The 44294-nt window shown below is 47.7% G+C and carries 41 protein-coding genes; 33 read left to right on the top strand and 8 right to left on the bottom strand.

The window, feature by feature from the left end; all coding sequences use genetic code 11:
- Positions 1 to 305: 305 nt before the first annotated feature.
- Positions 306 to 1652, bottom strand: coding sequence for a UDP-glucose/GDP-mannose dehydrogenase family protein (locus D0S45_18985; GenBank protein ID TIH12188.1), 1347 nt, complete (start codon positions 1650 to 1652; stop codon positions 306 to 308).
- Positions 1653 to 1926: 274 nt separating this feature from the next.
- Between D0S45_18985 and D0S45_18980 the strand changes: the two genes are divergently transcribed.
- From D0S45_18980 to D0S45_18945, 8 genes are all read left to right on the top strand, one after another.
- Positions 1927 to 2652, top strand: a complete 726-nt coding sequence (locus tag D0S45_18980; GenBank protein TIH12187.1) for a pyridoxine 5'-phosphate synthase — start codon at positions 1927 to 1929, stop codon at positions 2650 to 2652.
- Between the two features lie 3 nt (positions 2653 to 2655).
- A complete protein-coding gene (locus D0S45_18975; protein ID TIH12186.1) occupies positions 2656 to 3030 on the top strand; it encodes a holo-[acyl-carrier-protein] synthase in 375 nt (124 codons plus the stop codon).
- A gap of 153 nt (positions 3031 to 3183) precedes the next feature.
- Positions 3184 to 4719, top strand: coding sequence for an NAD(P)H-hydrate dehydratase (locus D0S45_18970; protein TIH12185.1), 1536 nt, complete (start codon positions 3184 to 3186; stop codon positions 4717 to 4719).
- Positions 4713 to 5162 (top strand): CBS domain-containing protein, encoded by a 450-nt coding sequence (locus D0S45_18965; GenBank protein TIH12184.1) that lies wholly within the window; start codon positions 4713 to 4715, stop codon positions 5160 to 5162. The genes D0S45_18970 and D0S45_18965 overlap by 7 nt, the downstream gene beginning before the upstream one ends.
- 2 nt (positions 5163 to 5164) lie before the next feature.
- Positions 5165 to 5659: a tRNA (adenosine(37)-N6)-threonylcarbamoyltransferase complex ATPase subunit type 1 TsaE gene (tsaE, locus tag D0S45_18960; protein ID TIH12183.1), complete on the top strand. Its 495-nt coding sequence runs from the start codon at positions 5165 to 5167 to the stop codon at positions 5657 to 5659.
- Positions 5660 to 5697: 38 nt separating this feature from the next.
- Positions 5698 to 6936, top strand: coding sequence for an aspartate kinase (locus tag D0S45_18955; GenBank protein TIH12182.1), 1239 nt, complete (start codon positions 5698 to 5700; stop codon positions 6934 to 6936).
- 3 nt (positions 6937 to 6939) lie between these two features.
- Complete coding sequence (locus D0S45_18950; protein ID TIH12181.1) at positions 6940 to 8541, top strand: citramalate synthase; 1602 nt, start codon at positions 6940 to 6942, stop codon at positions 8539 to 8541.
- Positions 8526 to 9365, top strand: a complete 840-nt coding sequence (locus D0S45_18945; protein TIH12180.1) for an MBL fold metallo-hydrolase — start codon at positions 8526 to 8528, stop codon at positions 9363 to 9365. Before D0S45_18950 ends, D0S45_18945 begins: the two co-directional genes overlap by 16 nt.
- An 81-nt stretch (positions 9366 to 9446) precedes the next feature.
- Here the strand turns inward: D0S45_18945 and D0S45_18940 are convergent, their stop codons facing one another.
- Together D0S45_18940 and D0S45_18935 are read right to left on the bottom strand one after the other, a co-directional pair.
- Positions 9447 to 11678, bottom strand: coding sequence for a DUF3536 domain-containing protein (locus D0S45_18940; GenBank protein TIH12179.1), 2232 nt, complete (start codon positions 11676 to 11678; stop codon positions 9447 to 9449).
- 187 nt (positions 11679 to 11865) lie between these two features.
- Positions 11866 to 12285 (bottom strand): hypothetical protein, encoded by a 420-nt coding sequence (locus D0S45_18935; protein TIH12178.1) that lies wholly within the window; start codon positions 12283 to 12285, stop codon positions 11866 to 11868.
- A 222-nt stretch (positions 12286 to 12507) separates the two neighbouring features.
- Here D0S45_18935 and D0S45_18930 point away from each other — a divergent pair, with 222 nt between their 5' ends.
- The 9 genes from D0S45_18930 (at position 12508) to D0S45_18890 (ending at position 20306) form a co-directional block, all read left to right on the top strand.
- A complete protein-coding gene (locus D0S45_18930) occupies positions 12508 to 12768 on the top strand; it encodes a DUF493 domain-containing protein (GenBank protein TIH12177.1) in 261 nt (86 codons plus the stop codon).
- A gap of 265 nt (positions 12769 to 13033) precedes the next feature.
- A complete protein-coding gene (locus D0S45_18925) occupies positions 13034 to 15847 on the top strand; it encodes an isoleucine--tRNA ligase (protein ID TIH12176.1) in 2814 nt (937 codons plus the stop codon).
- A 304-nt stretch (positions 15848 to 16151) separates the two neighbouring features.
- The gene (gene lspA, locus D0S45_18920; GenBank protein TIH12175.1) at positions 16152 to 16622 is read left to right on the top strand and encodes a signal peptidase II; all 471 of its coding nucleotides are present in this window, start codon (positions 16152 to 16154) and stop codon (positions 16620 to 16622) included.
- Position 16623: 1 nt separating this feature from the next.
- The gene (gene lgt / locus D0S45_18915) at positions 16624 to 17379 is read left to right on the top strand and encodes a prolipoprotein diacylglyceryl transferase (protein TIH12174.1); all 756 of its coding nucleotides are present in this window, start codon (positions 16624 to 16626) and stop codon (positions 17377 to 17379) included.
- Positions 17379 to 17615: a PLDc_N domain-containing protein gene (locus D0S45_18910; protein ID TIH12173.1), complete on the top strand. Its 237-nt coding sequence runs from the start codon at positions 17379 to 17381 to the stop codon at positions 17613 to 17615. The genes lgt and D0S45_18910 overlap by 1 nt, the downstream gene beginning before the upstream one ends.
- Entirely contained in the window at positions 17605 to 18528 is a 924-nt protein-coding gene (gene ybgF / locus D0S45_18905; protein ID TIH12172.1) for a tol-pal system protein YbgF, read from the top strand. Before D0S45_18910 ends, ybgF begins: the two co-directional genes overlap by 11 nt.
- A 19-nt stretch (positions 18529 to 18547) precedes the next feature.
- Entirely contained in the window at positions 18548 to 18976 is a 429-nt protein-coding gene (locus tag D0S45_18900; GenBank protein TIH12171.1) for a 4Fe-4S dicluster domain-containing protein, read from the top strand.
- Between the two features lie 34 nt (positions 18977 to 19010).
- Complete coding sequence (locus D0S45_18895; protein ID TIH12170.1) at positions 19011 to 19523, top strand: hypothetical protein; 513 nt, start codon at positions 19011 to 19013, stop codon at positions 19521 to 19523.
- A gap of 42 nt (positions 19524 to 19565) precedes the next feature.
- On the top strand, positions 19566 to 20306 hold the full coding sequence (locus tag D0S45_18890) for a hypothetical protein (GenBank protein TIH12169.1): 741 nt from the start codon (positions 19566 to 19568) through the stop codon (positions 20304 to 20306).
- Positions 20307 to 20324: 18 nt separating this feature from the next.
- On the opposite strand, the gene D0S45_18885 is transcribed toward D0S45_18890, so the two are convergent.
- The 4 genes from D0S45_18885 to D0S45_18870 form a co-directional block, all read right to left on the bottom strand.
- Complete coding sequence (locus D0S45_18885) at positions 20325 to 20513, bottom strand: hypothetical protein (GenBank protein ID TIH12168.1); 189 nt, start codon at positions 20511 to 20513, stop codon at positions 20325 to 20327.
- A gap of 1 nt (position 20514) precedes the next feature.
- Positions 20515 to 21969, bottom strand: coding sequence for a hypothetical protein (locus tag D0S45_18880; protein TIH12189.1), 1455 nt, complete (start codon positions 21967 to 21969; stop codon positions 20515 to 20517).
- 212 nt (positions 21970 to 22181) lie between these two features.
- Positions 22182 to 23486, bottom strand: a complete 1305-nt coding sequence (locus tag D0S45_18875) for a Na+/H+ antiporter NhaC family protein (protein ID TIH12167.1) — start codon at positions 23484 to 23486, stop codon at positions 22182 to 22184.
- A 303-nt stretch (positions 23487 to 23789) separates the two neighbouring features.
- A complete protein-coding gene (locus D0S45_18870) occupies positions 23790 to 24971 on the bottom strand; it encodes a formate-dependent phosphoribosylglycinamide formyltransferase (GenBank protein TIH12166.1) in 1182 nt (393 codons plus the stop codon).
- A 183-nt stretch (positions 24972 to 25154) separates the two neighbouring features.
- Here D0S45_18870 and D0S45_18865 point away from each other — a divergent pair, with 183 nt between their 5' ends.
- Positions 25155 to 25733: a UbiX family flavin prenyltransferase gene (locus D0S45_18865; GenBank protein ID TIH12165.1), complete on the top strand. Its 579-nt coding sequence runs from the start codon at positions 25155 to 25157 to the stop codon at positions 25731 to 25733.
- Positions 25734 to 25736: 3 nt separating this feature from the next.
- Positions 25737 to 26420, top strand: coding sequence for a metal-dependent hydrolase (locus D0S45_18860; protein ID TIH12164.1), 684 nt, complete (start codon positions 25737 to 25739; stop codon positions 26418 to 26420).
- A gap of 220 nt (positions 26421 to 26640) precedes the next feature.
- On the opposite strand, the gene uvrC is transcribed toward D0S45_18860, so the two are convergent.
- Entirely contained in the window at positions 26641 to 28443 is a 1803-nt protein-coding gene (gene uvrC, locus D0S45_18855; GenBank protein ID TIH12163.1) for an excinuclease ABC subunit UvrC, read from the bottom strand.
- 285 nt (positions 28444 to 28728) lie between these two features.
- On the opposite strand from uvrC, the gene D0S45_18850 reads away from it, so the two are divergent.
- From D0S45_18850 to D0S45_18785, 14 genes are all read left to right on the top strand, one after another.
- Positions 28729 to 30114 carry a hypothetical protein gene (locus D0S45_18850; GenBank protein TIH12162.1) on the top strand — a complete coding sequence of 462 codons (1386 nt, stop codon included), beginning with the start codon at positions 28729 to 28731 and terminating at the stop codon, positions 30112 to 30114.
- Positions 30115 to 30523: 409 nt separating this feature from the next.
- The gene (locus D0S45_18845; GenBank protein ID TIH12161.1) at positions 30524 to 31942 is read left to right on the top strand and encodes a hypothetical protein; all 1419 of its coding nucleotides are present in this window, start codon (positions 30524 to 30526) and stop codon (positions 31940 to 31942) included.
- 192 nt (positions 31943 to 32134) lie between these two features.
- Positions 32135 to 33442, top strand: coding sequence for a histidinol dehydrogenase (gene hisD, locus D0S45_18840; protein ID TIH12160.1), 1308 nt, complete (start codon positions 32135 to 32137; stop codon positions 33440 to 33442).
- Between the two features lie 151 nt (positions 33443 to 33593).
- On the top strand, positions 33594 to 34493 hold the full coding sequence (locus D0S45_18835; GenBank protein TIH12159.1) for a phosphoribosylaminoimidazolesuccinocarboxamide synthase: 900 nt from the start codon (positions 33594 to 33596) through the stop codon (positions 34491 to 34493).
- 39 nt (positions 34494 to 34532) lie between these two features.
- Positions 34533 to 35297, top strand: a complete 765-nt coding sequence (locus D0S45_18830) for an enoyl-ACP reductase (protein TIH12158.1) — start codon at positions 34533 to 34535, stop codon at positions 35295 to 35297.
- 172 nt (positions 35298 to 35469) lie between these two features.
- Positions 35470 to 35781, top strand: coding sequence for a 30S ribosomal protein S6 (locus D0S45_18825; protein ID TIH12157.1), 312 nt, complete (start codon positions 35470 to 35472; stop codon positions 35779 to 35781).
- A gap of 2 nt (positions 35782 to 35783) precedes the next feature.
- A complete protein-coding gene (rpsR, locus tag D0S45_18820) occupies positions 35784 to 36044 on the top strand; it encodes a 30S ribosomal protein S18 (GenBank protein TIH12156.1) in 261 nt (86 codons plus the stop codon).
- A gap of 9 nt (positions 36045 to 36053) precedes the next feature.
- A complete protein-coding gene (locus D0S45_18815; protein TIH12155.1) occupies positions 36054 to 36596 on the top strand; it encodes a 50S ribosomal protein L9 in 543 nt (180 codons plus the stop codon).
- Complete coding sequence (gene dnaB / locus D0S45_18810; protein ID TIH12154.1) at positions 36571 to 37998, top strand: replicative DNA helicase; 1428 nt, start codon at positions 36571 to 36573, stop codon at positions 37996 to 37998. Before D0S45_18815 ends, dnaB begins: the two co-directional genes overlap by 26 nt.
- 53 nt (positions 37999 to 38051) lie before the next feature.
- The gene (locus D0S45_18805) at positions 38052 to 39347 is read left to right on the top strand and encodes a phenylacetate--CoA ligase (GenBank protein ID TIH12153.1); all 1296 of its coding nucleotides are present in this window, start codon (positions 38052 to 38054) and stop codon (positions 39345 to 39347) included.
- Between the two features lie 3 nt (positions 39348 to 39350).
- A complete protein-coding gene (locus D0S45_18800) occupies positions 39351 to 39854 on the top strand; it encodes a DUF456 domain-containing protein (protein ID TIH12152.1) in 504 nt (167 codons plus the stop codon).
- Positions 39855 to 40149: 295 nt separating this feature from the next.
- The gene (gene thrC / locus D0S45_18795) at positions 40150 to 41601 is read left to right on the top strand and encodes a threonine synthase (GenBank protein ID TIH12151.1); all 1452 of its coding nucleotides are present in this window, start codon (positions 40150 to 40152) and stop codon (positions 41599 to 41601) included.
- Complete coding sequence (locus D0S45_18790; GenBank protein ID TIH12150.1) at positions 41602 to 42345, top strand: TlyA family RNA methyltransferase; 744 nt, start codon at positions 41602 to 41604, stop codon at positions 42343 to 42345.
- A gap of 461 nt (positions 42346 to 42806) precedes the next feature.
- On the top strand, positions 42807 to 44099 hold the full coding sequence (locus D0S45_18785; protein TIH12149.1) for a transporter: 1293 nt from the start codon (positions 42807 to 42809) through the stop codon (positions 44097 to 44099).
- Positions 44100 to 44294 lie beyond the last annotated feature (195 nt).

Genomic DNA, 44294 nt, shown 5'->3' with positions numbered 1-44294 from the left:
TTCGTTATATGAATAGCCTAGATCGGTGACGAGCTTGACGGCAGACTTCCTAAATTCTTCTGAATACTCTCGGTTACTCATGACTGTCTCTCCATGAGCTGACCTTAACCTCTCGAAGACTGTCCGTCATCTATAGGGCACTTCACCTGATTGAAAATCAGCAGACCACACCAATTCTCCCCTGCTCACCTTCTACTCACCTTTCCACCAAAAAAAAGTCCCTCTCGCAAAAGCGAGAGGGACTTTTCCCATATCCACAAACCCGTTCCATCTAGAACGGACAATTCTTATCTTATTCGTAAAGGCTAACCTTCAGCACCTACCGGACGGCGACCGACGCTGAAGTAAGCGAAGCCGCAGCTTCCCAGATATGCAGGATCATAAAGGTTTCTGCCGTCAAAAACCAACGGAGCCTGAAGGGAATCTTTAACCTTGTCGAAATCCGGGTTCCTGAACTGGTTCCAGTCAGTTACAACCGCAAGGGCATCCGCGCCTTCGAGCACTTCATACTGGTTGTGGACAATCTCCACCAGATCATTATCACGCAGAATTTCTTCCGCTTTTTTGTATGCAACAGGATCAAAAGCTTTGATTTTCATACCAGCGGCAGTAAGCTCTGAAATGATGGAAAGAGCGGAAGATTCACGCATATCATCGGTGTTAGCTTTGAATGCAAGCCCCCACAATGCAAGGGTTTTACCTTTTACTCCACCTTGAGCTTCAAAGTAATCCAGAATTTTTGAGGAAAGCATTTTTTTCTGACGATTGTTGACGGCATCAACAGCCTCAATAAGCTCAGGCTGTGCGCCTACTTCCTTGGCTGTGTTGATCAGGGCTTTCACATCTTTAGGAAAGCATGATCCGCCGTATCCTACACCGGGATAAATGAAGTAGTAGCCAATGCGATGGTCAGAGCCGATACCGAGACGTACTTCACGTACGTTTGCGCCGACCCTTTCGCAGATTCCGGCCATTTCGTTAATAAAAGAAATTTTAGTGGCCAGCATGCAGTTAGCCGCATATTTGGTCATCTCAGCACTTCTGGTGCCCATGAAAATAAGTTTTTCACGGCTGCGGGCGTAAGGTGCGTACAGAGTTTCAAACTCTTTGCGGGTTTCTTCATTTTCAGTACCCACAACAACCCGGTCAGGCTTCATGAAATCGCTTACAGCATCCCCTTCCTTAAGAAATTCAGGATTGGAAGCAACATCAAAATCAATATCCAGACCGCGTTTATCAAGTTCTTCTTTAATGGTAGCACGGACTTTGTCAGCGGTTCCCACCGGAACTGTAGATTTGTCGACCACGATCTTAGGCTCGGTCATATTCTGACCAATCTGGCTGGCAACAGTTTCCACGTAGCTCAAGTCACAACTGCCATCGGAACCGCAGGGAGTCCCTACGCAGATGAAAACGAACTTGGCTTTTTCAAGTCCCTCTTTAAGATCGGTGGTAAAGAAAAGTCTTTTATCTTCATAGTTACGCTTAACAAGGACATCAAGACCGGGCTCGAAAATATGAACCTGGCCCTGCTTGAGGGTTTCAACAACATCAGGATTAACATCCACGCACCAGACGTGGTTACCCATTTCAGCAAAACATGCTGCGCTGACCAGACCCACATATCCGGTCCCTACAATACAAATGTTCATTAGCTGTTCTCTCGTTTATTTATAGCGTTTTATTTTTTATAATTAGCTGGCATAATATTCATTGCCGGACTGACGTTTGATTGATCCTAGTGCGGATAACGCCTTTATGTTTTTAATGTCAACTCTTCGCGGTTACAAAGATATGACGGTTGCCATCAAAGTCCATTAACTATATTGTGCTGTTAGCAAGCCGAAAACCGCTTTCAGCTTCATTTAAATATAATAAAAAAACGACTTCTTAAATTAAGAAATAATTTTACCGGAGGATATAATCATGCCCTTCTTATGCGTCAATGTTGACCATGTTGCCACTATCAGGCAGGCCCGCCATGGAATCGAACCTGACCCCGTCACCGCTGCCGCTATGTGCGAACTGGCCGGTGCAGTCGGTATCATCATGCACCTGCGTGAAGACCGCCGTCACGTTCAGGACCGCGATATCGATATGATTAGCAGGACCATTCAGACTGACTTTCATTTTGAAATGGCCGCCACTGCGGAAATGCAGCAAATTGCCCTGCGCATCGATCCTGCTACCGTCTGCCTTGTACCTGAAAAACGCGAAGAGCTGACCACTGAAGGCGGTCTCAACTGCATCGGTCAGGAAAAACGTCTCACAGAATATCTTGCCCCACTACATGAAAAAGGAATCGGCTCCAGCTTGTTCATCGATGCCGACCCCGACCAAATCAAAGCAGCCAAGGCCATCGGTGCAGAGTATGTTGAAATCCACACCGGACATTTTGCAGATGCCCCTACACGCGCCGAACAGAAAGCCGAACTTGCTCGTATCATTGACGGCATCAAGATGTCTCAGGATCTCGGACTCAAAGTTAATCTCGGCCACGGACTGAACTATGTGAATATCCTCGATTTCGCAGACGTTCCCGGCATCATCGAGTATTCCATCGGCCATTCCATCATGTCCCGCGCCATTTACGTGGGCATTGATCGCGCAGTCCGCGATATGGTTGAAATAATTAGAACCTTTGCTGATTAATCCATGATCATCGGACTTGGAATTGATATAACTGAACTTGACCGCATAAAGCGTTCGCTGGATAAATACGGCCAACGCTTTACGGAAAAGATCCTTACCCCAAAAGAGCTGGAACTGCTTCCGGCAAAGAATCCAGTGCCCTACGTTGCCGCTCGATTCGCAGCAAAGGAAGCAGCAGTCAAAGCCCTTGGGACCGGATTCGCCGAGGGCATAACTTTCCATACAATTGAGATAACCCGTATGGAGTCCGGTGCACCGCAGCTTAATTTTCTAGGAAAAGCCCTTGAACGTAGCCAAGCCATGGGTGTTCAAGGAATTCATATTTCCATTACTCATGGCAGAGACACCGCAGCCGCCGTGGTAGTTTTAGAAAAATAAGAATCCCAAAACCTTTCATTAAGGCTTCGCCGTTTGTATATTTGAAAGTTGTCATAGCGAGCTATATGCGAAGCTTATTAACAGTTTTTGAAGAGTCCAGAGAAACTTTTTTTAAAAAGTTTCTCTGGCCCTCGGAGAGCCCCCGGAGGGATCATGCTTTCACCGCTTCCTACCCCGTCTGAAATTTCTAATTGGGACAAAATCACCATCAATGAAATCGGCATCAAGGGCGAGATCTTGATGGAAAACGCCGGACGCGAGGCTGTTTTCGCCCTGCTTAAAGGCTATGGCGATGTTTACGGCAAAAAGATCCTGATCATCGCCGGATCAGGCAATAATGGCGGCGACGGCTTTGTCATGGGCCGCATGCTGGCAGATATGGGTGCGGAAGTTCTGATCCTGCATACAGCTCCCAAGAGCAAGTATAAAGGTGATGCGGCTTACATGCTGAAGATTGCCGCACGGTTGGGCGTGAACATGAAATTTTTCCGGGCCACGGAAAAAGTAATCCTGCCGGAAGCTGATATCATTATTGATGGGCTGCTCGGTACCGGATTTTCCGGGGAACTGCGGCCTTTTGCCCATGCAATCGTGGACGCAATCAATGCGGCGCAAAACAGCTTTATTTTTGCGGTGGATATTCCTTCCGGCCTGAACGGACTGACCGGCATTCCTCAACCTGTTGCTGTCCGGGCGCATATGACCGTAACTTTTGAGGAAGCCAAAATCGGCCTTGCCTTACCGCAGGCGGATGAATACACTGGCATATTAGTGGTCACTCACATCGGCATTCCAGAAGAGGTTAAATACAAGCATCCAGCCACGCACCAGCTGATCAGCGATAACGTGCTTAATTTTCTTCCCTCACCCTCACCGGACATGCATAAGGGAAGTTCCGGCCATGTATTGTTGGTGGGAGCCTCCAAAGGACTGACCGGAGCGTTGCATCTAGCGGGTATCTCCGCTCTACGTGCCGGTGCCGGATTGGTAACCATGGCCTGCCCGGACGGACTTGCTTCCGAGGTGAAGGCCGGCAAGCCTGAATTGATGACTAAAGGGCTTGGTTCCGGCGATCAGTGGAATGATCAGATGATCGCGGAACTGCTCCCGGAACTTGATAAATATGACGCATTGGTCATTGGTCCGGGTCTTGGACGCGATAAAGGCGCGCTCGATCTGGTGGAAGCGGTGATCAAAAACGGGCATCCTCCGGCTGTATATGATGCTGACGCTCTTTACGCTTTGGCTGAACGCCCTGAGTTGCTGGAATCAATCGCTGAAAATTCCATTCTAACTCCGCATCCCGGAGAAATGGCCCGGCTGATTAACAGCACCATTCCCGAAGTGGAAGCGGACCGCATCAACACAGCCCGCGACTTCGCAACGGCATGCAAAACCCTGCTGGTTCTCAAAGGAGCAGGTACCGTAATCGGCTGCCCGGATGGACAAGTTATGATCTCTCCCCTTTCCGCACCGAACCTTGCAGCAGCAGGGTCCGGGGACATTCTCGCCGGTATGGGAGGTGCTTTGCTGGCAAAAGGAATTCCTGCTATGCAAAGCGCGTGTATCGGGGTATACTGGCATGGACTGGCAGGACAGTATCTGACTGAAAAATTTCCGTATCGAGGCAACATCGCAACTGAAATAGCTGACGTGCTCCCCCAAGTGCTCAAGGAGGAATTATGCTGAAAGCCAAAGACATTATGACATCCGGTGCCCTGACCCTCGAACCGGAAAACGACGTGGCAACCGCTGCCAAGCTTATGCTTGAAAAACACCTGAACGGACTCCCGGTTGTTGACCGGGACGGAAAGCTGGTTGGGGTTATCTGCCAGAGCGATCTTGTGGCGCAGCAGAAATCCATTTCCATGCCTTCCCTGTTCACCATTCTGGACGGATTCATTTCCTTCTCCTCCAATGAGGAACTTGAGCGTGAAGTGAACAAAATCGCGGCCACCAAGGTGGAACATGCCATGACACCTAATCCCATAACTATCGATCCTGACACAGGTATCGAAAAAATTGCCGATCTCATGGTCGAGAAAAAATTCTACACCCTGCCTGTGGTGGAAGAAGGCAAGCTCGTCGGAGTAGTTGGCAAAGAAGACGTTTTAAAGGTTTTAGCTAAATAAAAATGAGTAATGATAAACTGATCATCAATCTGCCGGATGTGGAGGCGACCTTGAAGCTCGGCTCCACTCTGGCTTCTTTTTTTCTAGAAACGAAGAAACTGGTTCCTATTTTTCTTAATGGCGACCTTGGAGCAGGAAAAACAACTTTTGTTCGAGCACTGGTAGAATCTTTTCCAGATGCGCAAAACGCAGAAGTAAGCAGCCCTAGCTTCAATATTCTTAATATTTATCCCACAAAACCGCAGGTTAATCATTTTGATCTCTATAGATTGGAAGGTCAGACTCCTGATGATGACTTCTTTGATCTGCTAAGTGATAAAAAAACTTTGACAGTTGTAGAGTGGATTCAGTATCTGAATATGGAATTCTGGCCTGAAAACGCATTGCTCTTCACTTGGACCCCTGCCGCATCCGGCAGAATAATAGAATTGACCCTACATGGTTCAGCGACCTCCCTCTATGAAGAGCTGGCCTCACTTCTCAAGTCATTCCAATAACATCCGTTGAACTAATGTGGTAAGGAGATAATGTTCAAATGAACATCGTAGTACAGAAATTCGGTGGAACCTCGGTCAGGAACCTCGAATGCATGAAGCAAGTACTGGAAAAAGTCATGGTGCCTTACGAAAAAGGCAACAAAGTTATCGTAGTCCTATCCGCAATGGCCGGTGAAACAAACCGGTTAATTGATCTGGCCTATGAATGGTCCGAAAATCCTGATCTCGCGGAAATGGACTCTTTGGTCTCTACCGGGGAACAGGTTTCCGTGGCCCTGTTTTCCATGCTTCTGAATGATCGTGGAATCAAAGCCCGCTCACTGCTCGGCTTTCAGATTCCCATTAAAACAGACACAAATTATTCGCGTGCCCGTATCCTTGATATTGATCGCGATAAAATTGAAGAAATGCTGCAAGAGCATGATATTCTAGTCATGGCCGGTTTTCAGGGCTGCGACCTGAATAAGCGAATTACCACCCTTGGCCGCGGCGGTTCCGACACTTCCGCAGTTGCCATGGCCGCGGCTATCGAAGCTGATGTCTGTGAAATTTTTACTGATGTTCCGGGCGTATTCACTACTGACCCCAACATCTGCTCCCAAGCCCGTAAACTGGACCACGTCTCCTATGACGAGATGCTCGAAATGGCCAGCATGGGTGCGAAAGTACTACAGATTCGTTCGGTTGAATTTGCTAAAAAATATAATGTTAAAGTTCATGTCCGCTCTACTTTCAGCGATGAGATCGGTACATACGTCACTCAGGAGGATAAAAATATGGAATCAGTACTTGTTTCCGGAATTGCATATGATAAAGATCAGGCCCGTGTAACCCTATCCAAAGTTGAGGATAAACCGGGCGTTTCTGCAACTCTTTTCACCCCTCTTGCTGAAGAAGGCGTTCTGGTAGATATGATCGTCCAGAACCCCAGCCGTGACGGCCGTACCGACATGACTTTTACCATCCCCAGAGGGGACCTGAATAAGACCCTTGAGATCATTGATACCATCAAAGAATCCATGGGAGCGCAGGACGTGCTTTACGATCAGCATGTTTGCAAAGTTTCCGTTATCGGCGTCGGAATGCGCAACCACTCCGGTGTTGCATCCAAGGCATTTCAGGCACTGCGTGACGAAAACATCAACATCCTGATGATCAGCACATCCGAAATTAAAATTACCTGTCTAATTGAAGAAAAATATACTGAACTGGCCATAAGAACGCTCCACAACACGTTCGGTCTCGATAAGCAAGGGTCCGATGAAAACTCACTTTAGCCAATGAAACAAATAAAAATATACGACACCACCCTGCGTGACGGCACACAATCCGAAGAAATAAACTTAAGCGTACAAGATAAGGTGCGCATTACCCGCAAGCTGGACGACCTCGGCGTACATTACGTCGAGGGCGGCTGGCCCGGGTCCAATGCCACAGACAAGGAATTCTTTCAGGAAATCCAAAACTACGCCCTTAAAAACTGCAAAGTTTCCGCATTCGGTTCAACCCACATGAACCGCCTTACCCCTGAAAATGACCCCAACCTTGCAGCCCTGATTGAATCCGGGGCCAAGGCCATGTCCATTTTCGGGAAAACATGGGACTTTCATGCCACCAGCGCGCTTGGTGTCAAGCTTGAAAGAAATATCGAGTTGATCAGCAACAGCATCGGCTACCTGCGCCCGCATGTGGAAGAACTGTTCTTTGATGCCGAACACTTCTTTGACGGCTTTAAAGCCAACCCGGAATTCACTATAAACTGCCTCAAGGCAGCCCATGAAGCCGGGGCCGATGTTCTCGTCCTCTGTGATACCAACGGCGGCTCCATGCCTGAAGAAGTTGCTGAAGCATGCAAGGTAGTGCAGGAAAAAATCCCCGGTTGCAGTATCGGCATCCATGCCCATAACGACTGCGAACTGGCCGTGGCCAACTCCCTTACAGCAGTAAACAACGGTGCAATCCAGATTCAAGGGACCATGAACGGATATGGCGAGAGATGCGGTAATGCCAACCTCTGCTCTATCATCCCCAACCTTGAACTCAAGCTGGATTACGAAACCATCGGTAAGGACAAACTGGCCAAGCTCAAGGAAGCCTCCACTTACATCACGGAAATCGCCAACCTGCGTCCGTTCCTGCGCCAGCCCTTTGTAGGACAGGCCGCATTTGCGCATAAAGGCGGAATACACGTCAGTGCAGTGCTCAAGGACTCCACCAGCTACGAACACATTGATCCTCTGCTGGTCGGTAATGACCGCCGAGTTCTGCTCTCTGATCTTTCAGGTAAGAGCAATGTTCTCTACAAAGCTAAGCAGTACGGCTACGAGCTTGATAAAGATGATCCTGCGGTACAGACCATTTTGGCTGACATTAAAGAACGTGAATCCATTGGATTTGAATATTCTGCGGCTGAAGCTTCTTTTGAATTGCTTTTCTTCAAGGCTATGGGATGGTCCAAACGTTACTTTGAATTTATCAACTTCTTTGTTGTAGATGCAAAACGCAAAAACGATCAGGAACCATTCTCCGAAGCAACTGTCATCGTTAAGGTCCATGGACAGGAAAACCACACCGCCGCATCCGGCGATGGTCCGGTCAACGCCCTTGATAAAGCACTGCGTAAGGCCCTAGAGCCTTTTTATCCGTCTTTGAAAGATGTTCGTTTACAGGACTTTAAGGTAAGAGTATTGTCCGGAGCAGTACGTCAAGCAGCGGGAACAAGTTCAAACGTCCGCCTGCTTATTGAATCCACTGACGGCAAAAGCCAGTGGACCACCATGGGTGTCAGCCACAACATCATTGAAGCGAGTTGGCAGGCCCTTGTGGACTCCATCAACTACAAGCTCTTCAAGGATGATCCTCAAAAATGGCCATCACTATAACAGGACAATACACCGAACCGTGCAAGATCTCCGTTCTTTGTGACAATGAATCTCTGAGTGACGATCTCGGTAAGGAATGGGGGCTTTCCATGGCCCTTGAGCTACCAGGGGATGACCTCTGGCTTTGGGATTGCAGCGCAAGCGAGCTTTTCCTGAAAAATGCTACCACAATGAATATTGAGGTCAGCAAAGCCAAGGGTCTAGCTCTCAGCCATGGTCACTGGGATCATACAGGAGGCATGGACGCACTCATGGAAGCAGATTTCATGGGCCCTGTTTATGCTCACCCGGATTTTGCCGCTAAACGGTATTCCAAAAATGATGACGGCACAGCCAAAGACGCCTCGTTTCCCTGCGAATATCCGGGAACAATCATTGTTCGCGATGAGGTGGAACTGGCTGACGGACTGTTCATGATCACAGAAATTCCCCGTCGTAATGGTTTGTTCGAAGCAACCAACGGGCTGTTTCTGGATCAGGAAATGACTGAGGTCGATCATATCCCTGATGACGCTTTCATGCTGCTCATGAGTAATTCAGGCCCGATAGTGGTACTTGGCTGCTGCCATAGCGGTTTGGCTAATTCGCTCTACCATATGCGCGACCTGACCGGAATTGATTCTGTTCATGCTATTCTCGGCGGCCTGCACCTGTATAGTGCCGACAAGGCTGAATATGAAAATACCGCCAAGGTAATTGAAGAATTCAACCCCAAGATGGTCTCCCCCGGACATTGTACCGGAAAAGACGGCTACGAATTCCTGAAGCAAAGGCTTTCCTGCGAAGTGGTACCCATGGGTTCCGGTTCGTATTATGAATTCTGATCAGCATCTTTCATGAAATATATCCAATAAAAAAGGTCCGTTGACGTAATCAACGGACCTTTTTTTACTTACATATGGTATTTACAAATCAAAACCGATCATTTTTGCAAGTCCCGGATCATTCTCACCCGTCAGTACTTTATCCCAATAGCAATTCTGGAGTTTCCACAGATCCACTGGCAGCTCAACTTTGCGCGCCCTTTCAACGACGCCACGGATACTATCCCAAAAAGTAAGGTCATTATGCAACATTATGCAGAGCTGCTTAGCCAGCTGCTCAATAAAATAATCAAGGTCAGGATGGTCGCGCCCGACTTCTTTCATAAAATTAAGGGAGTCTTCACCGACATTGTCACCGGAAAAGATATAACTCCATGTCAAACCGGCCCACAATTTACGCCAATGCGGTGCCCAAGTCTGAGAAGTCTGGTAATCTTCAAAATCATTAAAGAGAATAGGTCCACAACCGGTATTTAATATTTGGGACTCCCATGATTTATGGGCAAACCTGTTTACCCAAGTCAAAGACAGGGACTGTTTCTTTTTCCACGAAATTTCGGTCAGCGGATAATGCTCTATCTGACCACCGGGAAGGGAAACTTCAACTGATCCGGTAAGAACCCGCTCTCCCTTTTCCCACTTCCAAGTATATTCCTTCACTTCCGACTCGAACTGCCAGCGAATTTCAGCTTCTCCGCGCGACATAACCAGAGAACTGTCATTAACCCTAATAAAGACCGATACACCGGGCCAATCAATACGCCCTTCTTCTCCGGGTAAGGGAAAAACACCTTCCACATACAGACGGGCCAAAGCCTGCCCGATAAGACTGCCCGGAGTTTCACTTTGGGGTTTAATTTTGCTGCTCCACAGGTCAATGGTCGATCCGTAACGATCTTCGTTAGACCTTGCCTCCCCGGCTATGGAAAGAAATTTTTCCTCCATGCCTATCAATCCGGTCTCCTGTGCAATTTCAATTGCCCTTAAGGCAAACCCCATATTGTTTACCGGCTCGAGACGGGCCAGATCATCAAAAAACCAACCGCAACTGGCAAAAGCTGAAAGCGCCCATTTCTGCATGGAAAGCAACTTCCAACCCATGTCAGCTTCAGCACTCTTTTTAGCAACCTTAAAGTTCTTCTTGAAGAAATCATCTTCAGAAACCAATCCACTCAAGACTGTTCCGTAATCAATCAAAGCAACACGGGAATCCTTAAAAATTTTATCACCGTAATTGAAATAATGAGCATTCATCAAGGTTTTGATGGCATCAAACCCTTCACGCAAAGGTCTACGCCATTGCTGATTCCAGTCCGGATGCCCTCCGGTACAACAACCGCAATCAGCGCGCCAACGCTCAACTCCATGATAGCAACTCCATGAGGAGTCTTCACGAATTTTAACCTTGCGGGTAGGAGGATTTTGCTCAAGGTAGGCCCCGTAATTAAGCAATGAAACTCCATCCCGCTTTTCAATTGCCTGAGAGAGTACGTAGGCAAGAGCCATCTCGCCAAATTCAACATGGTGCCCGTAGGTCTCACCATCTGTACCTATAGAGAGAAGCCCCTCTGCGGAAGCTCCGGAAAGTTTGTTCCAGAAATCATCACCATTTTTGAGCAAACCTTCAAATGCAATAGCCTGCGAAAGGCCACCATCATAAAAGAAAACTGAAATAGTCCTACCCGAGGGAAGTTCAACCAGATATGGCTCTTTAATATTGATGGAATATTCATCCACCTCCTGCCAATGATCTGTCCCAAGTTCAGCAATTGCTTCAGCCTGTCGCGGAGCTAGTAAGGTAAATGCAATGTCATGATCAGCCAGAATTTCAAGCGTTTCGATATTGCACGCAGTTTCGGAAAGCCACATCCCTTCCGGTTCCCGCTTAAAACGGGACTCGAAGTCAGCGATAGCCCACGAAACTTCAGCATCTCGGTCAAGATCTGAAGCAAGAGGCATGATCACATGATGGTAAATCTGGGCAATAGCATTACCATGCCCCCAACGCTTAAGGCTCAGGGCGTCCCCTTCAAGTATCTTGGCATAAAGCTCCGGTTCGGACCGTTCAATCCAACGGAACAGGGTCGGCCCCACATTGAAGCTCATCCATTCATAGCAGTTGATTATATCAAAAATGCCCTCGCTGCCCATACGTCTGGCCCATGCCAGTGGAGCATAGCTTTCACGGCAAATCCGCTCATTCCAATGCCGGAACGGTGCTGCGCTTCCTTCAGGAAAAATCATATCCAACCAAGGATCTTCACGAGGGGGCTGATAAAAATGACCGTGTATACATAAAAATTTGCCTGACATATGGATTCCTCACTGCTTGAGTCTAATTTTGAGCATACTAACTCAATAGATTTATTAAATCCAACACAAACAGCCATTATAACAACAAACGAACTGACTCTGCCCAAAAAATAGAAACGGAACTGCCCGCGCATGCAAGCAGTTCCGTTTCAAGGTGTATATTAAGGACTGAAAAATGAATAGGTATCTAACTGAAAAGCCTTATTAAAGGCTTTGATTCCTTCTTAGGTCTACTTTTATGAATTACATTACCGGTGGGCATTTTTACGAACATATTCTGGCAGGAGTAACACTCCCAATGCTTTGATCTTTCCTGAAGCCTGATCAGGACTCCATCACGATCATAGCAAACCTGACAATAAGGACCGGTTTTCTCGCTTTCCTCATCTATCCAGTACTTCTGTCCGTCAAACTCCATGCATTCGGCAAGGTCCAGAATTTCGGCAACCTCTTTAATCTGAGACCTCAATTCCTTATTTTCCTCATACATATTAAGATAATCTTCCTGAATGATTCGCAGTAGACTTTCCGCATCGCGGTCACGCCCATCATTAAACAATTCAAGAACTTTCCTGAAATTTGTTGCGTGTAGATTTTTTTTACTCATTTTTACGCCCTATCCTTCTGTACTATTTTAAGAACACCTGCATACTATATCGACATCGTATAGATTTCCTTTAGGGATGAGGTAAAAACTTTTTTCACACCATTGACAGCACCATATACGATCCATATATCAACAATGCCCGACAAGCGGTGCAGAATTCATCCCGCTGTCAATTTAAAAGTATTAAAACATGATATTTCAGATAAATATAAGGAGATAACCATGGAAAAATCCATAGAACAGTTTAAAGCAACCCTTGACGAACATCACACCTGGCCCTGCGATTACACTTTTAAATTCATCGTCCCCAGCAAGTCTCTGGATGAACTTAAATCCATGATTGACGGCTTCCCCTACACTGAAAGAGATTCCAAGACAGGCAAATACACCAGCGTAACCGTGTGCATCCATGCCAACAGTTCCGATGTAATCTTGAATATCTACGAGAAAGCAGCCACTATTGAAGGACTCATTTCTCTCTAAATAATGAAGCAACTCCGGGTTGACTTCCATCAAGCCTTGTTTAAAGATGACGCCGCTCATTTTTGAGCTTTTTTTATTTTTCGAGTTTACGCCAGAATGGCTGTTTAATTATCCACAGCACATCGAAATTTGTTCATATTGTTGATAACAAGCAGAAATAACAGCTTTTTAATTTGAACATTAATCTTTCGTCAGCGTGAATGATTTAAACGGCTTTTAATTAAATATTATATCACTAAGAGAGTTCCGGAGGACTTTTCCAGTCATGAGCGATTATAAAAAGACTCTGTGTCTGCCCAAGACAAAATTTCCCATGAAGGCCAACCTCAAACAGCGCGAGCCTGAAATGCTCAAACGTTGGGAGGAAATATCCGTATACGACAAGATGGTTGAAGCTAACGCTGATGCCGAACAGTACGTGCTGCACGACGGCCCCCCGTATGCTAACGGCCACATTCACATGGGCACAGCCATGAACAAGGTCCTCAAGGACATTATCGTTAAATCCCGCAACTTGCAGGGCATGAAAGCCGAATACGTTCCCGGCTGGGACTGCCACGGTCTGCCCATTGAGCACAAGGTTGAGCAGGAACTCAAGAAAAAGAAAAAAGAACTGCCCACCACCGTTATCCGCAGACTCTGTCGCGAATACGCTGAAAAGTTTGTCGGCATCCAGCGCAAAGAATTCAAGCGTCTGGGCGTGCTCGGTAACTGGGAAGATCCTTACCTGACCATGAAGCCGGAATACGAGGCAGCAACTGCCCGTGAACTGGGTCGTTTCATGGAAAAAGGCTCTGTTGTACGCGGCAAGAAACCCATCCACTGGTGCTGCGATTGCCGCACAGCCCTTGCTGAAGCAGAAGTTGAATACGAAGATCACACCTCCCCTTCTATTTATGTACGCTTCCCGCTGAATGACGAGAAAGTACTCAAAGCACTGCCTGAAGATGTTGCTTCCAAGGTGGATCTGTCCCGCACCTACGTATGCATCTGGACCACCACCCCTTGGACCATCCCTGACAACATGGCGGTGGCTGTTCATCCTGAATTTGAATACGCTGTTACCGAAGTAAACGGCGACATCTATATCCTTGCTGAAAGACTACTCCCCGTTTGCGCGGAATCCTTCGGCTGGGAAAGCTGGAATGTGCTGGCAACCGTTGAAGGTGCCAAACTTGAAGGCGCAGTTGCCAAGCATCCCATCTATGATCGCGAATCTCCCGTCGTGCTTGCAGATTACGTAACTCTCGATTCCGGTACCGGTTGTGTTCACACCGCTCCCGGCCATGGTCGTGAGGACTTTGAAACCGGCCTGAAGAACGGACTTGAAATATACTCCCCCATGAACAACAGCGGTGTGTTCCTCAAGGAAGTAGAATTTTTCGGTGGAATGAATGTTTGGGAAGCCAATCCTAAGGTCATCGAAAAACTTCAGGAACTGGGCAACCTGTTAGCACAGGAAAAAATCTCCCACTCCTACCCCCATTGCTGGCGTTGTAAAGAGCCGGTTATCTTCCGCGCAACCACCCAGTGGTTCATCGGCATGGAAGAAAACGACCTGCGCGCCAAAGCCCTCAAGGCCATCAAAGATGATGTTGAGTGGATTCCTGCATGGGGTGAAAAACGCATCTACAGCATGGTAGAAAACCGCCCCGACTGGTGTATCTCCCGTCAGCGTAACTGGGGTGTGCCCATCATCGCCCTGATCTGCGAAGATTGCGACGAAGTATACAACGACTCTGAATGGGTTTTCTCCGTAGTAGACGAATTTGAAAAACACGAACGCGGTTGTGACTACTGGTTCGAAAAATCAGTTGAAGAAATCGCTCCTGACGGTCTCAAATGCCCCAAATGCGGCGGCAACCACTGGGCCAAAGAAGACGACATCCTCGACGTATGGTTCGATTCCGGTACCAGCTACGCAGCTGTTGTGGAAAAGCGCAAGGAACACCGCTTCCCCGCTGATCTGTACCTCGAAGGTTCCGACCAGCATCGCGGCTGGTTCCACAGCTCCCTGCTCGCTTCCGTAGGTACCCGCGACGTGCCTCCCTACAAAACCGTACTGACTCACGGTTACGTTGTGGACAAAAATGGGCGCAAGATGTCCAAGTCCATCGGTAACGTCATGGCACCACAGGAAATCATCGACCAGCATGGTGCAGAAATCCTGCGTATGTGGGTTTCCGCCGTGAACTATCAGGAAGACGTGCGTATCTCCGACGAAATCCTGAGCCGCATGGTTGATACTTACCGCCGCGTGCGTAACACCTGCCGCTACATCCTCGGTAACCTTGACGGTTTCAACCCCGAGACTGACGCAGTTGCCCCCGCGGAAATGCTGCCCGTCGACCATTTCGCTCTTGATCTGGTGGGCCGCCAGCACGAAGTAATCCAGCAGGCTTACACCAACTTTGAATTCCACAAAGTTTACCACACCCTGCACAACCTCTGCACCACCGAGCTTTCCGCGTTCTACCTTGATATCATCAAGGATAGACTCTACGTGTCCGGCGAAAAGAGCTTAGAGCGTCGTTCCGCACAGACCGTACTCTGGCAGACCATGCTCATGCTGCTCAAAGACATGGCCCCCGTTCTTTCCTTCACCGCAGAGGAAGCATATTCCCACCTGCCTGAAGAAATGAAAGGTGACGCCGAAACTGTCTTTGCTATCCGTCCCGAGCTGCTCAAGGCAGAAATCGACGATGCCGAGCGCAAGAGATGGGAACTGCTCATGGAAGTTCGCACCGAAGTTACCAAGGCAATTGAACCGCTGCGCCGCGAGAAGGTCATCGGTCATTCCCTTGATACCAAGATCACCCTCTTCGCCAACGAAGACATTGCCAAGGCTCTCGAAAACATCGAGCATCGTGAATTCTTCATCGTATCCGGTTTTGAAATCGCGCCTCTGGCCGATGCATCCGACGATGCAGTCAAGCCTGAAGAGCTCGAAGGACTGGCAATCAAAGTCGAAAAAGCGCAAGGTGAAAAATGCAGCCGCTGCTGGAGATACGACACCCTCGGCTCCAATGCAGATCATCCGGAACTCTGCCCGCGCTGCACAGCAGTTCTGGTCGGTTAGTTCCAAAAAGCTCTTTGTAAATTAAATAAGTAAATGCCCCCGCCCTTCTCGAAGGACGGGGGCATTTTTTAAAGAAGTGTCTCCGACGGCCCTCCGGGGGCCAAAGAAACTTTTTGAAAAAAGTTTCTCTGGACTCTTCAAAAACTTTTAATAGGGCTTCGCCGCTTGTATATTCGAAAGTAGCTATACCGCGCTACTTGCGAAGCATACTAAAAGGTTTTGAAAGGATGGGGTCTGGGGAAGGAAAACTTTTGCAAAAGTTTTCCTTCCCCAGCCGCCGGAGGCATCCCAAAAAGGGTTCCATATGAATAGATATGCTTTGGCTGGGACAATTGCGACAGTGACGCTGATCTTGGACCAGATAACCAAGATAGCAGTACGCGACAAAATGGCTATGTGGACATCAGAGGTCATTATTCCTGGATTCTTTAATCTGGTCCATGTGGTCAATAAAGGTGCGGCATTCGGATTCCTGAACCGTGCGGATATTACCTGGCAGCGTAACTTTTTTGTTGTGGTTACGATCATTGCACTTGGCGCGATTGGAATGCTGCTTAAATCTGTTGAGGAACGGGATAAATTCCAGATTGTGGGACTTGGCTGCGTGCTGGGCGGTGCCATTGGTAATTTGATTGATCGGCTGCTTTATCATGAAGTGACCGACTTTCTGGATGTCTACTATGGATCGCACCACTGGCCTGCTTTCAACATAGCGGATATCGCCATCTGCGTGGGTGCTTTTGCCCTGATCATATCCTTTTATAAGAATAAGTAAGATGAATCCGATCCTGTTCAGCATAGGTTCTATCAATATTTACGCTTACAGCGTGTATCTGACTGCCGGGTGCTTGCTGGGCATAGGCTGGGCCATGCGCGCAGCAAGGCTTTGGGAACTGGATTACAAACTGGCTCCGGTAACCGGGCTAATCACCGTTATCAGCGGCGTTATCGGCGCGCGGGCAGTTTATGTTGCCCTGTATCCGCAAGAATTCATCGGGAACCTGTTTAAAATATTTTACATATGGCAGGGCGGACTTGTTTTCTCCGGTGCGATTATCTTCGGTTCACTGGCAGGATTGCTTTACCTGCGTTCCAAACAACAGCCGATTATGGATTGGCTGGATTGTTTTGCACCGGGTCTCGCGCTGGGCCAAGCTGTGGGACGGCTGGGATGTTTCTTTGCCGGATGTTGTTACGGCAAACCGACAGACCTGCCGTGGGCAGTTACTTTTAAAAATACAGCATCGCTGGCCCCGCTCTTTCAGCCCCTGCACCCGACGCAACTTTACCACTCACTGGCCGGACTGATTACATTTCTGATTCTGCTTGTTGCCGGTAACTATATCCATACCGAAGGCCGCATTACCGGACTATTCCTTGTATTATTTTCTATGTTCAGATTTATTATTGAATTTTTCAGGGCGGATTACCGGGGCGAACTCGGTCCCCTGTCCATGACTCAGTTCATAACACTTGTCTTTTTCGCAATTGGTATATACCTGTTATCAATATACAAAAAAAGGAGTTCCTAATGTTCTTCGGATCAATTCCCAATCTTCCCATGGAAACCTGGATCATCATCCTCGGCAGTGTCGGTCTTTTTGCAGCCTTGACACTTTTCGCTATATGGGATGCATTCAACAGGGAATTTCCGTCAAACATGGAAAAAGTCGGCTGGATACAGCTTGCGATTTTTATTCCTTTTTTCGGCTGTCTGGCTTACTTTCTCCTCGGTAGAAAAAGGGGGATAAAAAATAATGAAGAATAATATGAAAAAATCTCTTATTGCTGCCCTGATCGCCTTTCCTCTGGCTACAGGCCTGAACGGCTGCGTAACCACATCCGATATGGATAAAATGCGTCTGGAGCTCAGGCAGACCAGAACCCAGCTCAATAAAAAGATAGATAACGTTGACCAGCAGGTAGCAGCTGACAACGTAGCTCTGCGTGAAGAAATAAAAAATTCCAGCTCCCCGGTGCAGACCCAGCAGGCAAACATGTATGCTGAAGTTAATGCCCTGAAAATGCAGGTCGCCAAACTTCAGGGAACAGTCAACACTATGTCCCAGTCTGTTAGCAGACTTGATGCCGGAGACAGCAATAGTACCGTATCGCTTGAAGACCTTTCCCAAAAAGTTGAAAACATGCGTCTGGCCCTTGAAAGCCAGCTCGCCATCGACCTCGGTTTGATCAAGGCGCAAGCTCCCAAAGATAAAGCAACACAGGAAGCTGTGGATAAAACGGCTGTTGCCATTGGCGGAATCGCCGCAGTGGTTGCCCCTGAACCTAAAAAAGTGGAATCTGCCGACCCGGCGCAGGCCTTGTACGATAAGGGACTTGCGTTGTTCAAAGAGCGTAAATACAAAGACGCTATCAGGGATATGGCCGAATTCACCAAGACTTTCCCTAAGCATAAGCTTGTTCCCAACGCGATTTTCTGGGAAGGTGAATGTTACTACCAGCTCAAGGATTACGCCAATGCCGCCCTCAAATATCAGGTCGTCATTGCCAAGCATTCCAAAAGCAACAAGTACAGACCCGCACTGCTCAAGCAGGGACTCTGCCTGATCAAACTGGGCAAAACAAAGTCCGGCCGTTATATCCTTGAGGACCTGATCAAAAAGGCCCCGGATTCCGCAGAAGCAAAACGTGCGAAAAGCATTATCAAAAACTTAAAATAATCTAACCGGATACAACATCATGAGCGAGAGCAAGAACTTTAACAAGATTATCCACCTTTCTTTCCCACCGAACACATCCGGCCGCCCGGTAGTGTGCAATCTGGGAAAACTCTACAACCTCAGCTTTAACATCCTTAAAGCTGACATCAACCCCAGACTCGAAGGCAGCATGACCCTCGAGATTACCGGGTTTGAAGAAGATTATCACAAAGGTATCAACTACCTTAAAGAAAACGGGGTAAGACTAATCCCCGTTGCCCAGAAAATTGCTAGGGATGAAGAATCCTGTATGCACTGCGGCATGTGTCTCGCCATGTGCCCCACCGGTGCCCTTTCCCTTGAAAAGGACACCCGTCTGGTTCTTTTTGATTTGGAAAAATGTACTGCCTGTGGACTCTGTACTAAGGTCTGTCCCGTACGGGCTATGGAAGTTGATCCGCAGGATTAGTTACAACAGCTAAAGGCAAATTAAGGAAATCCACATGGACCGGAACACGCAACACTACGCCAGTGTGAAGACCCGCATCAAGGGACATGGCCGCATCTCTTCATCTCTGGAGAGCCAGCCTGTGTATCGTGGATTCACCGGGATGAAAAAACACCCGGCTGAAGACCTTGATGATTCAAAAGTTCCGGAATGGCTGAAGGTCTACGTAACTGAACTTGACCGCAAGCTGGATCAGCTGCTCGGTATGCAAAGTAAACTAGATCTTAAGAATGATTTCCCTATTGACCTTGAAATAATAGAAATTTCCGGTAACGGCATGATCTTCCGCTCAGAGGACGTCACAGCCCCCTGTATAATAGAAGTGGTTGCGGAAATTGAACAGATTCCTATGCGCCTTGCCGGGGCAAAGGGGCACATCAAAGCTGGCAAGAAAGACAGCTACTGGGTAATGAAATTTGAAAAAATCAGGGAACACGACCTTGAATCCATTATCCAATTTGTTTTTAGTGAACAGCGTGAAATAATCAGAACCGAAAAGCTGGGTTAGCCCTGCAACTTTATTAATAAAGCCAACGCCAAGGAGAGCGCAGTGATTCATGATGATCAGATAGTGCGGGAGATGATGGAAAAGGTCTCTGAAGACCTTAGTAAAAGTCTCAAGGATAGCATTGCCGACGCAGTGCAAAAAGAAATATCCAAGAGCATGTCTCAGACATTGCTTGAAGGAGAATTCTACCGCCGCATCAACATTGACCTGCAAAACGGTCTCCGGGATATCTATCAGGAGGTTGCCAAGGCTAAAAAAGGCCCTGCCGGTTCTCCTGAACCAGTAATCAGTGTTGATTCCGATCCTGATCAGCTTTTCACCGAAGCTTCCGACCAGCTTGATGCCATCATGCGCACCACGGAGAAAGCAACGCAGGATATCATGGATATTCTTGAAAAAACTCAGGAAACCCAGTTCGCTCTTGCAAATATTGTTAAAGCTTTTGAGTCCGGCGGCGTAAAAAAAGAACAGCGTCAGGAACTGGCCAATATCAATGATACGCTAGGTCAGGATATCATGACCATCATGACCACCCTCTCCTTTCAGGATCTCACCGGGCAGCGCATCAAGATCATCATCGATACCATCAAGAGTGTCGAAAAAATCGTCCTTGATCTGTACATGTCCACCGGGCTAAAGATCAAAGCCCGCGAAGAGGCCCCGGATAAATCCCTTGCAGAACTTGATCAGGAAGCTGAATCCAAAATGAGCGAACTAAAAGGCCCCACCGAAAAGGCCGATCAGGGTGACGTGGATGATTTGTTGGCGTCGCTTGGGTTGTAGAGATTTTATGGATTAGATTTAGATTTTATTTAGTGGAAATTTTAGAGCGGGAAGCCTTATCTTTGGATGGGGCTTTCCGCTTTTTTTGTTTTCTTTCTCAGCTTCTTCAGGAATATTTTCTTTGTACTTAGATTTATCCATTTCACCCTTGGTGATTGAAATAGCCTGCTTGAGACTTTTGTGGATACGGTCTCCGGTAGTTGTCATATTAACTCTCTTTCTTTTCATCGAGTTCATCTAGCCAGCCTTGAACTCTTTCAATCATTGGTGCTGCGCCGAGCTGCTTGTATAGGTCGAGAGATTTTTGCCAAAACTCTTCCGCACCTCCAAGGTCACCCTGAGTCTGACGAATTAAGCCGAGGTTTGCGTACTGAATAGCGAAAACTTCCTTATTGCCCAGTTCATCACTTATTTTCAAAGCCTTATTATAAAACTCTTCCGCACCTTCAAGGTCACCCTGAGTCTGACGAATGTTGCCGAGGTTGCCGTACTGAATAGCGATACGTTCTTTACTTCCTAATTCCTTACCAATCTCAAGTGCCTTATTATAAAACTCTTCCGCACCTTCAAGGTCACCCTGAGTCTTACGAATTAAGCCGAGGTTGCCGTAATCAGCAGCAATACCTTCTTTGCAGCCCAATTCTTTATCAATCTCAAGTGCCTTGTTATGAAACTCTTCCGCACCGTCAAGGTCTCCCTGAGTCTTACGAATTAAGCCGAGGTTGCCGTAATCAGCTGCCATACCTCCTTTGCGGCCCAACTCTTTTTCAATAGCTAATGATTTTAAATGGTACTCTTCCGCACCTTCAAGGTCACCCTGAGTATTACGAATTAAGCCGAGGTTGCCGTAATGGATTGCCATACCTTCCTTGCGACCTAGGTTCTCGTCAATCGCAAGGCCCTTATTATAAAACTCTTCCGCATCTTCAAGGTCACCCTGAGTCTTACGAAGGTTGCCGAGGTTGCCGTAAGCAATTGCTTTCCATTCTTTATCATCACTCTTTAGTTGTAAAACTTTCTTATACGCTTTTTCCGCTGCTACCATATTTCCAAATAACTTATGCAAAATCCCCAAACGATTCCACGCTTCCGCACTATTTGGATCAAGATCAACCGATTTCTGATACGCACCAAAGGCTTTTTTAGGATCATTCATAAAAGCTAAAAATCCTGCATTACGATATGCTTCCGCTGCCTTTAAAGAACTTTCATTGGCAGATTCTTCATCCTTTTGAGCTTGCTTTATATAAAAAGCCTCGGCTAAATCAGTATTACCATTCGCAAGTTCTGCTTTAGCTTTCGCAGCGAAATCATCTTCTTCTGGAGTTTCTTGCTCCTCATCCAAACCATTAACAATATCTTCCAGTGTTTTTATATATTCTTCTCTAGATTGAAGGACTTCCTGCGTCTGGCACAGTTGACTATCCTTTTCACAAAGCTTTGCAAAGATTTCCTGCGCCAATTGGTTTGAAGGGGCAACTTCAGGTAAATTAACATTAACAGGGATATTAAGCGGTGTAGAAACAGACGTATGTTTCTTTCTTTTTCTCAAACTACCAACGAAATGAGTGACAAACTGATAAGTAGCGACCACCGCACAAATAAAACCAAACTTTAAGCCAAGGCTCAAACCCCAAAACCAAGGAAAGCCCGGTACAGCCATAGCAGCATCAAGTATCTGAGCATAATTAAACAAATCCAAACCTCCCCCATAGATCAAAAGCACAACAACAATTATCACAATCCCATTTTCTAAAATGATTAACGATACGAATACGATCCGTCAATACAGAATGACAATTTCAAGCACATCATAAGAAATCCCCCGCAACCATCAGGCTGCGGGGGACTTCTTCAATCAATATTTCCGAATAATTATTTTCTGATTCTGGGAAATCCGGTCAGGATACTCAGCACTGCTACTACTGCAAGAATGAAGCAATAATGCATGTTGCCGATGATCTCCAGCGGAGAAAGCCCGGAAATGGACCCGGCGAGCAGGATCTGTGCGCCGTAAGGAATAAGCCCCTGTACTATGCAGGAGAAGATATCCAGCAGACTTGCGCTGCGGCGCGGATCAACATTGTGGCTTTCTGCAATTTCCTTGGCCATGCCCCCGGTGAGGATGATGGCTACGGTGTTGTTTGCGGTACAAAGATCAGACATTACAGAAAGTGCACTGATGCTGAACTCCCCGGCCTTGGTGGACTTAGTGCCCTTGGTCAGTTTGCCGATGAAGTTGATAATGTAAGTGATACCGCCATGGAACTTGATAAGCTCTCCAAGACCACCCACCAGCAGGGAAAGTACAAGAATTTCCTGCATACCAGTGAAACCTTTGTAGATATCCTGAGAGAAAGTGAGCAGATTGAAGCTATCAATGGAAGCAAAACCAACCGCCCCGGTGAAAACGATACCGGCACCAAGGACGACAAAGACGTTCACGCCAAGCACTGCCATGATCAAAATGGTGATGTACGGCAGCACCTTAAGCAGGCTGTAACCGCCATCGGATACGACCTGACCACCTTCTCCGGCAAAATATAGAATAATGACGGTGAATATTGCCGCCGGTAGCGCAATGAGCAGGTTCATCTTGAACTTATCACTCATCTTACAGCCCTGTGTACGAGTCGCGGCGATTGTGGTGTCGGAAATCATGGACAGGTTATCACCGAACATGGCCCCGCCCACTACTGCGCCCATGAGCAATGCGGAAGGAATATCAGTCTTCCCGGCAACACCAACCGCAATAGGCGCGATGGCGGCAATGGTTCCCATGGAAGTACCCATGGCAGTAGCGATGAAAGCTGCAATTACAAACAGCCCCGGCAGAACCATGGATGCGGGAACAATGGACAGACCGAGGTTAACAGTAGATTCAACCCCGCCGATGGATTTAGCAACAGAAGCGAATCCGCCAGCCAGCAGGTAAATCATACACATGGTGACGATACCCGGCTCACCCGCACCGCGTAGAAAAATATTAATCTTGTCGTTGAGCTTGTCCTTGCCCATCCAGATAGCCCACGCAATGGCGGGCAGAATGGCAACCGTGGCGGAAAGCTGGTAGAAAGCCATGCTGGTTCCGTTCATGGTCAGGAAAGATCCGGTTCCAATAAAAATCACCAAAAATAGACCTAATGGCGCTAGGGCCAAACCGTTTGCTTCCTGTTTCATACCACTATATTCCTATATAAAGAGTTAGACATATAGTCCGGTCAAAAAAATATCCACCTAATGGCGTTCTGTTCGGACCAATTTAAGAAAATCTACGTAAGCAACCACTTATTATTAAAAACAAGCAATATTTGCGTTAAACTTTCTGTTTTTGCGTTACTGCGAGCAAATTAATGCTCACCTTTTGGTTGTTCTGTCAATGAAAACCGGACAGCTTTTCTTTAACCGATTCTCAAAGGGAAAAGCTCCTTCTGCACCAACACGGCACAAAAGGAGCTTTTTAATCAAACAATACAGTAAAAATTAATACTCAATTTCTACAGCGGAAGAAACGCGAATAGCACGAGATTTGGCATCTTCCACGTCATCGCCGAGGGCAAGAGCAACGCCAAGACGACGCACGCCGTCGCATTCACCCTTCCCGAAAATAAGCACTTTGGTGTCAGCTTCTTCAAGAGCCTTATCCACATTGGCAAAAGCCGGAGCTTCAGACTTTCCATTGGAAAGAATTACACTTGATGCCGCAGGACCGTATTGACGGATTGCCGGAACAGGCAGACCGAGAATAGCCCGCACATGCAGGGCAAATTCACTCAGATCCTGAGAAATTACGGTTACAAGTCCGGTATCATGAGGACGCGGTGAAACTTCGCTAAAAATGACTTCCTCACCTTTGACGAACAACTCCACGCCGAAAAGCCCCCTGCCGCCAAGGGCATCAGTTATTCTGAGAGCGTAATCCTGTGCATTGGCAAGAGCTGCATCAGTCATAGGCTGAGGCTGCCAAGATTCACGGTAATCACCATCATCCTGTCTGTGCCCGATAGGTGCGCAATAGGAAGTTCCCCCGGCATGACGCACGGTAAGCAGTGTGATTTCATAGTCGAAGTCAACAAAGCTTTCTACGATGATGCGCCCTTCCCCGGTCCTTCCGCCGGACTGGGAATAATCCCAAGCATGATCAATATCGGCTTCAGACTTCACAGTACTCTGCCCTTTACCGGATGAACTCATGACCGGCTTGATCACGCAGGGAATACCGATTTCTTTTAACGCTTCAAGGTACTCTTCCTTGGTATCGGCAAATTTGTAAGGGGAGGTTTTCAGACCGACTTCCTCAGCAGCAAGACGGCGAATGCCCTCGCGGTCCATGGTCAAACGGGTAGCGCGGGCTGTGGGAACTACATTGAAACCTTCATTCTCCAACTCAAGCAGAGTCTCAGTGGCGATAGCTTCAATTTCCGGCACGATGAAATCGGGCTTTTCAGTTTCGACAACACGGCGAAGTTCCGCAGCATCAAGCATGGAAATTACATAACTGCGATGCGCGACCTGCATGGCCGGGGTATTTTCATACCTGTCCACGACAATGACCTCAACGCCGAGACGCTGAGCTTCGATGACAACCTCTTTACCAAGCTCGCCGCCGCCAAGCAGCATCAGTTTGCGGGAAGAAGCGGTTCCGGCAGTACCGAGAGTGACCATAAATATTACTCCGTAAGGTGTTTTGTCTTGTGGGAAATTTGTTTTGTGTGGGTGCGTTTTTAGTCTCATAAGGCGGGCAAAATTTCAAGGAATTAGATGCACCCTTCTCCTTGTCATCAATACCCCCCTGTTGTATTTTTATCTTCTGTACTGACTAGCCCCCAAAGGAGTATCCTTATTAATATGGACAAGAAAAAAGTAATCCTCGCCGCCAGCGGTGCCAGCGGAACCATGTATGCGGTCAAACTGGCCCAGCATCTTGGCTCTCTGGATAATATTGAACTGCATCTGATTATTTCCGATGCCGCCCTGAAGGTGATGGAGCTTGAAACCGAATTCAAGCCGGAAGACCTGACCGGACATGCGGATTTCGTATACAGGCAGGATAACATCGCAGCTCCTCCGGCCAGCGGTTCATGGCAACATGCAGGCATGATAGTCTGCCCCTGCTCCATGGCTTCACTTGCAGCGATTGCACAGGGACTGGGCAGTAACCTGATCCACCGGGCCGCAGATGTCTGCCTTAAGGAACGGCGCAAGCTGATTCTGGTCACCCGCGAAACTCCCCTAAACCTGATCCATATCCGCAACATGGAAACAATAACTCTTGCCGGGGGCACGATAATGCCAGCATCACCGGGATTCTACCACGCTCCCAAAAGCATTGATGATATGGCGGCGCACATGGCAGGAAGAGTCCTTGAACAAATGGAAATTTCACACGATTTATACCGCCCGTGGGGCGAAGAATCAGCGAGGTAAGCTATGAAACACGTATTCACTTGGAACGGTCATTCAAATTTCACCATCCAGTCTGACGATAAAACCATAATCATCGACCCCTTTTTCGAAGGCAACCCCAAAGCCTGCGCAACATGGGAATCCATCAGCAAAGCAGATGCCGTGCTGGTCACCCATGACCACGGCGATCATATCGGTCAGGCGGTGGAGATCTGCAAGGCCACCGGAGCGACGCTGGTCTGTATTTTTGATCTGCTGGAAAAAATGATTGAACAGGGAGTTGATCAGGAAAAGCTGATCGGCATGAACATTGGCGGAACAGTCAGCGTTGCCGGGATCAAGATCAAAATGGTTCAGGCCATGCATTCTTCTGCTACCGGAGCACCAGCCGGATACATCCTTACATACGAAGATGATTTCTGTATCTACTTTGCCGGGGATACCGGGCTTTTCGCCAGCATGGAACTCTTCGGCAAGTTGCACAATATTGATGTAGCCCTGCTGCCCACCGGAGGCTGGTTCACCATGGATTCAAAAGATGCGGCCTACGCCTGCAAGCTGCTGAATTGCAAGACCGCCATCCCCATGCATTTCGGCACCTTCCCAATTCTGGAGCAGGATACTGTAAATTTTAAAGAAGCATGCGCCGAGCTGGCACCAGAATGCAAAGTAATCGAATTAGAAATAGGAAAAGAAGAAGAGATTTAAGAGCCTTCGGCGACCCTACCGGGAGTCCCTCCGGGGGCTTAAACCCTCTTGCAAAAGGGTTTAAGAATCCCAAAAACTTTTATTAGGGCTTCGCCGTCTGTATATTTGAAAAAAGTATAAACGCGCTAAATGCGAAGCAAATTAAAAAGTTTTGAGGGGATGGGGTCTGGGGAAGGGGAACTTTTCCAAAAGTCCCCCTTCCCCAGCCGCCGGAGGCATCCTAAACGTCCCTAAAAGCATCAAATATCTGCTGAGCGCGCTTCTTGCCGATTCCTTGAACATTAGAAAGATTTTCCACGGAAGCCTCTTTCATCTTCTGCACAGAACCGAACTCATCCCAGAGCAACCGGGCGGTCTTGGGACCGATTCCGGGCAAAGAAAGCACTTCGCTCTGCAAAACCTTCTTCTTACGCGACTTGCGCTGCCTACCGATTACAAATCGGTGCGCTTCATCACGGATGCGCTGTAGATAAAGCAGTTCCGGGCTGCCGCCCTTGAGCGGGAGATGATTCTTACGTCCGGGCCTGAAAATACGGTCATCCAATTCCCCGGCCTTGCGGGTCGGCCCTTTGGCAATGGAAGCTAGATGCGGGATCGGCTCAGAGTGCGTCCAATTCTCGGCAAAAGCCTTCTCTACGGATGCGAGCTGCCCCTTACCCCCATCTATTAATATAAGGTCCGCCCATGGAGGGCCGGAATCAATGCGCTTAATCACCCAGTGAAATAAGGCGGCATAATCGTCAGAGGAATGCTCCAGTTCCGGGAAAGCATAATTTCGATACTGGGATTTCTCAGATTTGCCTTCCTCGTAAACCACCATTCCCACGCGCATACCCTCCCCGCCTAGATGAGAAGCATCAATGCATTCAATACGCTGCGGCGGACCTGAAAGCTTTAGTTTTCCGGCAAGTAGGTCGAGAATATTGTCATTCTCTTTTTCTTTGAGACCCAGTGCAGCATTCTTGCGGGCAATCTCCAACAGCCGCTTTTCTTCACCACTATGTGGAGTTACGATCCGCACCGTGGATTTGCTGCGCTCACTGAGCAGTTCAGCCGCGCCCTGCATATCAAATTCAAAGGGCACAAAAAGCTTTGGGGGAATAAATTTTGTCGATGAATAAAACTGAGAAACAAAGCTGTTTAAAATTTCCTCGCCATCCTCAAGACTTAGCCCCGGCCAAAAGAAATTCTTTTTATCGAGCAGACTCCCTTTTCTAATAAAGAGCAGTCCCAATCCTACTCCCTGCGTAGATTCCGCCAGCGCGATTACATCGATATCCGATCGCTCATTAAGCACCACGGACTGTTTTTCCACCGTCTTCTGAATGGCCTTGATCTGATCACGAAACTTTGCGGCATTTTCAAAATCGAGTGCGTCCGAAGCTTCTTCCATCTGACGACGCAAGGAACCTATAAGGTCACCTGCCTTGCCGGAGAGCAGCATCTCAACCTGATGGACCAACTCCATATAATCCTGCCGGGGAATAACATTCACGCATGGTCCGAGGCATTGCCCGATATCATGGTACAGGCAAGGCCGGACCCGGTTGCGGAAAGCTGAATCAGAACATTTACGTAAGGGAAAAACCTTGCCGAGCACCTTCCATGTCTCACGGGCAAAATAGCTGGAGGTGTAGGGGCCGAAATAAACAGACCCATCTCGCACAACTTTACGGGTCATGCGCAGCCGGGGATATTCGGATTTCTTATCCAGCTGGAAAAGCACGTACTGCTTGTCATCGCGCAGAACCACATTGTAACGCGGCCGATGCTTCTTGATCAGGCTGGCCTCAAGCAGCAGGGCTTCTTTTTCGGTTCCGGTAACGAGGGTATCAATGGAATGGATTTTTGAAACCAGCACCCGGGTCTTAGGCGTATGCTTATGCATAGCCCGGAAATAAGATGCTAGTCTTTTGCGCAGCTCCCGCGCCTTCCCAACATATATAATACGTCCTGATGAATCCTTCATCAGATACACGCCAGGCAATGTCGGAAAATCGACGCTGTTAAATTCAAATCCCATTTATGCTGCTGCCTTTTTAATCTGCCATATAGTTAAAACTCAGACCTATCTCCCTCCATACTCACTGTCAATAAAGGGTTTCCATCAATTGGATGCTTTGAATAAATTACCATCCAAAATTTCGGATTCATCGTTTTTTCAGGTTAAATTTTTTTAACTCATTAGCAAATGGGCCAAAAATTGATGCTCTGCGGGTAGTTATGAAATCCAGCAAGAATTAAAACGGATCACAACAATAGATGTCAGGCAATTGTTATAAAACTCATTCAGCAAAAGAAGGTTAACATGAAAAAAATTGCAATCCTTGCAGTCCTAACCACTATGGTTCTGGGTTTCGCAGCAAGCGCATCCGCAGTTGATCTGGACGCTAAAGGTAAAATTCAGTTCCAGATGAACATTATCGACAATCAGGATTTCCTGTCTGAAAAAGACGGCGGCAACAGCGACGACGATTTGAACTTCTGGTTCCGTGCTCGTACAGAATTTCGCTTTGTTGCTAACGAAAACCTCTGGGCAGTTCTGTACACTCAGTACAAAAACCGTATTGGCGACGGCGGAATCAACACTGACTCCACTAACGCAGATGACAACTCCCTGACCATTAAGCGTGCATACATGCAGTTCCGTTTCCCCGGCACTGAAGTTTTGACATCCGCTGGTATCCTCTCCGTTAACCTGCCCGGTGCTGCTGCAGGCAACATGGTTCTTGGTGATGCCGACCTCGGAACTTTCATGGTTGAAACTCCTATTACCGACCAGATAGCAATTGCTGGTGCTTTCATCCGCAACACTGACCGTTATGGTGTAGACGGTGACGGCGCCACCAACAAAAGAGATGAGCTGGACATCTTCTACGCAGCTCTGCCCATCACAATAGATGGTATCTCTGCTACTCCTTACTTTGCATACTCCATCATCGGCGACAAAGCTGTTAATGATGCAGGTGCCACTTTGCCGGGTCTCGCCGGTCCAGTAGGTTCCGCTCAGACCAAAAATGCTAACGCATGGTGGCTCGGTACTTCCTTCTCCATGGATATGTTCGATCCTATCGTCTTCAACGCTGACATCGTTTACGGTGCTGTAGACGCAGATGCTAAAGACAATGATCGTTCCGGTCTGCTTTGTGATGCTTCTCTGGCCTACACAGGACTTGACTTTGTTCAGCCTAAAGTGCTTTTCGCCTACTCCACAGGTGAAGATGACGACACCGATAACGGTTCCGAACGTCTACCCGTTATCGCTAACGACTGGGCCTTCGGTACCACTTACTTCGGTGGTTCTGCTCTGACTTCAACAGACTTCGACAACGTAGAACAGCTCGGTTTCTGGACCATAGGTCTCTCTCTCGAAAAGATTTCCTTCTTCGAAAAACTGAGCCACGACATTCACTTCCTGTACATTCAGGGTACCAACGACGCCAAACTTGTTAAAAATCACAGCGCAAACTTGGCTAACATCACAGATGACGGAAACTTCCTAACTGACGAAGACTACGCAATCGAAATTGACTTCAACACCAACTACCAGATTTATGACGAACTGGCAGCTATTGTGGAATTCGGTTACGTTGATGTCGATCTCGACGAAGACACATGGAGAAACGTTTCCGCTCGTGACGGTAAAACCGATCCCATGCTCAAATTTGCATTTGGTCTGGTCTACTCTTTCTAAAAAACTCAAAGACAACAGCCTGATATCATGGGCCGGAAGCATACGCTTCCGGCCCTTTTTTCTTTTAATCAATGCCGAAAAATCGACACTTTTTAAATTCAGGTTTCCCCCGGGCATGTCCTGTAAAAAAATTTAAACTTGTCTATAAGGGATCCCTTCAGAAGGGTAATCAATGAATCCCCCTGTCAGTATTGCCTTAAGAGGCAGACTTGAAAACTCTAGAGAATATCTATGTTTTTATCAGCAATGCCGGGGTATAAAAATTTATACGGTAAAATTTTTTTTACCCTTGTCAAAAAAATGTAACTTTTCACTTGCCATGAGTTTGCTGAAGAGCTAGAACTGTCCCTGAAGGTAGGCGTCAGGCAATCGTGCTTAAACTCATTTATTCAGCAAAAGGATAAAAATAATGAAAAAACTTGCAATTCTTGCAGTACTCGCATGCATGGTCTTCGGCTTTGCTGCTTCTGCATCCGCAGTTGATCTGGACGCTAAAGGCCAGTTCCAGTTCCAGATGAACATGATCGACAATGCGAACTTCCTTAATGATAAGGATTCCGCTACCAGAGGCAACGACGACCTGAACTTCTGGTTCCGTGCTCGTACCGAATTTCGTTTCATTGCAAACGAAAACCTCTGGGCAGTTCTGTACACTCAGTACAAAAACCGCGTAGGCGACGGTGGACTCAACACTGACTCCACTAACGCAGATGACAACTCCCTGACCATTAAGCGTGCTTACCTCCAGTTCCGTTTCCCCGGTACTGAAGTTCTGACCACCGCTGGTATCGCACCTGTTGACCTTCCCGGCGCAGCCGCAGGCAACATGGTTCTCGCTGGTACTGAGCGTGGCCTGTTCATGGTAGAAACTCCTATCACTGATCAGATCGCACTTGCTGGTGCTTTCATTCGCAACACCGACCGTTTCAACACTGATACCGTTGCCGGTGCTGCCACAGCTAACAACCGCAAAGACGAAATCGACATCTTCTACGCAGCACTGCCCATCACTATCGATGGTCTCTCTGCTACCCCTTACTTTGCATACTCCATCATCGGCAACGCTGCTGCTGCTGGTAATGCTGCTGTTGCAGGTTTTGCTGCACCCGGTACTGCTGCACAGACCAAAAACGCTAACGCTTGGTGGCTCGGTACTTCTTTTGCAATGGATATGTTCGATCCCATCGTTTTCAACGCTGACATCGTTTACGGTGCTGTTGACGGCGACGTAAAACAGAACGATCGTTCCGGTCTGTTCTTTGATGCTTCTCTTGCTTACACTGGTATGGACTTCGTACAGCCCAAACTGGTATTCGCATACGGTACTGGTGAAGATGACAAAACCGAAAACGGTTCTGAGCGTCTGCCCGTTATCGCTAACGACTGGGCTTTCGGTTCCACCTACTTCGGTGGTTCCGCTCTGACTTCTGCTGACCTCGACAGCGATGAACAGTCTGGTTTCTGGACTGTTGGCCTTTCTCTCGAGAAGATCTCCTTCTTCGAAAAACTGAGCCACGACATTCACCTCCTGTACATCCAGGGTACCAACGACAAAGACCTGATCAAAAGCGCTACTGCTGGCGTTACCAACACCAACATCGCTGCTGACGGTAACTTCCTGACCACCAAGGACAATGCTTTCGAAGTTGACTTCAACACCAACTACCAGATCTACGACGAACTGGCTGCTATCGTTGAATTCGGTTACGTAAACATGAACCTTGACAAAAACGTTTGGGAAAACTCCCCCGTTACCGGCGCAGCTGCTCGCGCAGGTAAAGACGCTGACTGCCTCAAGTTCGCAGTTGGTCTCGTTTACAAGTTCTAAGAAATCTTAGAAATTTAGCATAGCCTTGACGCCGGGGGCCGGAAGTTTGCAAACTTCCGGCCCTTTCTATTTCCCAATGCCTCGCCCTATTCTGCTCGACTTTTAAAGCGCATTAAGATAAGGGAAAAACACATCAGAAATACTTCTCTTCGTAAGTATCATACTCACCAATCACATCTTAAGGACACTTCTATGCCTTGCAGAGATATCACCTATTCTGGACAGCAGGACTGGCCGGAAATCAAGAAATGGCTCCAACTAAGAGTCAACCCCGACAGTAAAGTAGACTCCATTGTCAAAGACATCCTCTCCAAAGTAAAAACCGAAGGCGATAAGGCCCTCGTAGATTACACCAAACAATTCGACTGCCCGGACTTCACCCAGTCCATGCTCAAGGTCAGCAGGGATCAACGCAGTCTTGCTTATGCGGAAATTGAATCTCAGGACCTTGAAATTATCGAAGAGGCCATCCGCAACATCAGAAATTTTCATCGCAAACAGGTTGAAGAATCATGGTGGACTACCGGAGAAGACGGAACCATCCTCGGCCAGCTGGTACGCCCTGTTGACCGTGTCGGCCTGTACGTCCCCGGAGGTCAGGGCGGAGAAACCCCGCTCATCTCCAGCATGATAATGAACGCCGTGCCTGCACAGGTTGCCGGGGTCAAGGAAATTGCAGTAATCTCCCCTCCCCGTAAGGACGGAACTCTGAACCCATATATTCTTGCCACTGCGCAGGAGCTGGGTATTACCGAAATTTACGCATCCGGATCAGCATGGGCCATCGGTGGTCTTGCCTACGGAACCGACACCATCGCTCCCTGTGATGTTATCGCAGGCCCCGGTAACATATTTGTTGCCACTGCCAAAGGCCAGTTGGTAGGTGAAGTCGGCATCGACATGATTGCCGGCCCCAGTGAAGTTGCAATCCTCGCAGACGGAGATTCCGATCCGGCATGGATTGCAGCGGACCTACTCTCTCAGGCCGAACATGACCCGCTTGCTTCTTCCATCCTCGTGACTTGGGATGATGAGCTTGGCGTAAAGGTCAAGTATGAACTCAAGAAACAGGCTGACCTTCTTCCCCGTGGTGAGATCGCCCTTAAATCTCTTGAAGACTGGGGCGCAATAGTCAAAGTCCCCGATCTTCAAACAGGGATTGATTTTGTTAACAAAATGGCTCCGGAACATTTGGAACTTGCTTTTGAAGAACCATGGGGAGCCATCGGCCAAATCAAACATGCTGGTGCCATTTTCATGGGCCACTTCACTCCCGAACCTGTTGGAGACTACTTCGCAGGCCCCAACCACGTTCTACCCACTGTAGGAACAGCAAGATTTTCATCTGCCCTCTCAGTGGAGACATTTACTAAAAAGACAAGTCTGATCTATACTGATCAGAATTACATCAACCGCCACGGCGGAAAAATTGCAAGACTGGCTCGCCTCGAAGGTCTTGAGGCGCATGCCCGTTCTGTTGAGACAAGATTAAAAAGTTGATGCGCTGCGCGCTTTAGGTCTATTTGATTTTGCCTCCGGCGACTTAAACCCTTTTTGAAAAAAGGGTTTAAGAATCCCAAGAACTTTCATTTGGGCTTCGCCGCGTTGTATGCCCAACAATCATTTTAACTAATTATAAGAGGATACGCGGATGTCCAAACATGTTGTTGAAACTGATATCAAAGAACTGAAACTTCTCTCACGCGGTAAAGTCCGCGATATTTATGAAGTGGATGAGAACAAGCTTCTGCTGGTTACCACCGATAGAATATCTGCTTATGACGTCATCATGCCCAATCCCATTGACGATAAGGGTAAAATCCTGAACCAGATCACCCTCTTCTGGATGGACATGTTTAAAGACATCGTTCCCAACCATTTGATCGCCTCTAAAGTGGATGACTATCCTGAAGTTCTCCACAAATACCGCAATCAGTTGGAAGGACGTTCCGTACTGGTCAAAAAAGCCAAGCCCCTGCCCATCGAGTGCATTGTGCGCGGCTACATCACCGGTTCCGGCTGGAAGGATTACCAGAACACCGGCGAAGTCTGCGGCCACAAACTACCAGAAGGACTCAAAGAATCCGAAATGCTGGAGCAGCCGCTCTTCACCCCCTCCACCAAGGCGGAGCTGGGCGAACACGATGAAAACATTTCCGTAGAAAAAGCCACCGAAATGCTTGGCAAAGAACTTTTTGATAAAGTTCAGGAAGCCACCCTTTCAATTTACAAGCGTGGTCGTGACTATGCTCGTGAAAAAGGAATCATCATTGCCGATACCAAATTTGAATTCGGAATCTATGATGGCGAACTGATCATCATTGATGAAGTACTGACCCCGGATTCCTCTCGTTTCTGGCCTGTTGAAGGCTACGAAGCAGGAAAATCCCAGCCCAGCTTTGACAAACAGTTCCTGCGTGACTGGCTGACTGAAATCAAATTCAACAAGCAGCCCCCGGCTCCCGAAGTACCCGAAGAAATCGCAACCAAAACCCGCGATAAGTACATGGAAGCGTTCACCCTCTTGACTGAATCAGAACTTGACGCTTAAATACATTTAAAAATTAAGTTGCAAAATAAGGAGATATCAATGCTTCTGAAAGGTAAAAAAGCACTGATTTTCGGTGTTGCTAACAAAAAAAGCATTGCTTATGGCATCGCCAAGCAGTTTAAAGAACAGGGAGCCGAACTGGCTTTCAGCTATGTAAACGACGCCATCAAGAAACGCGTTGAACCCATCAGCGAAGAACTGGGCGGTGCGTTCACTTTCCAGTGTGACGTGCAGAGCGATGAAAGCGTCGCTGCTTCCGTTGCAGAAGTAAAAGAACAGTGGGGAGATATTGATATACTCATCCACTCCGTTGCTTTCGCTAACCGTGATGACCTCAAGAAAAGATACATCGAAACCTCCCGCGACGGCTTCCACCTCGCTATGGACGTTTCTGCTTATTCACTGGTCAGCCTCTGTAATGCATATGAAGGTATCATCAAGCCCGGCGGTTCCGTTATGGCTATGACTTACCTCGGCTCAAACAGGGTAATCACCAACTACAATGTAATGGGTGTAGCCAAAGCTACCCTTGAAGCCAGCGTACGTTACCTTGCCGTAGATCTCGGCGAGAAGAATGTCCGTATCAATGCCATCAGCGCAGGCCCCATCAAGACCCTGGCTGCTTCCGGCATCTCAAGCTTTAAGGACATCTTCAGACACATCGAAGAAAGAGCACCGCTCAAACGCAACGTAACCACTGATGATGTCGGTAGAACTGCTGTCTACTTCGCATCCGACCTTTCCGCTGGTGTTACCGGAGAAACCCACTTCGTTGATTGCGGTTACAATATTCTGGGAATTTAAATTCCAGACAGATCTTAAGTACAAAAGCCGGGAGTAAATTTACTTCCGGCTTTCCTTTTTTTAAGATATACAGGTTTCTGGCTTGACAGAAGTCAGTGAAGGGAATAGTGATCCTTTTTTGCCTTGCCCTTATTTATAGGAAAGGGCCATAGACCATAAGGAGGTTTTATAAATGCTCAGAAAGTATGAAGCACTGTTGCTTTTGAGCCCTGAACTTGCGAGCGACAATCGCAAGGAACTCGTTGAAGGACTCATCGCAATCATCGACCGCGAAGGCGGCAAAATGGATGAGATCGACGATTGGGGTTCCCGCCAGTTGGCTTACCCTGTCCAGAACCAGACTCGTGGATACTATGTCCGCCTCGTATTCGAAGCACCCGGCCCGCTGGTTGCAGAACTCGAGCGCAACATTCGTATCACCGATGGAATCTTCAAGTTCGTAACTGTTAAACTTGATGAAACCGCAAAGGCAGAGGAGGCTTAATCATGGCGTTCAAAAGAAAATTCACACCCAAAAGAAAGTTCTGCCGCTTCTGCGCGGATAAGAACCTTCCTCTCGATTATAAACGTCCTGACATTCTCAAGGACTTCGTAACCGAACGCGGCAAAATTATTGCTCGCAGAATCACCGGTACATGCGCTAAGCATCAGCGTCGTCTGACCACTGAAATCAAACGTTCAAGACAGATGGCACTCATGCACTACACTACTGTGCATAGCACCGATGTTAAGAAAAAGAGTATCTAGGGGGACTACATGAAACTTATTTTACGTGCCGATGTAGACGCTCTGGGTAGTCTTGGAGATATCGTATCCGTTAAAGCCGGTTATGGCCGCAACTACCTGATTCCTCAGGGTCTGGCCATGCCTGCTTCCGAAGCTAACCTCAAGCAGTTCGACCTTGAGAAAAGAAAGCTTCAGGAAATGGCTGATAATCTCCGCACTCAGGCAGAAGGTCTCAGAGACAGACTGGCTGAAGTTGAAGTTAACATTGAAGTTCGTGTCGGTGAAGGCGAAAAACTGTACGGTTCCGTAACCGCAGTTAACATCGCTGACGCTCTCGCAGAAATGGATTTCGAAATCGACCGCAGAAAAATCCTGCTGTCCGATCCTATCCGTTCCCTCGGTGAGTACGACATCGAAATTAAACTCCACCCCGAAGTTCGCGGTGAAGTTAAACTGGTTGTTGCCAAAGTTGGCGGACCGGTTGAAGAAGAGCCCGCAGAAGAGGTTGAAGCACCCGCTGAAACCGAAGCACCCGTAGCGGAAGCAGATGCAGAAGCAGAAGCAGAAGCGTAAATCAGGCTCAGACTACAATTCGGGCGGAGCGTCTAACGACGCTTCGTCCGATCTTTTGCGTAAAGTCCCGCCTCACAACCTCGAAGCAGAACAGGCCGTTCTCGGTGGTGTCTTTTTAAGTAACACCATATTCAACGACCTCGTTGATATCGTCAAATCCGACGCATTCTATTCCCCTGCCCATCAGGAAATTTTCCGGGCCTTTGAAGATCTCTATGGTCGAAATGCGCCCATTGATCTGATCACTGTCAGTGAATATCTTACTGCTAAAGGTACAATTGATTCAGTAGGCGGCCCTGTGTATTTAGCAGAACTTGCCAACTCTGTTGTCAGTTCCGCAAATGCCCTGCACCATGCTGAAATTGTCGCTGAAAAAGGCATCCAGCGCAGCCTTATCGATACAGCTGCCAATATCATTAATGAAAGCTTTGAAGCTCAGGATGTCAAAGAACTTCTGGATCATTCCGAGCAAGCCATCTTTGATATCACTGACTCTAAAAAGACTACCACTATTAAAGGTAGTAAAGCTCTCATTCAGGAAGTATTTCAAGATCTTGAGAATAGAGTTGCGCAAAAATCGCTTGTTACCGGCATAACCACCACTTATCACAAATTTGATGAGATGACTGCGGGGCTGCAAAACTCCGATTTGATCATCATCGCCGGTCGTCCCAGTATGGGTAAAACAGCTTTTGCCCTGAACGTAGCCATGCGCGCCGCACTTCATTCCGGGGTCACTACTGCTGTATTTTCCCTTGAAATGGCAATGGGACAGCTTATGACCCGTATGCTCGCCTGTCACGGAAAGGTTGACCTTTCCCGTCTTAGAACAGGACAGCTGGATGACGAAGACTGGACCAAGCTCTATGACGCTGCTCAAGACTTGACAGAAGCACCCATTTTTATTGATGATACTCCCGCGATTTCCACCATGGAACTACGCGCAAGATGCAGGCGTTTGAAATCCCAGCACAACCTCGGGCTGGTAATGGTAGATTACCTGCAACTTATGCGCTCAAGTGCGCGTGTCGACTCTCGTGAACAGGAAATTTCTGATATTTCACGAACACTTAAAGCACTGGCCAAAGAACTGAACATCCCAGTTATTGCCCTGTCGCAGCTTAACCGTAAAGTTGAAGAACGTACCGACAAACGACCAATGATGTCCGACCTGCGTGAGTCCGGTGCGATCGAGCAGGATGCAGATATTATTCTCTTCCTTTACCGTGAAGATTTCTACAACAAAAAAGAAGACAAACCTATCACCAATACTGCGGAAGTTATTATCGGTAAGCAGCGTAACGGCCCTACTGGTATTGTTGAATTGGCCTTTTTCGGCCCGTATACATCCTTTGAAAACCTCGCTGCTGAGCCATATCCGTCAGAATATGACGATGAATAATCGGATAATATTTATGACGTGATGCACTGAAAACATTTACACGGAGAAAATTAATGTATTTTCATGAAGCCGAAACCCTTGAAAGGGGCAAACTGGAAGAACTTCAAGTTCAAAGACTGAAAAAAACCATCGAGCTGGCTGCAAATTCTCCGTATTATAGTGAAGTTTTCAAAAAGAACAGCATTGATCCATCCATCATCAAAACAGCTGATGATGTAACCAAGCTTCCCTTCACCACCAAAGATGACCTGCGCTCTCAGTATCCCTACGGATTGCTGACCCAGTCGCTGGATAATTTTGTACGTCTGCACGCTTCTTCCGGTACTACCGGAACGCCCACCGCAGTCCTCTACACCCAAAAAGACCTTGATACATGGGCCGACCTCATGGCCCGTTCCATGTACGCAGTCGGTGTACGCAAAAGCGATGTACTCCAGAATATGTCCGGTTACGGCCTGTTCACCGGGGGACTCGGTATTCATTACGGTTCCGAACGTCTCGGCTGTTTGACCGTACCTGCTGGTGCCGGTAACACCAAGCGTCAGATCAAACTTATCCGCGATTTTAACGTCACCGCCTTGCACATCATTCCATCTTTCGCCCTCTACTTTGCAGCCAAAGTCCGCGAAGAAGGCTACGATCCAGCCGAAATGCCTTGGAAGGTAGCCCTCATCGGAGCTGAGCCGCATACCGAACACACCCGCCGCAAAATCGAAGAGCTGATGCACATCAAAGCCTACAACTCTTACGGCCTGTCTGAAATGAACGGTCCGGGGGTAGCCTTTGAATGTACTGAGCAGGCTGGCATGCATGTCTGGGAAGATTCCTATATCGCCGAAATTATCAACCCCGAAACCGGGGAACACGTTGCTGAAGGCGAAGTCGGCGAACTGGTCATGACTACCCTGACCCGTGAAGGAATGCCCATTATCCGCTACCGTACCCGCGACCTGACCCGTTTCATTCCCGGTCAGTGTAAATGCGGCCGTACCTCACGGCGCATCGACCGCATCATGGGCCGCGCTGATGACATGCTCATCCTCAAAGGCGTGAACATCTATCCCATGCAAATCGAAAAAATCATTATGGGCATCCCCGAAGTGGGCCAGAATTACCTCATTGAGTTGATCAAAGAAGGTCTCATGGATCAGATCAGGGTCAAGGTGGAAATCAAGGAAGAACATTTTATCGAAGATATGCGGGCATTGCAGGGTATCCAGAAAAAGATCGCCGGAATGCTCCGCGATGAAATCCTCATCACCCCAAGAGTTGAACTGGTGCAACATAACTCCATTCCCAAAACGGAAGGCAAGGCTGTGCGCGTTGTGGATCTCAGGGACGAGGAATAAATAATGATTACTGCATTGGCAGTTCTAGTCATTCTGCTTATGCTGTGCTCGCTGGCACTGCATATTTTCGGGCTTCCGGCTAACTGGCTTATTTTGGCTCTTGTTGCCGGGTGGAAATTCTATCAGCCCGAAACAATGACTTGGAACTTCATCATAATTCTAGGTATTATCGCTCTTGTGGGTGAAATTCTTGAATTCGTGGCCCAATATTTTGGGGGCAAGAAATACGGCGCAACCGGACGCGGCAATATTGGCGCATTCATAGGAGCCATCGGTGGAGCGATCCTCGGAGCACCATTCTTTTTCGGTCTCGGTGCCCTGCCCGGTGCGCTACTCGGTTCTTTCGGCGGTTGCCTTGTCCTCGAGCTAACCCACGGCAGAAGCTTTGTCGAAGCCAAACATTCCGCATATGGTGCGTTCTGGGGCAAAGCCTTCGGCATGGCGCTCAAGATCAGCCTCGGCGTCTGGATGTTCGCCATGAGTATACCTAAAATTTGGCCCGGTTAATTGTGCCATATAGCCCTCCGGCGGCCCCTCGGGGACGCCTTCAGCGGGACCAGAAGGGCTAAGCCCCTCTGGACTCCCTAGCGGGCTTTCGCTCTTATGATCGATATGCTTGCCCAAAAAATAAAATCTCCCCATAAATTTAACATGGGGCCTGAATTTCTTTGATAAAAGATACTTAATCGTCTCCAGCGGCAAAGCCTTACTAAAAAGTTTGGGATTCTTAGACCCTTTTCAAAGGGGTTAAGGCACCCGGCAGGGCCGCCGGAGGCAAAATATTTCCATCGGAGGATAAACCATGAGTCTTGCTAATAAATTTCCTGAATATCGCGGTAAAATGGAATATCATTGTCTGGGTTGCAACGCCCGCTATGACATTAACGAACTGCACTACACCTGCCCTGAATGCGGTTCTGTTTTCATCCTCGAAGACCTGACTTTCGACGAACTAAAAAAAACCAGCGGCAAAGAGTGGCGCGAAATCTTTGATGCTCGCTGCTCCACTAAAAACGACAGCCTGCACGGCATCTTCCGCTTCTACGAACTTTTCGCCCCGGTAATGGACGAAGATGAGATCCTTTACCTCGGGGAAGGCAACACCCCTATTGTTGCATCAAGCGATGCTCTCAATGCTGTAACAGGCATCAAAACCGCATACAAAAATGACGGGCAGAACCCCAGTGCATCTTTTAAAGATCGCGGCATGGCCTGTGCTTTCAGCTACATAAACACACTGATGAACAAAAACAGCTGGGATGAAATCCTGACTGTCTGCGCTTCAACCGGAGACACATCAGCAGCGGCAGCTCTTTATGCCTCGTACATGAAAGAAGGCGTTAAATCTGTTGTTATCCTTCCGCAAGGCAAAGTTACCCCGCAACAGCTTGCTCAGCCTTTGGGCAGTGGAGCCAAGGTTCTGGAAGTTCCCGGTGTATTTGATGACTGCATGAAGGTTGTTGAGAATCTTGCAGACAACTACCGCGTAGCCCTGCTCAACTCTAAAAACTCTTGGAGAATTCTGGGACAGGAATCATATGCCTTTGAAGTTGCCCAGTGGTATGATTGGGATCTCAAAGATAAATGCATTTTCGTTCCCATTGGAAACGCAGGTAACATCACTGCCATCATGGCCGGTTTCCTCAAACTCTACGAGCTGGAAATTATCACCGAACTGCCTCGCGTATTCGGTGTTCAATCCGCCCATGCTGACCCGGTCTACCGCTACTACTCCGTTAAAGAAGAAAGCGAGCGCGAATACAAGCCTGTTAAAGTTCAAGCCTCTGTTGCGCAAGCCGCAATGATTGGTAACCCGGTTTCCTTCCCGCGCGTAAAACATTTCGCTGAAAAATTTGAAGCTATTGGCGGCAAAAAATCATTTCAAGTAATTCAGGTCAGCGAACAGATGATCATGGATTCCATGTTGCTGGCCAACTCCCACGGACACATTGCCTGTACTCAGGGCGGCGAATGTTTTGCCGGACTGATCCGGGCCAAAGAACTGGGACTGATCAACGAGCAAGAAAGTGCTGTGCTGGACTCCACCGCGCACCAGCTCAAATTCGTTGGCTTTCAAGACATGTACTACCAGAACGACTTCCCTGCTGAATATGAAGTGACCCCGGACGTATCCCGCTCCAACAAGCCTGAGCTTGTTATCGAAAGTACTGAAAAAGAAAAAATGTCTGAAGCTGACTACATTTCTAAAGCAGCGGATAACGTTGTTTCCATGCTCGGTCTGGAGAAAAAATAAGTGGCAAAGAAGGAACGCGCAGACCAGATGCTGTTCTCCCAAGGCCACTCAGAAACTCAAGAACAGGCTAAGCGCATGATTATGGCCGGACAGGCCCACTACCTTAAGGACGGACAAAAAATTCCGGTCACTAAACCTGGAATGCAGTTGGATCAGGACCTTGAAATCGTAGTCAAAGGCCGCGACCGCTTTGTCAGCCGTGGCGGTTACAAGCTACTAACCGCTATTGAAGAACTCGGCCTTGACCCCAAAGGTAAAGTGGCTCTTGATGCAGGCGCTTCCACCGGGGGGTTTACCGACTGCATGCTTCAATTCGGAGCTCTTCGTGTGTATGCCGCGGATGTGGGCTACGGACAACTGCATTGGAAATTGCAACAGGATGAACGGGTTACCAACCTTGAGCGCATAAACCTGCGCCATGCAGAGGAAGACCTGATCCCGGAAAAAATTGATCTTGCCGTCTGCGATGTCTCCTTCATTTCCTTAACAAAAATACTTCCAGCCCTTGTGCGGTTCCTCAAGGAAAAAGGCGAAATCGTCTGCCTGATCAAACCACAATTCGAAGTTGCCCCTGGACAAACCGACAAAGGGGTTGTCCACGATGAATCACTAAGGCAGCAGACAGTGGATAGGATTGTTAATTTCGCATCTACTGAACTGGGCCTTCATTTGAAAGGACTTGTTCCTTCCAGTATTAAAGGGCCCAAAGGAAATCAGGAATATCTTGCGTATTTTATTCGCTAACAACTCCTTACCATAGAAGATAAAAAGGCAGTCACACTCATGTGGCTGCCTTTTTTATGTTAATCAATCTGCGTTCTTGCAGCACTCCATAACTCATCACACCAAACCAAAAATGCAATATTGTTTTCGTTTGAAATAGCGATTACAAACTACACTACTAGCCGAAACTCATCCGTTAACACTGTTACACCAACATACTCTAAAAAAACAACATTGCAACAACGCCTTTTTGCATCACCGAAAGCATACGAAATACCACCACAACAAATAAACATACGCACATGTATGCTAAATAAAACTAACTATAACCTTTGTTATTTTTACAACAATTTACAATTGCGTCAATTTTACTTTACTTAATTTAACATTCAAGCTAGTCAGTATATGCATTTTCTTGAGGGGATGGCTTTATCTAGTCAAAGTCATTAAGTATTTTCAGCATTTTTTTTGAAGGAGTGTATATGAGGACCAAGTTTACAGCATGTTTCAGCGTGCTAATCGTTTTAATGGGATTGGCAATAGTCCCCGGATTCAGCAGTAAAGCTGAAGCAGCAGGTTTTGCTATCTACGAGTGGGGAGCTCGTGGTAACGCACTTGGTGGAGCCATGATAGCAAAGGCTGACGATCCATCTGCCATTGCATGGAACCCTGCCGGTATAACTCAGTTGGACGGGACCCATATTCAAGCCGGTGTAGCCATGATCTCTCCCATGATGGATCTGACCACCACCTACAATGGCGTTTCCACAAAAAACAGTGGTACCAATAACGTTTTCTTCCCGCCGAATGCATACATCACACACCAGATTAATGATAACCTCTGGCTGGGTGTCGGTACATTTACCCGCTTTGGACTTGGAACCGAGTTCGACGAAAAGTGGTCCGGCAGATATGCATCCTACAATACAGCAATTGAAAGTTACTCTTTCAACCCAAACCTCGCATATAAATTTAACGAGTACGTATCTATTGCGGGTGGTCTTGAATTTATGAAGGTCCGCGCCGACCTCAGAAAGAAGCTTGATGCTTCTACCCTAAAGGACCCTACAACATACACTTTTGATGTAGACCAGCGCATCCTCGTTAACGGCTTCACCCCCGGCGTAAACGCTGCTATCCACATTACACCCAATGACCAATGGTCCATCGGTCTTTCCTGGCGCAGTAAAATGAGCCATAGAGCTTCCGGGTCTGCAAGCTACGTTGTTTCTCCCGGAGCCGCAGCCCTAGCGCCCGGATCCTTCACGGATTCAGACGTCAAAATGACCATGAAGACCCCACATATGTTTTTCGGCGGAATTGAATATAAACCGTTAAAAAATCTTAACTTTGAATTCGACGCCATCTGGTCTATGTGGAGTGACTACAGCCACTTGACTTACGAATTCGAAAAAATAACCGCCATCGGACAGACATCAGTAGAAGTTCCTAAAAAATGGAATGACGTTTGGAGATTCCAGTTCGGTGTTGAATATCTGCCCATTGAAGACCTTGCTCTCAGAGTTGGTTACTTCTATGACCAGAGCCCCATCCCCGATGGCTACATTGACTACATGCTGCCTACCAGTGACCGCCAGAACCTTTCTTTCGGTATTGGCTGGAAGTATGAAAGCTTCAAAATCGATGCTGCCTACAACTACCTCTGGATGAAAGACCGCACCATCGACGCAAGACCGGCTGAAGGTATCCTCGATACTGAAATCAGCAACTCCCGCACCCACATTGTAAGTTTGGATATGGGATTTGAATTCTAAATCCAAAGCGCAAAACAAATCAAAAGGCCCGTTCCATCTGGAACGGGCCTTTTTCTTATGCGGCACAATGTCAAGCACCCCGTCAAATCTATCTTCAAGTCTTTTTAGGCCGTAGTCGTCCCTCACCTAATGGTGTAACTATTGATATTCCTTTTCTTATTCGTGCTCTGAGGCACCAAGTACCGATTCGGTATC

It is taken from the genome of Marinifilum sp. JC120 (genome assembly GCA_004923195.1).
GTDB lineage: Bacteria > Desulfobacterota > Desulfovibrionia > Desulfovibrionales > Desulfovibrionaceae > Maridesulfovibrio.
This window is presented reverse-complemented; position numbering and strand designations above follow the sequence as displayed.

What these genes read in the sequence shown, in the direction of transcription:
- D0S45_18985 (TIH12188.1), bottom strand. Translation starts at nt 1,652, where the DNA reads ATGAACATTTGTATTGTAGGGACCGGATATGTGGGTCTGGTCAGCGCA.
- D0S45_18980 (TIH12187.1), top strand. Translation starts at nt 1,927, where the DNA reads ATGCCCTTCTTATGCGTCAATGTTGACCATGTTGCCACTATCAGGCAG.
- D0S45_18975 (TIH12186.1), top strand. Translation starts at nt 2,656, where the DNA reads ATGATCATCGGACTTGGAATTGATATAACTGAACTTGACCGCATAAAG.
- D0S45_18970 (TIH12185.1), top strand. Translation starts at nt 3,184, where the DNA reads ATGCTTTCACCGCTTCCTACCCCGTCTGAAATTTCTAATTGGGACAAA.
- D0S45_18965 (TIH12184.1), top strand. Translation starts at nt 4,713, where the DNA reads ATGCTGAAAGCCAAAGACATTATGACATCCGGTGCCCTGACCCTCGAA.
- tsaE (TIH12183.1), top strand. Translation starts at nt 5,165, where the DNA reads ATGAGTAATGATAAACTGATCATCAATCTGCCGGATGTGGAGGCGACC.
- D0S45_18955 (TIH12182.1), top strand. Translation starts at nt 5,698, where the DNA reads ATGAACATCGTAGTACAGAAATTCGGTGGAACCTCGGTCAGGAACCTC.
- D0S45_18950 (TIH12181.1), top strand. Translation starts at nt 6,940, where the DNA reads ATGAAACAAATAAAAATATACGACACCACCCTGCGTGACGGCACACAA.
- D0S45_18945 (TIH12180.1), top strand. Translation starts at nt 8,526, where the DNA reads ATGGCCATCACTATAACAGGACAATACACCGAACCGTGCAAGATCTCC.
- D0S45_18940 (TIH12179.1), bottom strand. Translation starts at nt 11,678, where the DNA reads ATGTCAGGCAAATTTTTATGTATACACGGTCATTTTTATCAGCCCCCT.
- D0S45_18935 (TIH12178.1), bottom strand. Translation starts at nt 12,285, where the DNA reads ATGAGTAAAAAAAATCTACACGCAACAAATTTCAGGAAAGTTCTTGAA.
- D0S45_18930 (TIH12177.1), top strand. Translation starts at nt 12,508, where the DNA reads ATGGAAAAATCCATAGAACAGTTTAAAGCAACCCTTGACGAACATCAC.
- D0S45_18925 (TIH12176.1), top strand. Translation starts at nt 13,034, where the DNA reads ATGAGCGATTATAAAAAGACTCTGTGTCTGCCCAAGACAAAATTTCCC.
- lspA (TIH12175.1), top strand. Translation starts at nt 16,152, where the DNA reads ATGAATAGATATGCTTTGGCTGGGACAATTGCGACAGTGACGCTGATC.
- lgt (TIH12174.1), top strand. Translation starts at nt 16,624, where the DNA reads ATGAATCCGATCCTGTTCAGCATAGGTTCTATCAATATTTACGCTTAC.
- D0S45_18910 (TIH12173.1), top strand. Translation starts at nt 17,379, where the DNA reads ATGTTCTTCGGATCAATTCCCAATCTTCCCATGGAAACCTGGATCATC.
- ybgF (TIH12172.1), top strand. Translation starts at nt 17,605, where the DNA reads ATGAAGAATAATATGAAAAAATCTCTTATTGCTGCCCTGATCGCCTTT.
- D0S45_18900 (TIH12171.1), top strand. Translation starts at nt 18,548, where the DNA reads ATGAGCGAGAGCAAGAACTTTAACAAGATTATCCACCTTTCTTTCCCA.
- D0S45_18895 (TIH12170.1), top strand. Translation starts at nt 19,011, where the DNA reads ATGGACCGGAACACGCAACACTACGCCAGTGTGAAGACCCGCATCAAG.
- D0S45_18885 (TIH12168.1), bottom strand. Translation starts at nt 20,513, where the DNA reads ATGACAACTACCGGAGACCGTATCCACAAAAGTCTCAAGCAGGCTATT.
- D0S45_18880 (TIH12189.1), bottom strand. Translation starts at nt 21,969, where the DNA reads ATGGCTGTACCGGGCTTTCCTTGGTTTTGGGGTTTGAGCCTTGGCTTA.
- D0S45_18875 (TIH12167.1), bottom strand. Translation starts at nt 23,486, where the DNA reads ATGAAACAGGAAGCAAACGGTTTGGCCCTAGCGCCATTAGGTCTATTT.
- D0S45_18870 (TIH12166.1), bottom strand. Translation starts at nt 24,971, where the DNA reads ATGGTCACTCTCGGTACTGCCGGAACCGCTTCTTCCCGCAAACTGATG.
- D0S45_18865 (TIH12165.1), top strand. Translation starts at nt 25,155, where the DNA reads ATGGACAAGAAAAAAGTAATCCTCGCCGCCAGCGGTGCCAGCGGAACC.
- D0S45_18860 (TIH12164.1), top strand. Translation starts at nt 25,737, where the DNA reads ATGAAACACGTATTCACTTGGAACGGTCATTCAAATTTCACCATCCAG.
- uvrC (TIH12163.1), bottom strand. Translation starts at nt 28,443, where the DNA reads ATGGGATTTGAATTTAACAGCGTCGATTTTCCGACATTGCCTGGCGTG.
- D0S45_18850 (TIH12162.1), top strand. Translation starts at nt 28,729, where the DNA reads ATGAAAAAAATTGCAATCCTTGCAGTCCTAACCACTATGGTTCTGGGT.
- D0S45_18845 (TIH12161.1), top strand. Translation starts at nt 30,524, where the DNA reads ATGAAAAAACTTGCAATTCTTGCAGTACTCGCATGCATGGTCTTCGGC.
- hisD (TIH12160.1), top strand. Translation starts at nt 32,135, where the DNA reads ATGCCTTGCAGAGATATCACCTATTCTGGACAGCAGGACTGGCCGGAA.
- D0S45_18835 (TIH12159.1), top strand. Translation starts at nt 33,594, where the DNA reads ATGTCCAAACATGTTGTTGAAACTGATATCAAAGAACTGAAACTTCTC.
- D0S45_18830 (TIH12158.1), top strand. Translation starts at nt 34,533, where the DNA reads ATGCTTCTGAAAGGTAAAAAAGCACTGATTTTCGGTGTTGCTAACAAA.
- D0S45_18825 (TIH12157.1), top strand. Translation starts at nt 35,470, where the DNA reads ATGCTCAGAAAGTATGAAGCACTGTTGCTTTTGAGCCCTGAACTTGCG.
- rpsR (TIH12156.1), top strand. Translation starts at nt 35,784, where the DNA reads ATGGCGTTCAAAAGAAAATTCACACCCAAAAGAAAGTTCTGCCGCTTC.
- D0S45_18815 (TIH12155.1), top strand. Translation starts at nt 36,054, where the DNA reads ATGAAACTTATTTTACGTGCCGATGTAGACGCTCTGGGTAGTCTTGGA.
- dnaB (TIH12154.1), top strand. Translation starts at nt 36,571, where the DNA reads ATGCAGAAGCAGAAGCAGAAGCGTAAATCAGGCTCAGACTACAATTCG.
- D0S45_18805 (TIH12153.1), top strand. Translation starts at nt 38,052, where the DNA reads ATGTATTTTCATGAAGCCGAAACCCTTGAAAGGGGCAAACTGGAAGAA.
- D0S45_18800 (TIH12152.1), top strand. Translation starts at nt 39,351, where the DNA reads ATGATTACTGCATTGGCAGTTCTAGTCATTCTGCTTATGCTGTGCTCG.
- thrC (TIH12151.1), top strand. Translation starts at nt 40,150, where the DNA reads ATGAGTCTTGCTAATAAATTTCCTGAATATCGCGGTAAAATGGAATAT.
- D0S45_18785 (TIH12149.1), top strand. Translation starts at nt 42,807, where the DNA reads ATGAGGACCAAGTTTACAGCATGTTTCAGCGTGCTAATCGTTTTAATG.